General features: G+C 62.0%; 56 protein-coding genes and 1 tRNA gene (1 of these 57 only partly in view). 34 read left to right on the top strand and 23 right to left on the bottom strand.

Annotated features, from left to right (window positions below):
- Window positions 1–201 precede the first annotated feature (201 nt).
- From A985_RS0100260 to A985_RS0100275, 4 genes are read right to left on the bottom strand one after another with little or no spacing between them, the layout of a single operon-like run.
- Entirely contained in the window at window positions 202–1260 is a 1059-nt protein-coding gene (locus A985_RS0100260) for an alkene reductase (protein WP_198288630.1), read from the bottom strand.
- Window positions 1261–1319: 59 nt separating this feature from the next.
- Entirely contained in the window at window positions 1320–2108 is a 789-nt protein-coding gene (locus tag A985_RS0100265; protein ID WP_017231432.1) for an SDR family oxidoreductase, read from the bottom strand.
- 56 nt (window positions 2109–2164) lie between these two features.
- Window positions 2165–3163: an NADP-dependent oxidoreductase gene (locus A985_RS0100270; protein ID WP_017231433.1), complete on the bottom strand. Its 999-nt coding sequence runs from the start codon at window positions 3161–3163 to the stop codon at window positions 2165–2167.
- 44 nt (window positions 3164–3207) lie between these two features.
- Complete coding sequence (locus A985_RS0100275) at window positions 3208–4125, bottom strand: alpha/beta fold hydrolase (RefSeq protein WP_232424476.1); 918 nt, start codon at window positions 4123–4125, stop codon at window positions 3208–3210.
- A 104-nt stretch (window positions 4126–4229) separates the two neighbouring features.
- On the opposite strand from A985_RS0100275, the gene A985_RS0100280 reads away from it, so the two are divergent.
- Entirely contained in the window at window positions 4230–4673 is a 444-nt protein-coding gene (locus A985_RS0100280; protein ID WP_017231435.1) for a helix-turn-helix domain-containing protein, read from the top strand.
- 103 nt (window positions 4674–4776) lie between these two features.
- On the opposite strand, the gene A985_RS0100285 is transcribed toward A985_RS0100280, so the two are convergent.
- The gene (locus tag A985_RS0100285; protein ID WP_026131494.1) at window positions 4777–5484 is read right to left on the bottom strand and encodes a pirin family protein; all 708 of its coding nucleotides are present in this window, start codon (window positions 5482–5484) and stop codon (window positions 4777–4779) included.
- A 68-nt stretch (window positions 5485–5552) separates the two neighbouring features.
- Window positions 5553–6317 (bottom strand): SDR family NAD(P)-dependent oxidoreductase, encoded by a 765-nt coding sequence (locus A985_RS0100290; protein ID WP_017231437.1) that lies wholly within the window; start codon window positions 6315–6317, stop codon window positions 5553–5555.
- A gap of 159 nt (window positions 6318–6476) precedes the next feature.
- Between A985_RS0100290 and A985_RS0100295 the strand changes: the two genes are divergently transcribed.
- Window positions 6477–7394 carry a LysR family transcriptional regulator gene (locus A985_RS0100295; protein ID WP_017231438.1) on the top strand — a complete coding sequence of 306 codons (918 nt, stop codon included), beginning with the start codon at window positions 6477–6479 and terminating at the stop codon, window positions 7392–7394.
- A 134-nt stretch (window positions 7395–7528) separates the two neighbouring features.
- On the opposite strand, the gene A985_RS0100300 is transcribed toward A985_RS0100295, so the two are convergent.
- Entirely contained in the window at window positions 7529–8494 is a 966-nt protein-coding gene (locus A985_RS0100300; RefSeq protein WP_017231439.1) for a PDR/VanB family oxidoreductase, read from the bottom strand.
- A 238-nt stretch (window positions 8495–8732) separates the two neighbouring features.
- Between A985_RS0100300 and A985_RS0100305 the strand changes: the two genes are divergently transcribed.
- The 4 genes from A985_RS0100305 to nadC all read left to right on the top strand — a co-directional run bounded on the left by A985_RS0100305 (window position 8733) and on the right by nadC (window position 12807).
- Complete coding sequence (locus tag A985_RS0100305; RefSeq protein ID WP_017231440.1) at window positions 8733–10067, top strand: MFS transporter; 1335 nt, start codon at window positions 8733–8735, stop codon at window positions 10065–10067.
- 53 nt (window positions 10068–10120) lie between these two features.
- Window positions 10121–11113 carry an ABC transporter substrate-binding protein gene (locus A985_RS0100310; protein WP_017231441.1) on the top strand — a complete coding sequence of 331 codons (993 nt, stop codon included), beginning with the start codon at window positions 10121–10123 and terminating at the stop codon, window positions 11111–11113.
- A 125-nt stretch (window positions 11114–11238) separates the two neighbouring features.
- Complete coding sequence (locus A985_RS0100315) at window positions 11239–11829, top strand: MarR family winged helix-turn-helix transcriptional regulator (protein WP_026131495.1); 591 nt, start codon at window positions 11239–11241, stop codon at window positions 11827–11829.
- Window positions 11830–11961: 132 nt separating this feature from the next.
- On the top strand, window positions 11962–12807 hold the full coding sequence (gene nadC, locus A985_RS0100320; RefSeq protein WP_017231443.1) for a carboxylating nicotinate-nucleotide diphosphorylase: 846 nt from the start codon (window positions 11962–11964) through the stop codon (window positions 12805–12807).
- 169 nt (window positions 12808–12976) lie between these two features.
- On the opposite strand, the gene A985_RS0100325 is transcribed toward nadC, so the two are convergent.
- Window positions 12977–14152, bottom strand: a complete 1176-nt coding sequence (locus A985_RS0100325; protein WP_017231444.1) for a Gfo/Idh/MocA family protein — start codon at window positions 14150–14152, stop codon at window positions 12977–12979.
- A 16-nt stretch (window positions 14153–14168) separates the two neighbouring features.
- Window positions 14169–15500 (bottom strand): Rieske 2Fe-2S domain-containing protein, encoded by a 1332-nt coding sequence (locus A985_RS0100330; protein WP_017231445.1) that lies wholly within the window; start codon window positions 15498–15500, stop codon window positions 14169–14171.
- A gap of 935 nt (window positions 15501–16435) precedes the next feature.
- Between A985_RS0100330 and A985_RS0100335 the strand changes: the two genes are divergently transcribed.
- The 4 genes from A985_RS0100335 to A985_RS0100350 all read left to right on the top strand — a co-directional run bounded on the left by A985_RS0100335 (window position 16436) and on the right by A985_RS0100350 (window position 19805).
- Window positions 16436–17239 carry a transporter substrate-binding domain-containing protein gene (locus tag A985_RS0100335; RefSeq protein ID WP_017231446.1) on the top strand — a complete coding sequence of 268 codons (804 nt, stop codon included), beginning with the start codon at window positions 16436–16438 and terminating at the stop codon, window positions 17237–17239.
- A 70-nt stretch (window positions 17240–17309) separates the two neighbouring features.
- Window positions 17310–17969, top strand: a complete 660-nt coding sequence (locus A985_RS0100340) for an amino acid ABC transporter permease (RefSeq protein WP_017231447.1) — start codon at window positions 17310–17312, stop codon at window positions 17967–17969.
- A gap of 35 nt (window positions 17970–18004) precedes the next feature.
- On the top strand, window positions 18005–18730 hold the full coding sequence (locus A985_RS0100345; protein ID WP_017231448.1) for an amino acid ABC transporter ATP-binding protein: 726 nt from the start codon (window positions 18005–18007) through the stop codon (window positions 18728–18730).
- Between the two features lie 58 nt (window positions 18731–18788).
- A complete protein-coding gene (locus tag A985_RS0100350) occupies window positions 18789–19805 on the top strand; it encodes a D-cysteine desulfhydrase (RefSeq protein WP_026131496.1) in 1017 nt (338 codons plus the stop codon).
- A 93-nt stretch (window positions 19806–19898) separates the two neighbouring features.
- Here the strand turns inward: A985_RS0100350 and A985_RS0100355 are convergent, their stop codons facing one another.
- Window positions 19899–20366: an Lrp/AsnC family transcriptional regulator gene (locus A985_RS0100355; protein WP_017231450.1), complete on the bottom strand. Its 468-nt coding sequence runs from the start codon at window positions 20364–20366 to the stop codon at window positions 19899–19901.
- Window positions 20367–20534: 168 nt separating this feature from the next.
- Here A985_RS0100355 and metC point away from each other — a divergent pair, with 168 nt between their 5' ends.
- Both metC and A985_RS0100365 read left to right on the top strand, forming a co-directional pair.
- Complete coding sequence (gene metC, locus A985_RS0100360) at window positions 20535–21722, top strand: cystathionine beta-lyase (protein ID WP_017231451.1); 1188 nt, start codon at window positions 20535–20537, stop codon at window positions 21720–21722.
- Window positions 21723–21848: 126 nt separating this feature from the next.
- Window positions 21849–22193, top strand: a complete 345-nt coding sequence (locus A985_RS0100365) for a DUF3088 domain-containing protein (RefSeq protein WP_017231452.1) — start codon at window positions 21849–21851, stop codon at window positions 22191–22193.
- Between the two features lie 350 nt (window positions 22194–22543).
- On the opposite strand, the gene A985_RS0100370 is transcribed toward A985_RS0100365, so the two are convergent.
- Window positions 22544–23407: an alpha/beta fold hydrolase gene (locus tag A985_RS0100370; protein WP_017231453.1), complete on the bottom strand. Its 864-nt coding sequence runs from the start codon at window positions 23405–23407 to the stop codon at window positions 22544–22546.
- A gap of 122 nt (window positions 23408–23529) precedes the next feature.
- On the opposite strand from A985_RS0100370, the gene A985_RS0100375 reads away from it, so the two are divergent.
- On the top strand, window positions 23530–24381 hold the full coding sequence (locus tag A985_RS0100375) for a LysR substrate-binding domain-containing protein (RefSeq protein WP_017231454.1): 852 nt from the start codon (window positions 23530–23532) through the stop codon (window positions 24379–24381).
- 240 nt (window positions 24382–24621) lie between these two features.
- On the opposite strand, the gene A985_RS0100380 is transcribed toward A985_RS0100375, so the two are convergent.
- From A985_RS0100380 to acnB, 3 genes are all read right to left on the bottom strand, one after another.
- Window positions 24622–25242, bottom strand: coding sequence for a cytochrome c (locus tag A985_RS0100380; protein WP_051060033.1), 621 nt, complete (start codon window positions 25240–25242; stop codon window positions 24622–24624).
- Between the two features lie 35 nt (window positions 25243–25277).
- Complete coding sequence (locus tag A985_RS0100385; protein ID WP_232424477.1) at window positions 25278–26444, bottom strand: cytochrome C; 1167 nt, start codon at window positions 26442–26444, stop codon at window positions 25278–25280.
- A gap of 546 nt (window positions 26445–26990) precedes the next feature.
- Window positions 26991–29576 (bottom strand): bifunctional aconitate hydratase 2/2-methylisocitrate dehydratase, encoded by a 2586-nt coding sequence (gene acnB, locus A985_RS0100390; protein ID WP_017231457.1) that lies wholly within the window; start codon window positions 29574–29576, stop codon window positions 26991–26993.
- Window positions 29577–29872: 296 nt separating this feature from the next.
- Between acnB and A985_RS0100395 the strand changes: the two genes are divergently transcribed.
- The 3 genes from A985_RS0100395 to A985_RS0100405 are packed head-to-tail and all read left to right on the top strand — an operon-like array spanning window position 29873 to window position 31500.
- A complete protein-coding gene (locus A985_RS0100395; RefSeq protein ID WP_017231458.1) occupies window positions 29873–30577 on the top strand; it encodes an RNA polymerase sigma factor in 705 nt (234 codons plus the stop codon).
- A gap of 50 nt (window positions 30578–30627) precedes the next feature.
- Window positions 30628–31164: a DUF4142 domain-containing protein gene (locus A985_RS0100400; protein WP_017231459.1), complete on the top strand. Its 537-nt coding sequence runs from the start codon at window positions 30628–30630 to the stop codon at window positions 31162–31164.
- 30 nt (window positions 31165–31194) lie between these two features.
- Window positions 31195–31500 (top strand): cupredoxin family copper-binding protein, encoded by a 306-nt coding sequence (locus A985_RS0100405; RefSeq protein WP_017231460.1) that lies wholly within the window; start codon window positions 31195–31197, stop codon window positions 31498–31500.
- A 133-nt stretch (window positions 31501–31633) separates the two neighbouring features.
- On the opposite strand, the gene A985_RS0100410 is transcribed toward A985_RS0100405, so the two are convergent.
- The 4 genes from A985_RS0100410 to A985_RS0100425 form a co-directional block, all read right to left on the bottom strand.
- Entirely contained in the window at window positions 31634–32632 is a 999-nt protein-coding gene (locus A985_RS0100410) for a methyltransferase (RefSeq protein ID WP_017231461.1), read from the bottom strand.
- 199 nt (window positions 32633–32831) lie between these two features.
- Window positions 32832–33482 (bottom strand): Crp/Fnr family transcriptional regulator, encoded by a 651-nt coding sequence (locus A985_RS0100415; RefSeq protein WP_017231462.1) that lies wholly within the window; start codon window positions 33480–33482, stop codon window positions 32832–32834.
- A gap of 25 nt (window positions 33483–33507) precedes the next feature.
- Window positions 33508–34056, bottom strand: coding sequence for a hypothetical protein (locus A985_RS0100420; protein ID WP_017231463.1), 549 nt, complete (start codon window positions 34054–34056; stop codon window positions 33508–33510).
- Between the two features lie 134 nt (window positions 34057–34190).
- Window positions 34191–35099, bottom strand: coding sequence for a LysR family transcriptional regulator (locus A985_RS0100425; protein ID WP_017231464.1), 909 nt, complete (start codon window positions 35097–35099; stop codon window positions 34191–34193).
- Window positions 35100–35243: 144 nt separating this feature from the next.
- On the opposite strand from A985_RS0100425, the gene A985_RS0100430 reads away from it, so the two are divergent.
- The 12 genes from A985_RS0100430 (at window position 35244) to A985_RS0100485 (ending at window position 47839) form a co-directional block, all read left to right on the top strand.
- Window positions 35244–36194, top strand: coding sequence for a hydroxymethylglutaryl-CoA lyase (locus A985_RS0100430; RefSeq protein WP_017231465.1), 951 nt, complete (start codon window positions 35244–35246; stop codon window positions 36192–36194).
- 11 nt (window positions 36195–36205) lie between these two features.
- Entirely contained in the window at window positions 36206–37357 is a 1152-nt protein-coding gene (locus A985_RS0100435) for a CaiB/BaiF CoA-transferase family protein (protein WP_026131499.1), read from the top strand.
- A 125-nt stretch (window positions 37358–37482) separates the two neighbouring features.
- Window positions 37483–38922: an MFS transporter gene (locus tag A985_RS0100440; RefSeq protein ID WP_017231467.1), complete on the top strand. Its 1440-nt coding sequence runs from the start codon at window positions 37483–37485 to the stop codon at window positions 38920–38922.
- 144 nt (window positions 38923–39066) lie between these two features.
- Window positions 39067–41439: a plasma-membrane proton-efflux P-type ATPase gene (locus A985_RS0100445; RefSeq protein WP_017231468.1), complete on the top strand. Its 2373-nt coding sequence runs from the start codon at window positions 39067–39069 to the stop codon at window positions 41437–41439.
- 177 nt (window positions 41440–41616) lie between these two features.
- Entirely contained in the window at window positions 41617–42027 is a 411-nt protein-coding gene (locus tag A985_RS23655) for a DUF4148 domain-containing protein (protein WP_017231469.1), read from the top strand.
- Between the two features lie 165 nt (window positions 42028–42192).
- Window positions 42193–42753, top strand: a complete 561-nt coding sequence (locus A985_RS23660) for a cytochrome b (RefSeq protein ID WP_017231470.1) — start codon at window positions 42193–42195, stop codon at window positions 42751–42753.
- Window positions 42754–43023: 270 nt separating this feature from the next.
- Window positions 43024–43620: an undecaprenyl-diphosphatase gene (locus tag A985_RS0100460; protein WP_017231471.1), complete on the top strand. Its 597-nt coding sequence runs from the start codon at window positions 43024–43026 to the stop codon at window positions 43618–43620.
- Window positions 43621–43686: 66 nt separating this feature from the next.
- On the top strand, window positions 43687–44481 hold the full coding sequence (locus A985_RS0100465) for a membrane protein (protein ID WP_026131501.1): 795 nt from the start codon (window positions 43687–43689) through the stop codon (window positions 44479–44481).
- Between the two features lie 22 nt (window positions 44482–44503).
- Complete coding sequence (locus A985_RS0100470) at window positions 44504–45262, top strand: membrane protein (RefSeq protein WP_026131502.1); 759 nt, start codon at window positions 44504–44506, stop codon at window positions 45260–45262.
- A gap of 23 nt (window positions 45263–45285) precedes the next feature.
- Window positions 45286–45951 carry a response regulator transcription factor gene (locus A985_RS0100475; RefSeq protein WP_017231474.1) on the top strand — a complete coding sequence of 222 codons (666 nt, stop codon included), beginning with the start codon at window positions 45286–45288 and terminating at the stop codon, window positions 45949–45951.
- Window positions 45927–47324, top strand: a complete 1398-nt coding sequence (locus A985_RS0100480; RefSeq protein WP_026131503.1) for an ATP-binding protein — start codon at window positions 45927–45929, stop codon at window positions 47322–47324. Before A985_RS0100475 ends, A985_RS0100480 begins: the two co-directional genes overlap by 25 nt.
- The gene (locus A985_RS0100485; protein WP_017231476.1) at window positions 47324–47839 is read left to right on the top strand and encodes a DUF2127 domain-containing protein; all 516 of its coding nucleotides are present in this window, start codon (window positions 47324–47326) and stop codon (window positions 47837–47839) included. Before A985_RS0100480 ends, A985_RS0100485 begins: the two co-directional genes overlap by 1 nt.
- 78 nt (window positions 47840–47917) lie before the next feature.
- Here the strand turns inward: A985_RS0100485 and A985_RS0100490 are convergent.
- The 5 genes from A985_RS0100490 to A985_RS0100510 all read right to left on the bottom strand — a co-directional run bounded on the left by A985_RS0100490 (window position 47918) and on the right by A985_RS0100510 (window position 52030).
- Window positions 47918–48002, bottom strand: a tRNA-Leu gene (locus A985_RS0100490).
- Window positions 48003–48058: 56 nt separating this feature from the next.
- Window positions 48059–49927, bottom strand: coding sequence for a methyl-accepting chemotaxis protein (locus A985_RS0100495; protein WP_017231477.1), 1869 nt, complete (start codon window positions 49925–49927; stop codon window positions 48059–48061).
- A gap of 197 nt (window positions 49928–50124) precedes the next feature.
- Window positions 50125–50754 (bottom strand): ATP-binding cassette domain-containing protein, encoded by a 630-nt coding sequence (locus tag A985_RS0100500; protein WP_017231478.1) that lies wholly within the window; start codon window positions 50752–50754, stop codon window positions 50125–50127.
- Between the two features lie 13 nt (window positions 50755–50767).
- On the bottom strand, window positions 50768–51037 hold the full coding sequence (locus A985_RS0100505; protein ID WP_017231479.1) for a metal/formaldehyde-sensitive transcriptional repressor: 270 nt from the start codon (window positions 51035–51037) through the stop codon (window positions 50768–50770).
- Window positions 51038–51151: 114 nt separating this feature from the next.
- Complete coding sequence (locus A985_RS0100510; protein WP_017231480.1) at window positions 51152–52030, bottom strand: LysR substrate-binding domain-containing protein; 879 nt, start codon at window positions 52028–52030, stop codon at window positions 51152–51154.
- Window positions 52031–52218: 188 nt separating this feature from the next.
- Here A985_RS0100510 and A985_RS0100515 point away from each other — a divergent pair, with 188 nt between their 5' ends.
- From A985_RS0100515 to A985_RS0100540, 6 genes are all read left to right on the top strand, one after another.
- Window positions 52219–53043 carry a transporter substrate-binding domain-containing protein gene (locus tag A985_RS0100515; protein ID WP_017231481.1) on the top strand — a complete coding sequence of 275 codons (825 nt, stop codon included), beginning with the start codon at window positions 52219–52221 and terminating at the stop codon, window positions 53041–53043.
- Between the two features lie 15 nt (window positions 53044–53058).
- On the top strand, window positions 53059–53751 hold the full coding sequence (locus A985_RS0100520; RefSeq protein WP_017231482.1) for an amino acid ABC transporter permease: 693 nt from the start codon (window positions 53059–53061) through the stop codon (window positions 53749–53751).
- Between the two features lie 4 nt (window positions 53752–53755).
- Window positions 53756–54448: an amino acid ABC transporter permease gene (locus tag A985_RS0100525; protein ID WP_017231483.1), complete on the top strand. Its 693-nt coding sequence runs from the start codon at window positions 53756–53758 to the stop codon at window positions 54446–54448.
- Window positions 54449–54483: 35 nt separating this feature from the next.
- Complete coding sequence (locus A985_RS23665; RefSeq protein WP_051060034.1) at window positions 54484–55251, top strand: amino acid ABC transporter ATP-binding protein; 768 nt, start codon at window positions 54484–54486, stop codon at window positions 55249–55251.
- 109 nt (window positions 55252–55360) lie between these two features.
- A complete protein-coding gene (locus A985_RS0100535; protein ID WP_017231485.1) occupies window positions 55361–55957 on the top strand; it encodes a cysteine dioxygenase family protein in 597 nt (198 codons plus the stop codon).
- Window positions 55958–56114: 157 nt separating this feature from the next.
- Window positions 56115–56634: the 5' end (the start) of a rhodanese-like domain-containing protein gene (locus A985_RS0100540; protein WP_017231486.1), read on the top strand. Its footprint extends 1082 nt past the window's final position; only the first 520 of its 1602 coding nucleotides appear in the window; it begins with the start codon at window positions 56115–56117; its stop codon lies beyond the right edge, outside the window.

Below are 56634 nucleotides of genomic sequence, written 5' to 3' on the forward strand. Positions count from 1 at the left end.
TCAAATCGGGGGAGACGTCGGGTCGTTAAGGTGCCACGTGCGTTGCATAGACGGTTGCCCGCCCAGCCGTTCTCGCGTGTGGCGATCGAACCACCAGTGCCAAAGCCGCCCTGCCGTCACGTCCAGCCCAATCGTCTGTCATTGCCCCTTTCCATGGGGGGCAGGTTGGCCAGAGCGGTCAACTTATCCAGAATCGGATTTTCAATAGTCGGTGTAACCCTTTTCTCCCGGTGTGTAGAAGGTAGCGAAATCAGGTGCAACCCATTCCTGCCCCAACTTCAGCTTGGCTACCAGATCCGGATTCGAGATAAACGGGCGACCAAAAGCCACCAGATCGCCACGCTCTGCGTCGAGATCCGTATCTGCTCGGGCAGCATCGTAGCCACCGGAGAGAATGTATTGCCCGTTGAACGCGGCACGGAGCTTGGCTTTTAACTCAGGGCTGACTTCAGGCGCCCCCATGGCGCTGTGATCCACGATGTGGATATAGAGTAGGCCGAGCGCATTCAACTCGTCGATCAGACGCAGGTACACGTCATCCATCTCGGCATCCGGCGTTTGGGCATTGAAGACGCCGTACGGCGAGATGCGTATGCCAACGCGCTCTGCACCAATGGCGGCGACGGTCGCCTTGGCGACTTCGACCGCGAAGCGGATGCGGTTCTCCACCGAACCACCCCAGCGGTCGTGGCGCTGATTGGACGCCGTATTGAGGAATTGGTCAATCAGGTAGCCGTTGGCTGCATGCAGCTCGACGCCATCGAAGCCTGCCTGTATGGCCAGTTTGGCCGACGACGCATATTCGGCGATGCTTTGTGCAATATCCGCTTCGCTCATTTCGCGGGGTACGGGATGCGGCTGCATTCCGTCGGTGTCGGTCCACATCTCGCCGGGAACGGCGATTGGCGACGGAGCCAAAACGCCGGCGCCGGCCGGCATGTTCGCGGGGTGGCTGACACGCCCGGTGTGCATCAATTGAACAAAAATCCTGCCGCCGGCTTGGTGGACGCCATCAGTCACCGGTCGCCAGCCCTGTACCTGCGCTTCGTTGAACAGTCCGGGGATGCGTGGGTAACCCAGACCGTTGGGCGATGGCGAGGTGCCTTCGGTAATGATCAGTCCGGCATCCGCTCGGAGGCGGTAGTACTCCGCCATCAGTTCATTGGGCAGGTTGCCGATTGCCCGGCTGCGCGTCAGCGGCGCCATGACGATTCGGTTCTTCAGTGGCAGGCTGCCGAGCTGGGTAGGCGTGAATAACATGTTGTTCATTGAAATTTCCTTGGCGTGGGGTTCACGTTCAGTCTATCTGGATGAGGCGCTCAGGCTTGTGGCTGATATCGTTCAGCCGCATGGGCCTGTCGAATATCCGACACCAGCCCTTGACGCGCACCATCCAGCGCATCCCAGCGCTCGGCGACATGAAGCGGAGGTATCGTGACCAACTCGCGACGGTCGAAACCGACCAGTGCAGCATCGACCAGTTCGCCGACTTCCATCACCTCGGGGAGGGTGTTGACATCAATGCCGGCACGCTCCCAAATCTCGGTGCGCGTCGATGCCGGCAGGACCGCTTGCACGTAAACGCCCTTCGGGGACAGCTCCAGGTGCAGACCCTGTGACAAAAATAGAACGAAGGCTTTGGTCGCTCCGTAGATTGACATGCCGAACTCGGGCGCGAAACCAACCACGGAGCCAATGTTGACGATTGAACCAGTACCGGACTGCGCGAGGCGCGGTGCGATCGCAGCAGCGAGCCGCGTCAAAGCGGTAGTGTTGAGCGTGATCTGGTGTTCGATGGCCTCAGCGGATTGCTCCAGGAAGCCCCCCGATTGAGCCATGCCCGCGTTGTTGATCAAGACGCCGATACGCGCGTCATTCCGCAGCCGAGTTTCAAGCACAGACAAGTCCGCGCGGCTTGTAAGGTCGGCTTGCAGCACTTCGACGGCCACATTGCTTTCCTCATGCAAGCGTATTGCCAGCTTTTCCAGGCGCGACTTGTCGCGCGCAACAAGGACGAGGTCGTGGCCACGGCGGGCGAAGCGCTCGGCGTAGGTGGCGCCGATGCCGCTGGAGGCGCCGGTGATGAGGACGGTCGGACGTGTAGTCACGGATTTTTCCTTTGCATTAATTGTGCTGGTGGTGGGGGAGGGAAACACAGCGCCCGTCACATCTTGACCACGACCTTGCCCTTGGTTCGTCCTTGGGCGAGGTACTCAAGCGCCTGCTTGGCCTGCTCGAATGGAAACACCTTGTCGATCACCGGCTTGATGCGCTGAGCTTCGAGAAGTTTGCCGATTTCTGTGAGTTGGGCGCCGTCGGGGTGCACGAAGAGAAATGAGTAGGTGACGTCCCGCCTTTTCGTGAGACGCATGATTTTGCGGCTCATCATTCCGAATACGAACCGTAGAACGAAGTTCAAGCGCTTGGCACGAGCGAATGCAGCGTCCAGCGGGCCGATGAGCGAGACGATCCTGCTTCCCGGTTTGAGGATGGAGATGGATTTTTCAATCGCGTCACCTCTGACGGTGCCAAGCACCGCGTCATAGCCGCGCAGCACGTTCTCGAATTCCTGCTTCTTGTAGTCGACCACCTCGTCTGCACCGAGGCTACGCACCAGTTCGACGTTGCCCGTGCTGACGGTGGTGCCCACCTTGGCGCCAAGGTGCTTCGCCAACTGGATCGCAAATGTGCCAATCCCGCCGGATCCCGCAGGAATGAACACCTTCTGGCCGGTCTGAAGATTGGCGCGTTCCTTCAACGCTTGCCACGAAGTGAGGCCGACCATCGGGATCGACGCGGCTTGCACGAAGTCCAGATTGGTCGGCTTCGGCGCGGCAGCGCTCTCCGGCACGACGGCGAATTCGGCAATCGACCCTGTACCAATGTCGAAGATGCTGGCGAAGACGGCGTCGCCTGGCTTGAAGCGGGTCACATTGCTGCCAACTTCAGTCACCACGCCAGCCAAGTCGCTACCCAGTGTGGCCGGAAACTGAAAATGCAGAACCGGTTTGAACGTCCCGGTCGGAATCATGTTGTCAATCGGGTTCAGGCCGGCGGCGCGAACCTGTACCAGCAGTTCATCGCTCTTTAGCGTGGGCCGGGGTACCTCGGCGAGCCCGATCTCGGGCGATTTGCCATAGCGCTTGAAGGTGAGTGCTTTCATGGTTTGATTTCTCATCCTTGGCATTTCGTTCTTATCTGTTCGGTTCAGTCGGCGAGGAAGTCCAGCACCGCAGGCACAAAGGCCCGGTAGTGCTGGAAGACGCCTCCGTGCCCGGAATCCGGGTAAATCGTGAGCCGGGCATTCGGCAGCCGCCGGGCCAAGTCGGCCGACAGGCTGCTGCCGACCATCAGGTCGTTGTCGCCGTTTGCCACGAACACAGGCTGTTTGATGGCCGATAGATCGTCGGGCGTGCTCAAGCCCCAGTGACGAATTGCCTTGAGTTGAGCAAGACGAGCCTGAAGCGAGATCGCCTTATCGCGGTCCTTGGTCCGCGCCTTCAGTCCGGTGACGTAGTCTCTCGCGGCGCGCTTTCCCGCTGGGGTGCGGGGGAAAAACAGGAAGTTCCTCGCATCGCTCCATGTCAACGCCGCCTTGATGTAAGCAAGCACAGCGACTTTGGTGACCTCGTCGATGCCACCGCCGCCCCGTGGGCCTGTGCTCGCGAGAACCACCCGTCGAACGAGATCGGGTGCTTGCAGCGCCACGGTCTGCGCCACGCCACCACCCATCGAGAACCCGAGCAGATCGACTTTGCCGAGTCCCAGGGCACGGATGAACGCGATGGCATCGCGGCCCATTTCGTCGATGGTGTGTGGCACCGATCCTCCCGAGGCGCCGACCCCGCGATTGTCGAAGGCGATCACCCGACGCTGAGCGGCGATGCCGTCGATAACACGTGGGTCCCAGTCGTCGAGTACGGCCATCAGGTGGTGCAGGAGGATCATCGGCACGCCGGATTCGGGGCCGAGTTCCCGATAGGCGAAAGCCACCCCGCCAACGTCAATCGCGCGGGTCGGGACATCTTTCCATTTCACGTTGCCCATCGGCCGCGCCGTCACGGTGGCTCCGATGCGAGAAGATGCTCCGGCTACCGGAGCGGCGCCTGAATTGTTCCTGCTCATCAATGAAATCTCCGTGCCGGGTGGATTGCTAGTCCCTAAAGTGTTAATATCGAACTGATAGTAACAATACTACCAATTTGAGACTAAGTCACTATCAAAATAGTATGGACGAGCAAAATTATTGCAATAACCCCTGCCCGATTGCGCGCAGCCTAGCCGTCGCGGGAGACGCGTGGAGCATATTGATCCTGCGGGACGCCCATGCCGGCCTTACCCGCTTCGACCAGTTCCGGAAAAGTCTGGGCATTGCGCCGACGATGCTGACCCGCCGGCTGGCGGCACTGACGGAGGAGGGGCTGCTGGAGAAGCGGCGCTACTCGGAGCACCCGCCACGCGAGGAGTATTTGTTGACCGCTGCCGGTCGCGACTTTCTGCCGGTGCTGTTCATGATTGGTGAGTGGGGGCGCCAACACCGGGGTGGCGGCAAGCTAATCCGTTTCTTCGACAAGGAAACGGGCACCGAAATTAGAGCCGTCGCCGTGGATGAGGTCACCGGGGCGAAGATCGGCACTCGTCCCATGCGCATGGACACGCCGGACGAAAGCTGAGAGGTGATCCGACCGAGACCTGCCCATTCGCGGGTTCGCAGCTCAATTGCGATTCCGACGCGAGAAAGCATTCAATCGCTCGAGCGAACCCAGATCACTCACCTCAGCCCAGCAGCTCGACCATCACGACGTCAGCGTCGCTGATCGCGTTAATCAAAACCTCGGACTCGCCCGTCACGAGAGCGCCATCACGCGGTTCAAGCCGTGCCCCCGCAATGTCGATCCGACCGTGGTCGGTTACGAAATAAGCCGCTTGCGGTGAATCCAATGCAACGCGCATCGATAGCCCTTCGCGCAGCGTCGCGATCCTTACGCGCGCATCGGTATCGATCGGCAATGCACCTGCTCGCACGTCGGCCGGATCACCGCTCGCGAGGGTCACGAACCGCCCGTCGCGTTCTGCCTTCGAACAACTCCCCATCGCCCAGTGCGGCGTCCCGCCTGGCGCACGCGGCTGCAGCCAGATTTGAAACATCCGCGCCGGTGCGTCTTCGTCGTTGCGCTCGGCGTGATGAATGCCCGTACCGGCATGCATGGCTTGCACGCTGTCCACCACGAGACGGGCGCGATTGCCCGCATCGTCCTCGTGCGTGACCGCGCCCGAACGTACCCACGTGACAATTTCAATATCGCGATGAGGATGAAGCCCGAAGCCAGAGTGCGGCGCGACTTCGTCGTCGTTCCAGACGACCAATGGCCCCAGCGGTCGATGCGCGAGTTGTCCAAGATTGCCGATGCGAAAATGCAACCGAGCGCTCAGCCACTCGCGCGAGAGTGTGCCCAATGAAGTAAAGGGCCGATGTTCAGTCACGATGCAGCCTCCAAAGGAGGCCGACTGCGCCACGCGATGTGGGCCGTCGGCCTCGACGCCTGTTTCGTTCAGATCTGCTGTTGACCGCCGTCGACGAACAGCTCGGCCCCATTCACGAAGCTTGCGTCGTCGGAGGCAAGAAACAGCGCAGCGCTTGCGATTTCCTCCGGCTCGCCGAGACGTGCCAGCGGGATCTGCGCGGCAAGGTAATCGGCCAGACCTTGGCGTTGCGCGGCGTCGTCGCCAGCCAGATCGAGCAGACCGGGCGTGCGGGTCGCACCCGGGCTGATCGTATTCACGCGGATCCGGCGCGGCTTCAGGTCAAGAATCCAGCTGCGGGCAAACGCGCGCACCGCCGCTTTCGACGCCGAGTACACGCTGAACGCCGCGGTACCCGAGCTGCCAGCCGTCGAGCCGGTCAGGATCACTGACGCACCGTCGGCCAACAGCGGCAGCGCCTTCTGCACCGTGAACAACACGGCCTTCACGTTGCGATCGAATGTTTCGTCAAAGTGCGCCTCGGTAATCTCGCCGAGCGCGAGCATCGAGCCGCCGCCAGCGTTCGCGAACAGCACATCGAGACGGCCGTGCGCCTCGCTGATCTGCGCGTAAAGCGAATCCAGCTCGTCCAGCTTCGTCGAGTCGACGCGCAGGCCGGTGGCCGCGCCGCCGGCGTCACGGATCGATGCGACGGCCGCATCGAGTTCGGCCTGACGGCGACCGGTCAGATAGACGTGCGCGCCTTCGGCGGCAAAGCGTTGCGCGGTGGCCAGACCGATGCCGCTGGTGGCGCCGGTGACGAGGGCGATCTTGTGGTCGAGCTTGCGTGCCATGGTGTTGCTCCTTCGGTGTGTTGGGTCGATCGCTGGCGCCGGTGTGCGGCGTTCGCGGCGGATTGTTTGCTGCGATGAAAGGAGAATATCGATGGCTCGACCTTTTCGAAATAGAATGCATTGCAAACCAACGTTGCAAATTTGAAATGATGGGGAATCATGTCGAAGCTGCCTGATTTCGAAGGACTCGCGATGTTTGCCAAGGTGGCCGAGGAAGGCTCGTTCGCGGCCGCAGCGCGCGAAATGGGGGTGTCGGTCGCCACCGTGTCGCGCGGCGTCGCACGTCTGGAGGACCGCCTGGGCGCACGGCTGCTCAATCGCACGTCGCGCCAGCTCGCGCTGACCGAGTTCGGCAGGACGCTGTGCGAGAAGGCTGGCGAGATATATCGGCAGGCCGAGGCCGCGGAAGGCGCCGCCCGCGAATTGTCGGTGCAGCCTCGCGGGCTCGTGCGACTGGCGGTGCCCATGTCGTTCGGGCTGAGGTGGGTTGCGCCGCTGATGCCGGAATTCTTCCGCCGCTATCCAGACGTGCAAGTCGATCTGCATCTGGCCGATTCGACGGTCGATCTGGTCGCCGAAGGGTTCGATGCCGCACTGCGAATCGCCGCGCTGCCCGATTCGGCGCTGGTCGCGCGGCGTCTGTGTGCGGTCACGCAATACGTCGTCGCGTCGCCCGCCTATCTGGCGCGCGAGGGACGGCCGGTGCATCCGCGTGAGCTTGTGGACCGGCCCTGCATGTCCTATGCGTATCGCGCGCGCAGTGATGTCTGGCGCTTCACCAACGACGCTGGCGACGAGGAACCGGTGATGCCGACCGGCCCGCTGCGGGTGACCAATTCCGATGCGCTCCTGCCGATGCTGCTGGAAGGGCTCGCCATCGCAGAGCTGCCGGAATTCATCGCGGGCGAATATCTGAGCGACGGGCGGCTCGAGGCGATCCTCACCGACTGGTCGCTGACGAAGGGCGGCCTGTACTTCGTCACGCCGTCGGCGAGGGCGCGGCCGGCGAAGGTGAGCGCGTTGTCAGACTACTTTGCCGAGCACCTGAGCGAACCGACCTGGCGATGGCCGAAGTAATCACTGTGCATCAGCCAGTCACGTCATTGCAACAGAGCAACGAGAAGTCTCAAACACTTCCATTCTGGTCTGGATTCAGCCGAGCAGATCACCTCGGCCCCGATGAGGCGCAAGAGACGGGTTTCGCTTGCGGCTCAGAGATCAAGCACCAACTCCGCTGATTTCGCGCGCGATACACAGACCATGATCTGCGTCTCCTCTTCGTCGTCGCGCAACACGAGATCCCGATGATCCGCCTCGCCTGAGCACAGCCCAGTTCTGCATGAACCACAGGTGCCGCTTTCGCACGAACTCGGCACGCGAACGTTTGCGTCGCGTAACACGTCGAGGATCGAGCGGTTGGCGGGAATGTCGAACGACGTACCGGTGCGGGCAAGCCGCACGGTGAACGGCGTGTTCTCGCGCGTATTCGCGTTGCTCGCACCGAAGCTCTCGAAGTGAACGGTGCCCGACGGCCAGTGACCCGTCATGTCCCGCACGGTGTCCATCAGCGCCTGCGGGCCGCAGCAGTACACATGCGCTGACTTTGGCCGCTCGAACACAGGCCAGAAGTCGAACGCTTTCGACGGATCGCCGTGATCGTGGTGAATCGTCACGTCCGAGCGCCACTCGTCGCTGCTGAGTTCATCGACGAACGCCGTGCCTTCTTGATCGCGGGCGAGGTAGTACAGCTTGAACGAGCGCAGGCCCTCCGCTCGCAACTGTCGCGCCATCGACAGCATCGGCGTGATCCCGATGCCGCCTGCGACGAGAATGAACGACTTTGCCCGTTCGTCGAGCGGAAATTCATTGCGGGGCAGAGATACATCCACGTCGTCGCCCTCTGCCGTGTCGTCGACGAAGCTCATCGAGCCGCCGCGTCCGTTGCTGTCACGCTTCACCGCGATGACGTAACGATTGCGCTCCTGCGAGTCGTTGCACAGCGAATAGCTGCGTCGCAAACCGTTGGGGGCCACAACGGTCAAGTTCGCGCCCGCCTCGAACGGCGGCAACGGCGCGCCCTGCGGGTCGGTCAGATCAAAGCGCCAGATGTCACGGGCGATCTTCTCCTTGCCCGCAATCTTCAGACGAAGAAAGCCGTCTTCCTGGGGTGTCGTCATATCTGTCTCCTTCTGGCCGATCCGGCGCTGCGTTGCCTCAACATGAATCGTATATTATTACTAGATCTCTAATTTATCAAGTCAAGACGCGCGACGCTTTGCGACCTTACTCTCGGTATAAACCCGTGCTTGCCAGCGACAAAAAGCCGCCGTAACCTTAAGATTAGAAATCTAATTATGTGATGGGGGAACGCCTGTTCCAGCCGGCATCACAAATGAAATTCGGAGACATTGAGACATGGCACATTCAACGTTGCACTCTGGGGACGTACCCCTGCCTGCCGTAGCCGACTCGGCGGCCGAGGAGGCGACTTACCGCAAGATCACGCTGAGGTTGATGACCTTCCTTTTCTTTTGTTGGGTCCTTAACTATCTCGACCGCGTCAACGTCAGCTTCGCGCAATTGCAGCTGAAGCACGATCTCGGTATGAGCGACGCCGCTTACGGCCTTGGGGTGAGTCTGTTCTTCATTGGCTACATCCTGCTAGAAGTGCCGAGCACGCTCTTGCTCCGTCGCATCGGCGCCCGCAAGACCGTCACGCGAATCATGCTGTTGTGGGGGGGCATCTCCACTGCGATGGCGTTCATGACCGCTCCCTGGCAGTTCTACCTCGCCCGAACACTCCTCGGCGCGGCGGAAGCGGGCTTCTGGCCCGGGATCATCCTCTATCTCTCGTACTGGTATCCGGCCAAACGCCGTGCTCGCATCACGTCGCGATTCTTGCTGGCGATTGCGGTGGCGGGGATCGTCGGCGGACCGCTTTCCGGCTACATCCTGCAAAACTTCATGGACGTCTGGGGTTTTCGCAACTGGCAGTGGCTGTTCTTTCTCGAAGGATTGCCGGCTGTGATTGCAGGCGTCGTTGCGTATTTCTATCTGATCGACAGGCCGCAGGAGGCCGCGTGGCTGACCGATGAGCAAAAGCGTCTCGTCATTGGCGCACTGGAGGAAGAAAGCCGCAGCAAGCCGCACGACGCGCCGAGCAATCTGCTCGCCGCACTGCGCGACCCGCGCGTGTACGTGATTGCTGCAGGCTGGGCCACGGTGCCCATTTGCGGGACCATCCTTAACTACTGGACGCCGACGATCATCAAACAGGCAGGCGTCTCCAACCTGTTGCAGATCGGCTTCATGTCGGCCTTGCCTTACATCGTCGGCGCCGTTGCCATGTTGTTCATCGCGCGCAGCTCGGACCTGCGCCTCGAGCGCCGCTGGCACTTCGTCAGTGTGACGACAGCAGGCGCGGCAGGCGCTGTGCTCCTCACCCTGGTCACGCATAACTGGCTCGCTGCGATCGGATGCCTGAGTCTCGTCTCGATCAGTTATTTCGCAGCCGCAGCGATTATTTGGACTATCCCGCCGACGTACCTCAAAGGCACGGCCGCCGCCGGCGGTATTGGTGTGATCAGCAGCCTCGGGCAAGTCGGCGCCTTCTTCGCGCCTATCGTGCTCGGCTGGGTGAAGAGCGTGAGCGGCAGCTTTTCAGCGGGCATCCTGCTGGTCGCATTGTTTACGTTTGTAGGCGGCATCGCCGTGCTTCTGGGGGTTCCGCGCGAGCGGCGAGCACCGTAACGCCCGACGCAGGGTGCGACACCAGGAATTTTCATTGTGAGAAGGGAATAGGAATGAGCAAGCTTCAACTTTCCATCGCCGTGGGCAACTACGACCGGATGCGTCCGCTGATCGACGGCGACGTCCAGATCGACGGCGTGGACCCGGTGTTTATGTTGCAGGATCCGGAGGAGATTTTCTTTCGTGCGTTCCGCCATGCCGACTATGACATTTGCGAGCTATCGCTCAGCAGCTACTCGGTGAAGACGGCGGCAGGCACGTCGCCGTATATCGCCGTGCCGGTCTTCCCGTCGCGCGCGTTCCGACACAGCTCGATCTACGTGCGCGCCGATCGCGGCATCAACCGGCCCGAGGATCTCAAGGGCAAGCGCATTGGTGTGCCGGAGTATCAACTCACGGCCAACGTGTGGGTCCGAATGTTCCTGGAGGAAGAGTACGGCGTGAAAGCCTCGGACATCCGCTGGGTGCGCGGCGGCTACGAAGATCCCACGCGCGTGGAGAAAATCGCACTCAAGCTTCCCGAGGGCGTGGTGCTGGAAAACGCACCAGAGGGCCGGACGATTTCGAACTTGCTGGCCGAGGGAGAAATCGACGGCGTGATCGGACCGCGCGCACCGTCGTGCTTCGACCGCGGACATCCGCAGGTGAAATACCTGTTCGAAGATCCGCAGCAGGCCGCCGCGGAATGGTATGAGCGGCGCAAGCTGTTCCCGATCATGCACACGCTCGGCATTCGCAAGTCGCTCACGGAGCAGCATCCGTGGCTGCCAGGCGCCATCGTCAAGGCATTTGAGAAATCGAAGGAGATCGCGCTCGCACGCCTGAGCGATACCTCGGCAACCAAGGTGACGCTGCCATTCATCGAGGACCAGTTGCGCAACGCGCGACGACTGATGGGCCACGACTTCTGGTCGTACGGCTTCGCGGAGAACGAGAAAGTGATCGACCGCTTCCTCGCCCAGCACCATGCGGAAGGGTTGTCGAGCCGCCGTGTGCAGCCCGCTGAACTGTTTCACCCGGCAAGTCTGGAGAGCTTCAAGATCTGAGGTCCCGCCTCGCGGGTTCGGTCGCCGCCGCGCGCGAACTCCCGCCGTACCCGTCTGCTGTGGCTCATGCGCCGGATTCGGCGATATGATTGCCGTATGTTTGGTTATTACGGGATGAGGAAGGTATGGCAACAGCACGCTCCCTTGGCAAATCCGGGGCACAAAGCACAGATCCCATTCTCCGGCACTGGCGCGAGGCGGTGCCCGACGATCGTCTCGCCCACCTGATCAAGGATGCAGCCCGCGCGATGGTGCGCGGACTGCAAATGCGCCTCGCGCAACATGAGGTGTCATTTGGCCACTGGGCTTTCCTGCGCGTGCTCTGGGTCAACGACGGGCTCACGCAAAAGGAGCTCAGCGACGAGACCGGAACCACGACGCCCACCACCTTCAGCGCGGTGCAGGCGATGGAAAAGCTCGGTTATGTCGAGCGTCGTTATGCCCCCGGCAACCGCAAGAACACGCACGTCTACCTCACGCCACGCGGCCGTAACCTCAAGAAAAAGCTCGTTCCGCTTGCAGAAGAAGTCAATGAGATCAGTGTTGACGGTTTAAAGGCGACCGAGATTAACGTCGCGCGCAAGGTTCTGCTGACGATCATCGAGAACATGGCACGCGACGAATCCGAGTCTAACGATCCGTCGCGTCGCATTCCGTCGACGCGCGAGGTAGGTAATCTCATCGCGGCACGCGCCGAAGCGTCCGAACACGATTGACGCGCAGCGCGACACTTCAGACCATTCCCAGCTGGCTATATTATTATAGATCTAATAATATTGGTGGCCGTGCCCACGCACGATGGCAGGCCACTGCATGCTGCTTTCCCGCTCAATAATACGGATACTGGAATGGATGAAATGACCCGCGCGGCGATGTTGCGCAACGTCCGCGATGCGCTTGCGGAAGATGTCGGCAACGCCGACTGGACGTCGCTGCTGATCAACCCAGACGCCTCAGCCGAGGCCGTCCTGACCGTGCGGGAGCCCGCACAGCTATGTGGCAGGCCGTGGTTTGACGAAACCCTCCGGCAGGTGGACCCGCGTATTGCGATTGAGTGGTTTGTCGGCGAAGGCGAAGGAATGCACGAAGGGCAGATCGTTTGCCGGATCACCGGTCCAGCCCGCGGCATGCTCGTGGCCGAGCGCACGGCGCTCAACTTCCTTCAGTTGCTTTCGGGTGTTGCCACCGAGACGAGTGCGATGGTGCGCATCGTCGAGGGCACGGCGGCGCGCATCCTCGACACGAGAAAGACGCTTCCGGGCTTGCGCCTCGCGCAAAAATACGCGGTGCGTATCGGCGGTGGCGAAAACCATCGTCGTGGCCTGTACGACGGCATCCTGATCAAGGAAAACCATATCGCGGCCGGGGGCGGCATTGCCTCGACGGTTCGGGCAGCGCAGGCTCTGGAGGCGGGCGTACCGGTGCAGGTCGAAGTGGAAACGCTCGCTGAGTTAAACGAAGCGTTGGCCGCGGGCGCCAAGGCGATTCTGCTCGACAATTTCTCGCTCGACGCGATGCGTGAGGCCGTGGATGTCACCGCAGGGCGCGCTGAGCTGGAAGTGTCGGGTGGCGTTACGGAGGACACCCTGCGCGCCATTGCGGAGACCGGCGTGGACCGCATTTCGTTAGGCAAGCTGACGAAGCACGTCACGGCGACCGATTTTTCGTTGCGCTTTGCAGCGTTCGCCGGATAGCGCAGTCGAGCGCGTATACGCGCCCCGCAGAAGTCGGGGCCGTTGCCAGCGTTCCAGTTTTCCAACTGTCCGGAATGCCGCAAGCGCCGATAAAAAATCCCTCGTTTTAACTGTACTTGGCTCAGTTCAAAACGAGGGTAACAAGGGATCTTGCGCTTTCCTGAAGCGATCAAAGGGTTACATCTGCGCCCGTTTCGCTCGACTTCAGAATCGCGATGCAGATTTCCAGCGTGCCTTTCGCCCATTCGCCATCGTGCAGCGGTCTGCGTCCGTCGACGACCGCGCCATACAACTCGTCGATGACTTCAGCGCGCGGCACGACGGGCACAGGCAGCGGCAGCGTTTGGCGCTGCTCGTCGCCGTAGATGACGATCGAATCGGGCAGCGGGCGCAGGTCCGCATGCTCGCAGGACACGATGATCGGGCCGAAATGCTGATGGAATCGTTGTGGCTCGTCCGCGGCGGCGGTGGGCGGTTTGTATGCCGATCCGCCGTAGGTGCCGGCCGCCTTGAGGTCGGCCTCGTCATCCGAGGACGCAAGCGTCCTCAGACGGCGGCGGGCGCTGCCGTACGTGTCGGGGCTCGTACGATCGCCCATTTCGCCGATCCAGCCGCTCCACTCGTCGGTATTGAAGTGGCCGTACCCGTTGTATGAGAGCGAGGCATAGGCGCCGTTTTCGAACCAGATCAGCGCAGAATAGACTCCCTCGGTGGGGCGCGACGGATCCCACCGGCCGACACTCGCACGCAGCCGGATTGCGCGTGAGCCGGCCAGCATTCGCACGATGTCAACCTGGTGCGCCGCCTGGCTGAAGACGGCGCCGCCGCCTTCAGCCGTCGCCAGCTCCTCGGGCCGGCGTGGGCGGTACAGGTAGTCGGTGTAGTTGATGGCCTGGATCATCTTCACCGCGCCGAATTCGCCGAGACGGATCAATTCGCGCGTACGCAGGTACGGCGTATCGAAGCTGTGGCAATGGCCGACGATCAGATGCACGCCCGCGGCACGGCATGCGGCGATCATGCGGTCGCAATCGGCGGCGCCGAGCGCCATGGGTTTCTCGACCAGTACGTGTTTGCCTTTTGCCGCGGCAATCTCCGTGTGCTGCGCGTGGAACTGGTGCGGGCTCGCAACGTAGATGATCTCGACGTTATCGTCGTCCGCCAACTCCGCCACGTCCGCATAGGTGGGCGCCGCGAAGTCGGCGGCGAACTGCCGCCGCGCATCCGCACGCGGATCGCACGCAGCGACGAGCTGGACTCTGGGGTCGCGCAGGAAGGTCGGCAGCATCAGCGAGAATGCCCGTCCCAGTCCTGCGACCCCGATGCGCAAACGGCGCTGCTCCATAACCGTGTGCCTCCCGTTATTGCTTGACCTGATAGTCCGTTGCGAGCGCGGCCGGCTGGTCGGCGAGTTCCGGGTTCCGCTTGCTGACGTAACGCGCGGCATACGTGCGCCAGTCGATTTCCTTCGGCACGACGGCCTGGTACGAGCATGTGTCCTGGGGAATCGCCTTCGCACCGGTGCCAATGGCGTTGCCGTCCTTGTCGAATTCCGCGAGTGCGTCGAGCATGCGGCGCCGGAATTCGACGATCGCGAGATCGCTTGCCCCGAGACGCTCGTCAGAGCGGTCAGCGATCGGACCCATCGTGACCCACATGGCGATGTCCTGGTTGGGGAAGCCCGAAATGCCCGTGAAATTGCCGGCCTTCATCGCCTGGCGTTCCTGCCAGAAGCGGTTGTCGTGATTGCGCAGCGGGCGATAGTGCTGGTCGAGATCGATGCCGATCTGCTGACGCAGGAACTTGCGCCAGGTTTCAGTTTCCGGTGTCGTCTCCGGATCGCCCCAGGCGATGAAGTAGAACGCCGTGTTCGTGTCGTCCATCGGCACGTTGATGTTCGCAACGTTGTAGAGATTGTTCGGGGGAATCAGCACCGTGCCCGGCGCCACGAACACCGTCGAGCGCACGTAGTCGTGCGTGCCGGCGTTGAAGATCGGGCGGCGCAGCGCGGCATAACGGAAGCCGTAGTCGGTACGCTCGACCTGCAGGCGCGGGGCCTTGTCGGTGGAGGGGCGCAGCCAGTTCTTGTCGGTCCCTTCGGCGCCGCCGACGCGTGCCGGAACGAAGTCGGACGAATGCAGGCTGGAGCTGTGTGCGGAGTCGATCGCGCCTTCGAGGATCTGCGCCCAGTTGCACGGCAGCAGTGCTTTCGCGATGCTTACGCGGGTGTCGGCGGTCGGTGCCCAGGCCGGCGGCTGGAAGTCGGGGATGGCGTCTTGCGGGCCCATATACGCCCACACCATGCCGCCCCATTCCCGCACCGGGTAGGCCTTGTGCTTGACCTTGTTGGCCATGCAGCTCGTCGCCGGCTCGGACACCATTTCGAGCACGTTGCCCCCGACATCGAACTTCCAGCCGTGATACAGGCAGCGCAGGCCGCCGTCTTCATTGCGGCCGTAGACGAGCGATGCGCGACGGTGCGGGCAGTACTCGTCCAGCACCCCAACGCGGCCTTCCGAGTCACGGAATACGACGAGATCCTCGCCAAATACGCGCGCCTTTACCGGCGCGCCATCCGGCTCGGCGACTTCTTCGATCAGGCAAACCGGCGTCCAGTGTCGGCGCATCAGTTGGCCCATCGGGGCATCCCCTTCGACGCGGCACAGCAATTCGTTCTCTTGGTGGGTCAGCATGTCATGTCTCCCGGCGACAGGTCGCCTTCATCAGCAGGTTTTGCTAACTATATTAGATATCTAGTTAAATTGGCAAGAGACTTGCTGGCGCCTCCGGGAAAGTACGCATGGCGGATAGCGTCGCTGGACCGGAGATATTCGATCCCGAAATATAAGGAAGCGAGATTCAACGACGATAGATACCGGAAAGAAAAACAGATATCTAATCTTCAGATATTGCCGAGACGACGATGTCGCGCTGTCGGCAACGCGACGCGGGACATCGAAATGCTGGTCGGCGTACGTTCGGCAGGGAGTAACGCAGGCGGGCGTGGCAGGCGTGCGCGTCGACGAGATACGCAATACCGTTCGATAAGTTGATGGCGTGCTACGAAAGATCGCGTCCGAGTCTGAGGAGCAACGCAACGGCGTCGAAGCGCTGTCACGTGCGTTGTCGCAGAGCGATGTGGTCACGCAACACAGCGCATCCCTCGCGCGAAAATCCGCTGCAGCGACTGAAACGGTGCGAGATCAGGCCGGAAAGCTGCTCGGAGGTGTTTCGAGTTTCACGCTGGCATAGGCGGGCTCTTCTGCCCGTCGATCATCAGTGTCCGGCATCGAATTGCGCTCGTCTTTACCTCGAACCCCGCGCCAGGCGCACTGCGCTGCTCAACGGTGACACCCGACGTCATTCCGTTGCAACCGCAGCAGAGGGGTTTTGCAACATTGTCCGGCGCTAGAAAATATTCCTCACGAAGCGCGCGAAGTTCGCATGTTTTTGGAAACACTTTCCATTTTGACAGAATTAAGCTTGTCTTCAGTCGATCGACATTTGCGATTGCCGAATGGACTGACCGCGGCGCCGGCTTGACTGTGTCCCTGCTCCCCACGAACACCGGCGTTGACGCGATGCCGCTCGCTGAACAATTAAACGAACTACATCAACGGAGACAAAAATGAAGGGACTCAAGTCGCGGTTCAAGCCAGTACTTGCCGCCACACTTCTCTGCTGCGTCGTGGCCACCTCCGCCCACGCAACCGATCTGCTCGACACCGTCAAGCATGCTGGCGTCTTGCGGATCGCAATGGAAGGCACCTACCCGCCTTTCGACTACCGCAACAACGATGGGCAACTTGAGGGATTCGACGTCGAGGTGGCGAAGGCCGTCGCGGCTCGCCTCGGCGTCAAGCCCGAATTCATCACGACGGAATGGAGCGGGATACTCGCCGGTCTTCAGGCCGGTAAGTTCGATGTGATTGTCAACCAGGTCGGGATTACCCCGGCTCGCAAGCAGGTACTCGACTTCAGTGAGCCGTACATCTACTCGGCGGCAACGCTCCTGCAGCGGCGAAACGATACGCGCCAGTTCAAATCGCTTGAGGACCTGAAAGGTCTCAAAGTCGGCGTAACGATGGGAAGCAATTACGTCGACCTCGTGAAGACCAATCGCGCGGTCAATCTGCAGGTCTACCCGGGCACACCCGAAAATCTCAGCGATCTGGCTGCCGGCCGAATCGACGCGGCGCTCAACGACCGCCTGATGATCAAATACCTGATCAAGAATTCTCATCTGCCATTGCGCCCAGGCGAAAGCATTCCCGGAGGCGAGACCGAGATGGGCATTCCGTTCCGCAAGGGCAATCCAAAATTTGCGAAAGCGGTCAACGACGCAATCGGCACGATGCGTCAGGATGGCACGCTGAAGAAGCTTTCCATGCAGTGGTTCGGCACCGACACGACGACTCCGACGCCGCAATAACCCATCAGATACATACGCGCATCTGCACGTGCCGTGCAGATGCGTCTAACAATGGCCAGGAGACAAATTCATGGACGCCTTCCATCTGATCGTGCATATGCTCCCCGTTATGGCGATGGGCGCAGTACTCACGTTGAAGTTCGCCGTCGCTTCGATGGTGCTGGGATTGATCGTAGGACTCGTGGTCGCCATCATGCGGATCGGTAACAGTCGGACCTTGTCCGGCATCGCACAAGGCTACGTCAGCTTGATGCGCGGCACGCCGCTGCTCGTGCAGATTTTCGTCGTGTACTACGGCCTTCCCGATATCGGAATTTCGCTCGACCCAACCACGGCCGGCATTCTCACGCTAACGCTCAATACCGGCGCCTATCTGTCCGAGAGCATGCGTGGCGCGATCCTTGGCATCGGCCGTGGCCAGTGGGCCGCGTCGCACAGCCTCGGCCTGACCCACCTGCAGACGCTGCGCCACGTCGTGTGCCCGCAGGCGCTACGCCTTGCCGTGCCGAGCCTCGGCAATACGCTCATCAGCCTGATCAAGGATACGTCGCTCGTCTCGGTCATCACGGTAACGGAATTGCTGCGTTCGACCCAGGAAGCCATCGCGTCGACGTTCCAGCCGCTGCCGCTCTATTTGACTGCCGCTGCGATTTACTGGGTACTGAGTACGGTGCTTGCCCGGCTGCAAGGAGTGGTCGAAGCGCGCTGCGCGCTACCTTCAAGCCACTGAATCCGTAACTTCAGCCAATGACTAAGAGTCCGAACATGATTTCTCTCGACAGCGTATCCAAGTGGTATGGCAAGCATCAGGTCCTCGAAGATTGCAGCGCCGAGGTCTCGAAAGGCGAAGTTGTCGTCGTCTGCGGCCCGTCTGGGTCGGGCAAGTCAACGCTCATCAAAACCATCAATGGCCTCGAACCTTTCCAGAAGGGCTGCATCACCGTCGACGGTGTGCGTCTCGACGATCCGGCGGTCAAACTGTCGAAGCTGAGAGCGCGGGTCGGCATGGTGTTTCAGCATTTCGAGTTGTTTCCGCACCTGTCCGTGCTCGACAATCTCACGCTCGCCCAGACCAAGGTGCTGCGCCGATCGCGAGATGAGGCCCACAGCACTGCACTATCCCTGCTAGAGCGCGTCGGACTTAAGGCACACGCGCAGAAGTACCCGGGCCAACTGTCGGGTGGCCAACAACAGCGCGTGGCAATTGCTCGCGCGTTGTCGATGAATCCGGTGGCGATGCTGTTCGATGAACCGACGTCGGCACTCGATCCGGAAATGATCAACGAGGTGCTCGACGTGATGGTCGAGCTTGCACGCGAAGGGATGACGATGATATGCGTCACACACGAGATGGGTTTCGCCCGCAAGGTCGCGCACCGCGTGCTCTTCATGGATCGCGGCGTAATCGTCGAAGATGCGACGAGCGATGCGTTCTTCAATACGCCACGTGCCGAGCGGGCGCGGGACTTTCTGGACAAGATTCTGCATTGACCCGCCAAACGCCGTCGGCCGCCAGCCCGCGTCACCCCCACACCGTGCCGTTCCCCGTATGAAAACGACAAATCTTTCCGCCAGACTCGAGACTTTTGCCCGCTTGAACCTGATCGAAACGGCAACACCTCTCCAGCGGTTATCGCGTCTCTCAGCCCGCTTGGGTCGCGACATCTACGTCAAGCGCGATGACTTCACGTCGCTCGCCATGGGCGGCAACAAACTGCGCAAGCTTGAGTTTCTCGCGGCTGATGCGATCCGGCAGAAGGCCGATGTGTTGGTGACCGCCGGGGCCATCCAATCGAATCACGTCAGGCAGACCGCGGCGCTTGCCGCACAGCTCGGCCTCGAATGCGTCGCCCTATTGGAGAATCCGATCGGGACCGATCGCGACGACTATTTGCGCAGCGGCAATCGCCTGCTGCTCGATCTGTTTCGCGTTCGCGTCATCGACGTCGACGGCCTCGACGACGCGGACCGACTGCTCGAAGCGACGGCACAGCGCCTGCGGGATGAAGGTCGCCGTCCGTACGTGATTCCGATCGGAGGGTCGAATGCGCTCGGCGCACTCGGCTACGTGCGCGCAGGTCTCGAACTCGAGCAGCAGATAACCGCAACCGGGCTCACGTTCTCGAGCGTCGTACTGGCGTCGGGCAGTGCCGGCACGCACGCGGGCCTCGTGGTTGCGCTCGCGCATGCGCTTCCGGCGACACCTGTGGTCGGTGTCACCGTGTCGCGCACGGACGCAGCACAGCGTCCGAAGGTGCAAAATCTCGTCGACCGAACGAGCGAATTGCTCGACATCGAGATGCCGCCCGGCACGCGCATCAATCTATGGGACGAGTACTTCGCGCCGCGCTACGGAGAACCGAACGACGCCTGCATCGACGCGGTCAGACTGCTCGCCGAAACGGAAGGACTACTACTCGACCCCGTCTACACTGGCAAGGCGATGGCTGGCCTGATCGACGGAGTCGCGCGCGGCCGTTTTGACGGAAGCGATCCGGTGCTGTTCCTGCACACCGGCGGCGCACCTGCGCTGTTCGCCTATCGCGACGCGTTGCGAGCAGGCTGACGCGCAGTATTCTTGACGTATACCCCGCAGCCTCACGGCCATCGTGAATGTTGCGCCGTCTGTCGACAGACATCGACAGACGGCGCGTTCGCGTCAGGCCCCCGGAACGTAACTGAGCGGAAGCGCGGTTGTCCGTTTAATGACCTCCATCGCGAACGCCGAGCTCACGTCCATCATCTCGACGCACTTGATCAGCCGCTTGTAGACGCTGTCATATCCGGCGATATCCGGCACGACAACCTTCAGCAGGTAATCGACATCGCCGCTCATCCGATAGATCTCGACGATCTCCGGGATCGAGCACACGCCTTCGACGAAACGCCTCGTCCACGCGTCGCCATGCTGGTTGGAGCGTACGGTCACAAACGCGGTCAGTCCCAGATTCAGCTTTGCCGGATCGCACAGCACGACCTGCTGCTGAATTACGCCTTCATCGCGAAGCTTTTGCAGCCGACGCCAGCATGGCGTCGGCGACAGGCTCACTGCCTTGGCCAAGTCATTCAGACCAATCGTCGCGTCTTTCTGAAGCAGCGTGAGAATTTGAACATCGCGTTTGTCCATGTTGTCTCCTATCTAGAAATAATTTCCAATCATAGCGATATTGACGACATTTTTTAAAAACAATTTTCGTCTGCGCGCAATTAACATGGCTTCAAGAACAGCGGTGGCGGCGATGCGCTTTCACCACGCCGTTTTCCCCGACCGAACAGATGAACAGAGGATGGCGCCTTGAACACCCAGCACTCAACCGACACAATCCTGGCCCACGAAGGCCGCTCGCACAGCCAACTCGGCGTACCGGTGAATCCGCCCGTCTACCGGCAGTCGACGTTGCTCTTTGAGAGCATCGAAGCGCTGAAGGTGGCAAGCGGTACGCCGAACGCTTATGGGCGCGGTGGCAGCCCGACTACGCGTTCGCTCGAGCGCACGCTCGCCCGCCTCGAAGGGGCGCACCGCGCCCTGCTCACGCCGAGCGGACTCAGCGCAATCACGACGTCGCTGCTCGCCGTGCTCAATCCCGGCGATCATCTGCTGATGACGGACTCTGTCTATGATCCAACCCGCTCGTTCTGTGCGGGGACGCTCGCCCGCCTTGGTATCGAAACGACGTACTACGATCCTGCGATTGGCGCGGACATTGCGGCCTTGATGCGTCCGAACACGCGTGCGGTGTTCGTCGAGTCGCCAGGCTCGCTGACGTTCGAGGTACAGGACATCCCGGCGATCAGCCAGATCGCGCATCGGCACGACGCGATCGTGATGATGGACAACACTTGGGCCACGCCGCTGCATTTCCGCTCGTTCGAGCACGGCGTTGACGTCTCTATTCATGCAGCGACCAAGTACATCAGCGGACACTCCGACGTGATGATGGGCGCGATTCTCACAACCGAAGCGCTGTATCCGAAGATCAACCATCTCTACCGGCAGCTCGGCATGACCGTGAGCGGCGATGACGCATATCTCGCGTTGCGCGGCCTGCGCACGTTGTCCGTCCGGCTCGAGCGGCACCAGCGCAACGCGCACGCGGTGACCGAGTGGCTTGCAAAGCAACCGGAAGTCGCCGAGATCCTTTATCCCGCCCGACCGGGCTCGCCTGGGCACGCCCTATGGCGACGCGACTTCACGGGGGCGTGTGGCCTGTTCGGCGTCGTGCTGCATCCGCAATCCGATGAATCGATTCGGTCGATGCTCGATGGCATGACCTGTTTCGGTATGGGCTATAGCTGGGGCGGCTTCGAAAGCCTGATCCTCCGTTCCAGCCCGTCGAGCTATCGCACGGCGACAACGTGGCCGTGGAAGGGTCCACTGCTGCGGATTCACGCGGGCCTCGAAAATCCCGACGACATGATTGCCGACCTAGAGGCCGGATTCGAGAGGCTGCGCGTCGCCACCCTGACACAAATGGAAGCCTGAACGGTCGCGATACCGCTAGGGCGCCGTGGAATGTGCGTATCGATTCTTCCGTTTGTGACACGGCATGCGGGCGCATCGCTTCACCCATGACTGCAATTTTTCACATTCACCTACAGCGAGACAACCATGAAAGACAAACTGTTCATTCTTCGTCCGGGCTTCTTCAAGGAGGCTGAGGGCCCGTTCTATTGCGGCGACTCGGTATCTGTCGAGGGTTTGTTGAGTTTCTGCCCCCAGCTTCGCGACTCGGTTGATGTGGAGTACATCGATGCGCCGCGCCCGCGCAAGGCGATCATCGAACTGATCGGCGCAGACAACCAGTCGGCTCCCGTGATCGTGCTTGGCGAAGGGCGGGCTCCGAAGGACGGGGGCGTCGCCGTTCAGGACTACAACGGAACACGCTTCATCAATGCGCCTGACGATATCCGGCGTTACCTGTCATCTCAGTATGACGTCGCTCAAGCATCGTGACAGTTGACGCGCCGCCTGATTCATCAGGCAGGCGCGTTTGACCGCGTTGCTCCGCGAGTGCGCTGCGCGACCCAGAGAATTCCTCTGCCGGTGCACAAGCTCAGTATGTTTTAGCGCGCCGCTGGCCAATGGGGGACATGCCCGCGGCGCGATTGAGGATTCGCGAGGCGAGGATAACGAGGAACGGCGAAAGAACTCTCCGGGCGGATTAACGCACACAATCTATGTGCAGAGATCTCTAGCCCAAGGCGCTTTGCTAAGCGCGGGGAAGCCCTGCCACGATGCACACCAGGTGCCCAGCAAGCCGGCCTATCAGCGGTGCATGCCGCTGATAGCTATGCTTGGGATCACTACCCAGCCAATTGCACAAGCGCCCGATTGAATGCGCCAGGGTTAGCGATGTTCATGCCGTGCGAGGCACCAGCGATGGTTTGACGTTCAGCGTGTCCGATCCACGCCTGAAGTCGCTCGACGGTGTTCCGGAACATGCGCGGGCTCTTCTGCCCATCGATCAACAGCGTCCGGCACTGGATGTCGCGGGCGGCTTCGGGGGTATAGGCGGGCAGCGGATCGCGCAACTGCTTCGGGAGCGTTACCGCATTGTCCAGCGCCATCCTGCGGAAGCTCTGGGTGCTCTTGCTCCAGAAGCCCGGCAGGGTGACCGAGTCCACAAACAGGTTCAGGCCGGCGTCGAATTTGCCTTGCTCGATCAACTCGGCGGCCGTGGCTCTCAGCAATTGCGTAGCGGGCGGCAATTTACCGGTCTCCGCGTTCGGCGTCATCTGCAACGGACCGCCGGGGTCGGCCAGCGTGAGCGTCTTCACCAGATGCGGGTATTGGCGGGCCAGATGAAACGCCACGCAGCCGCCACGCGAGTGGCCAACCAGATGCACTGCGCCAAGGCCCAGCGCCTCGATGAACTCCGCCATCTCCACCACGTGCGCTTCCCAACTAAAGTCACCATGCCCGAACGCGTGCGTCTCCGGCCAATAGTGACCCAGGCTCGGCGCGAAACAGTGGAAGTGCGCCGACAACGCGGCAAGCTGAGGATCCCAGTAGCGGTAATCGCACAACGATCCGTGCACAAAGACCATCGGCTCGCCGCTTCCGGCTTCCACGTAGGGCACCGAGGCGCCTGACGCAATGGCCGCAAAATTGGGTTGCGGCTGCACACCGGCAAGGGCCAGCGTCGTCAGGGGCGTGTGGGCATTCATGGTCAAGACTCCGTTTTCCCAAACTTTGCGCCAATGCAATGGAAAAGAAAATCGCATAATATTGATGCAATCTTTCAGTTTTTCTGATGCATCTACGCGAGCCAATGCCCATGAGTACCGAGATGAAAGCCCTCGACGTTGGCGTTCTCACCATGATCGTTGCCGTTGCCGATACGGGCACGATCAGCCGCGCCGCCGATCTCGTGCATCGCTCGCAATCGGCGGTGAGCATGCAGATCAAGGCGCTGGAATCGGCCCTTGGCAAAGCGCTCTTCGTGCGCAAGCCGCGCAGCGTGGTGCCGACGCAAGACGGAGAGGTGCTCCTGGCGTACGCGCGGCGGATCATTGCACTTCGCGACGAGGCCTGGGCAGCGGTTGTGCGGCCGGACGTGACGGGCCGCGTGGTGATCGGTGTGCCGGACGATTACGCGTCGTCGCTCTTCCCGCCGATTCTCAAGAAATTCTCGGCCAGCTACCCCAAGGTCGAAATCCAGGTGATTGGCCTGCCCAGCGTTGCGCTGGCGCCGATGCTGCGCGACGGCACGGTGGACCTCGTATGCGCAACGCGGGTTAAAGGACTGACCGGCGATTTCTTGCGGCACGAGCCGATGGTGTGGGCCGCCGCCCCGGGCGCGACAGACATTTGGCGAGAGCGGCCACTGCCCATCGCGGTGTTCTTGCCGGGCAGCGTGGCACGCGAGAAGGCGATTCGGAGTCTGGAGCGCGCAAAGATCGCCTATCGAACGTCGTATGAGAGTCCGAGCCTGCTGGGCCTGCTGACGATGGCCCGCGCCGGCCTCGCCATTACTCCGCTGGCGCGATGTGCCGTGCCGTCTGATTTCACGTTGCTCGGGGCGGCGCATGGTCTGCCGGAGATTGGCACGCTCGAGATCGTGCTTGCGCGAAGTGTGACGTCCAACCGACAACCCTGCGATTTTCTCGCGGAGCGCATCATCGCCGAATTGAATGCATGAGTGCGCTGATATGCGTCTCGCCTGGCTGCTCAAGCCGGAAGCCTCATTGAAACAGCCGCGATTTGTTCGCCGTGCGTCTCGGCGACGTCTCCCCGATTTGAGTAGCACTCGGCTGTAGCGTTCGAGGCGCGCAACACTTCAAGGAATGACAAGATCCATTCGGAGGTGTTGCCATGATGAGCACCTTGGGAACGTCGGCCGGCTCGGGGCGGCCACGAACGCCAAATCGTCATAGCGGTATTACTGGGACTGTAGGTATGCCGCGACTGCCTTCGCTTGTATATCCGTCAACGTGTGCGCCACTGCGCTCATCATGGGCGCGTTGGCTCGCGTGCCGGCCTTGAACACCTCAATCTGCCGCAGCAGGTAGGCCTGATGCTGCCCGGCCAAGCGAGGGAATGTGCCATTACCTTCGGCATGCGGGCCATGGCACGCCGCGCAGGCGGGTACCCCTTGCGCTGCAACGCCGTGCTCGAATATGTCCTTGCCCATCGCCATCTGGTCGTGAGCGCCGGCAGCGCCTGGAGGCGCGTTTTGATGTCCGTAATACTCGGCTAATGCCGAAATTGTGCCATCGTCCAATTGTGAGGCGATACCCCACATATACGCTCGGGCATCGCTCTCTCCCCGAGCATGATTCCGGAATCCCTTCAATTGTGCTTCGAGATACGGGGGCGTTTGTGCATCCAGTCGCGGAAACATTGGCGACTCGCTACGACCACTTACGCCATGGCATGTGGCGCACAGTTGGGCCGCCAGCTTTTCCGCGTTTTGCCCAAAGGCCGTTTGGCTGAGCCCGGCAATACAAACCGCGAGAAGCGTCAGCGACCATTCCCTGAGGGTAGAACGTTCAGCGCTCATGAGGAACTCTCCCATTCGGATGGATGCAAGCGTGCTCAGAACATGAACCAGCCTAGCAAGTAAAGCGTATTGTTATCGCTGGCATTTCTACCGTTTCCGTCGTAGTTGAAACGCGCCCCGTTAAACTTGAGGAAAGCGGTGTACTGCACGGAGAATTTCACCTGCGGAACCGGCAGATAGTCGAGTTCAAAGATGACGCCCTGTGTATCGGGAAGCCCGTTGGCGCTCCCCGTCACCGGTGTAGGCCCATAAAGACCGACGTCGCGATTGCCGGTTGTCGAGAAGTAGGCCAATGCTCCACCGTACTTGCGCTGATAGATGTACGATGCCTTCGCTTTGAGCGTGTCCAGATGGTCAGCCTCATTGGCCGGAGTGGGGCCGGCTCCAATACCGCCGCTGGGAAAGCTTGCGCGCCAGTCTTGCAGTTCGTGAATCCAGATGAACTGCATTGACACGGCGTGCGTCAGTGTCAGGAATTGATACTGCGTATCAATTGCATAATCACGAAAACGGTCGGTTGGGGTGCCAGGTAAGGTATTGTCGGGATACTTGTTGGCGGACAATCCCATCGCGCCAAGCATCCATGAGTGCCCGCCCCACTCGCGATTGTAGGCAACCCGCCAGTACGGGGCCGCGCCACTCAGTCTCGCCACGCCTCCGGGCGATGCGGTGTCCTGCCCCGCGCGGAACAGGGAGAAAATCTGGTCAGCAGTTCGATAGGCGCCGAACTCTACGTAGATGCTTCGTTGCCAAAATGCATATGCCGCCGCGCCAACCACCTGCTGCGCGAGACTGCCATCGATAAGCGTCGAAGCCAACGGCGCCACTCCTACGCTAGACGATGCATAGGGAAAACCGAAAGCCGGTGTACTGTTCCACACATCGGAGACGGTCGGGTTATTGTTGATCGTAATGCCGTAGATGAAGTCAACGTCCGCTGCAGTGAAGTGACCGGCGGCTCGAATATCGGTATTGTCGAGTGCGCTGTGATGGGCTATGCCGTCATAGCTCCATTGCGCAAACGCACCAACATGGTCGTAGATGCGTCCTGCGTAAAAAAGACTGCCTTGCTGGACCGCAAGCCCCCCGTTTCTGACGAAATCATAGTTCGTTTGGTCGATAGTCCGCGTGTTGGTCTGTGAAACTTGCAACATCGCAGATAGCGGGACGGTGCCATAGTTCGATAACGTATATCCCGTCATCTTGAAGTATCGCCCGAACGGTGTGAGTTCAGGAAAACTGACATGGCACGCCACGCAAGACATCCCCGTCTGACGCGCAAACGCAGGTACCGCGATCGCCGGTCTGGTGCATATTGTCATTAGACATACGAGTACCCAGACGATCTGAGTGAGGCCAGTCGAATGCCGTTGCATTGAACCCTCCTTGACTCGCGATATCTTCGGATTTCCTGCACTATAAGCGCCAGCGGTTTTTTAAGCGTTAATCTAAATCAACGTTTTCGATCTGGGCGCGTTGATTTTCTATCGAATCCCTATGGGCTACAAGATTTCGTCGCGGGTCAGTCCCACATTGATGAATCGATCCTGCGCCGGAACTCGCGTGGCGAGCGGTACGGCAGCGCACTAACGGTTAGCCGCTTAGCGCGCACAACCACACCAGAATGCGACCGCTTCGAACTCGGCGATCGATAAAAAAATGGCGCCGCGAACCTTAAGTCCGCGGCGCCATAGCGCAGTGCTTCCCGCATTACGGTCCAACCAACGTACCGTAACGCGCCATCAAACTTACATCTGCACTGTGTCGGCGACTTCCTTGAAGTCTTCAATTTGGTCGAAGTTCATGTACTTGTAGATCTTGTCGCCGTCGGTGGCGAGCACGCCCATGTCGGCCATGTACTCTTCCCTGCTCGGAATCTTGCCCAGACGCGAGCAGATCGCCGCCAGTTCCGCCGAGCCGAGATACACGTTCGTGTTCTTGCCCAGACGGTTCGGGAAGTTGCGGGTCGACGTCGACATGACCGTTGCACCTTCGCGCACCTGTGCCTGGTTACCCATGCACAGCGAACAGCCCGGCATTTCCGTACGCGCACCCGCCGTACCGAACACGCCGTAGTGACCTTCTTCGGTCAACTGCTTCTGGTCCATCTTCGTCGGCGGGGCCACCCACAGCTTGACCGGAATGTCGCGCTTGCCTTCGAGCAGCTTCGATGCCGCGCGGAAGTGACCGATGTTGGTCATGCACGACCCGATGAACACTTCGTCGATCTTCGCGCCGGCCACGTCCGACAGGGTCTTCACGTCGTCCGGATCATTCGGGCAGGCCACGATCGGTTCGTGGATGTCGGCCAGATCGATCTCGATGACCGCGGCGTACTCGGCATCCGCGTCCGGCGACAGCAGTTGCGGATCGGCCAGCCACTGCTCCATGGCCGCGATGCGGCGTTGCAGGCTGCGCGGATCCTGGTAGCCCTGCGCAATCATCCACTTCAGCAGCGTGACGTTGCTGTTGAGGTATTCGATGATCGGTTCCTTGTTCAGGTGCACCGTGCAACCGGCGGCCGAACGTTCGGCGGAGGCATCTGAGAGTTCGAACGCTTGCTCGACCTTCAGATCGGGCAGGCCTTCGATTTCGAGCACGCGGCCGGAGAAGATGTTCTTCTTGCCCTGCTTGGCGACCGTCAGCATGCCTTGCTTGATGGCGTACAGCGGAATCGCGTTAACGAGATCGCGCAGCGTGACGCCCGGCTGCATCTTGCCCTTGAAGCGCACGAGCACCGATTCCGGCATGTCCAGCGGCATCGTGCCGGTGGCCGCGGCGAAGGCGACCAAACCCGAGCCTGCCGGGAAGCTGATGCCGATCGGGAAGCGCGTATGCGAGTCGCCGCCGGTACCGACGGTGTCCGGCAGCAGCATGCGGTTGAGCCACGAGTGAATCACGCCGTCGCCCGGACGCAGCGCAATGCCGCCGCGCGTGCTGATGAAGTTCGGCAGGGTCTGGTGCGTCTTGACGTCCACCGGCTTCGGATAGGCGGCGGTGTGGCAGAACGATTGCATGACGAGATCGGCCGAGAAGCCGAGGCAGGCCAGATCCTTGAGTTCGTCACGGGTCATCGGACCGGTGGTGTCCTGCGAGCCGACCGAGGTCATCTTCGGTTCGCAGTACGTGCCCGGGCGGATCCCCTGGCCTTCGGGCAGACCGCAGGCGCGGCCGACCATCTTTTGCGCCAGCGAGAAGCCGCGGCCGTTGTCGACCGGTTGCTGCGGCAGACGGAACAGGGTCGACGCGGGCAGGCCCAGCGCTTCGCGCGCCTTGGCCGTGAGGCCGCGGCCGATGATCAGCGGAATACGGCCGCCGGCGCGCACTTCGTCGAACAGCACGTCGGACTTGACCTGGAATTCGGCGATCACTTCCCCGTTCTTGAGGGCCTTGCCTTCGTACGGGCGCAGTTCGACCACATCGCCCATTTCCATCTTCGACACGTCGAGTTCGATCGGCAGCGCGCCGGCGTCTTCCATCGTGTTGTAGAAGATCGGGGCGATCTTGCTGCCCAGACACACGCCGCCGAAGCGCTTGTTCGGGATGAAGGGGATGTCTTCGCCCGTGAACCATAGCACCGAGTTGGTGGCCGACTTGCGCGAGGAGCCGGTGCCGACCACGTCACCCACATAGGCGACGAGATGGCCCTTTTCCTTGAGCGACTCGATGAACTTGATCGGGCCGCGCTTGCCGTCTTCTTCCGGGGTGATGCCGGGGCGCGCGTTCTTGAGCATCGCCAGCGCGTGCATCGGAATATCCGGGCGGGTGGTGGCGTCCGGTGCCGGCGACAGGTCGTCGGTGTTGGTTTCGCCCGTCACCTTGAATACGGTGATGGTCAGGCTCTGCGGCACTTCCGGACGGCTCGTGAACCATTCGGCGTCGGCCCAGCTTTGCAGCACCGCGCGGGCGTTGGCGTTGCCCTTGTCGGCCAATTCCTTGACATCGTGGAACTGATCGAACATCAGGAGCGTTTTCTTGAGGGCGTCGGCAGCCACGGTGCCGACTTCGGCGTCGGACAGCAGCTCGATGAGCGGCTGGATGTTGTAGCCGCCCAGCATGGTGCCGAGCAGTTCGGTCGCACGGGCGCGCGAGATGAGCGAGCAGGCGGTCTCACCCTTGGCGACGGCGGCGAGAAAACCGGCCTTCACGCGCGCGGCTTCGTCCACCCCGGCGGGCACGCGGTTCGTGATGAGGTCGAGCAGCGTTTCCGCTTCACCCGCCGGCGGATTGGTCAGCAGCTCGACCAGTTCAGCGGTCTGCTGTGCCGTCAGCGGCAGGGGCGGAATACCAAGCGTGGCGCGGGCGGCCACGTGAACACGATAGTTTTCGAGCATGAGAAGACCTGCTGGCAATTCGTTTCGGGGGGAGGGGTTCAGCCCTCCAGGGCGTTATCCAAGACTGCGTTTCCCGCGATTTTAGTCCTTATGTCCGATAAGATCAAACGTCTTATGTCTTATGTCTTATATAAGACGTTCCTGTGCTGCGTAAGCGAGCGTTTCAGTAGCAGCAGAGGGACAGGCGAAGACCTCCCCCGCCCCCGCCGCTTTCTTTGTCACCTTTTCGCCGTGGCGCGCGTCTAATAGGCGAACACGAACATCATCGTCAACCGCGTTCCCAACGGAGTCTGCCTATGCCACCGGCCATTGATGCCCGAACGGACGCCGATCTGCTCGCAAGCGCTCGCGCCGGCGACGCCACCGCCTTCGAAGCCATCATGCGGCGCAACAACCGCTTGTTGTTTCGCACGGCGCGTGGCGTGGTGTCGAACGATGATGAAGCCCGGGACGTCGTGCAGGAAGCTTACTTGCATGCCTTCACCCGCCTCGAGTCGTTTCGCGGTGAGGCCGCATTGAGCACCTGGTTGGCGCGTATCACGATCAACGTCGCCCTGACGGCGCAACGCAAGCAAGGCCGGATGGCTCGGAGGGAACTGGCGCTCGACTACGACGATCCGCCCGGCGACGATTCACAGGAGAACAGCATGGCTTTGCGCACCTCCAGCGGGGACTCGCCCGACGTCATGGCCGAGCGAAGCCAAGTGCGCGACATCCTGCAGGCGGCGGTCGAAAATCTGCCCGCGATTTACCGGTGCGTGTTCATCCTGCGAGCGGTCGAGGACATGAGCGTCGCCGAAACGGCCTACTGCCTGGATGTCAGCGTCGACGTCGTGAAGACACGGTTTCTCCGGGCTCGCACGATGCTGCGTCAGTCACTGGCCGAACAAGTGAAACCCTACCTGCAAAGTACTTTCAGTTTCGCAGGGGCGGATTGTGACGCGGTGGTTCATCACGTTCTCGGCGCTCTCCGCCTGCGCGGAATGGTCCGATCGCACTGACCGGGTTCGCTGGGGACTTTTCTGGGAGTAGGACACGGAGGTTCCATATCATGAAGATTGCAAGCATTCTCTTATCCGGCATGCTCGCCTGTGCGGCGCAAGCTGCCATGGCGCAGGGGGCCGCACCGAACGACGCCCAGATCGCATCCATCGTCGTCACGGCGAATCAGGTCGATATCGACGCCGGCAAACTCGCCGAGTCCAAGGCGGCAAGCAAAGACGTGAAAGCGTTCGCCAAGCGGATGGTCGTCGACCATACCGGCGTGAACCAGTCGGCCGTTGCCCTGGTCGAGAAGCTGAAAGTCACGCCTGAAGACAACCCCACCAGTCAAAGCCTGAAGACCGGCGGCGACACGAACATCCAGTCGCTGAAGGCACTCAAGGGGGCGAAATTCGATCACGCGTATATCGACCACGAAGTTGCCTATCACGAGGCGGTGATCGACGTGATGGACAAAACCCTCATTCCGAGCGCCAAGAACGACGAGTTGAAGGCGCTGTTGGTCAAGGTGCGGCCGGCCTTCGTCGCGCATTTGGACCACGCGAAACATATCCAAAGCGAACTGGCCAGCAAGTCCTATTACTAGACCATGCGACGACCATCGATCGCGTTGCTGATGGCATTGAGCCTGGGGATGGCGGTGGGCTCGGCGCAGACCGTTTGCGCCGAGCCGGCGGTCCACACGGTCACGATAGACAGCATGCAATACTCACCGCCGACTCTGACCGTCAAGGTGGGCGAGACGGTCGTGTGGGTCAACCGCGACCCTTTCCCCCATACGGTGACCGCGCAAACCGGGGACTTCGACTCTAAGGGCATCGCGCCCGGTGAGTCATGGCAGTTCAAGCCGACGAAGAAGGGAAACTTTCCCTACTTCTGTCGATTTCACCCAACGATGAAGGGCACGTTGCGGGTCGAGTAGGGGCCGTTGCCGGTCGATTACCGCCGCGCGGATCTTCTGCCGGACGACGCCAGTGAGAACGGCCTCGCCTCGGCCCCGTGCTGCGCCGCCGCCTGGCGAGCGGTGACGTCGGAAAAGGCGGCCGATGCGCCGATTACTCGAATACGACGAGGGTCTCGGGCGACGGTGGGAGGGGCGCGACACTTATCTTTGAAAAGCCGGCTTCGCGGCCCATCTCCTCGAGCTCACGCGCGGTGTATGCATCGCCTCGCGGCGTCGATCCGAGCATCATGAAGGAGAATGCCGCGGCGAAGGGCGGCGAGACGCGATCGTCGTCAGGCACGAACTCCACCGCGAGCACTCGCCCTCCGGCCCTGAGGCTCTTGCGCACTTTCGAGAGCAGTCCCACGCAGGTGGGCGGATCGAAGTGGTGCAGGAAATTCGAGATCAGAACAAGATCGAAGTCCGTTCCCCATTCGACGTCAAACGCGCTGCCCTCGATTGTCTGATAGCGCGCGCTTACACCGGCCGCGACAGCGTTCTCTTTCGCGACCTCCAATACCGCCTGCCAGTCGGTTGCCACAACGTCCGCCGCGGGAAAGGCGCGAGCGATCGCAATGCCAAAGACCCCATGCCCGGCGGCAATGTCGAGCACGCGCTTCGGTGCTTCCGGCCATGTGCCGACGTGCTCGGCCACCGCCCGCGCGGTTGGCGCCACAAAGGGCACCATGGCGCGCGCGAATTTCACCCAGACGGGGTTGTCAGGGGACATGTTGCCCAGCCCTACGGAGCCGCCGTTTCGAACGAACGCAACCGGATCCTCCAGCCACAGCGCCGTCATTTCGGGAGCCGCGAGAAAATCAGTAACGCTTCCCATCCAAGCCGGCGATGAAGTCGTAAGGAACGCTGCAGTCGACGGCGTCAACAGATACCGCCCCATCTGCTTCTGCAGCAGCCCCAGCACGGTCAGGTAATCGCACAAAATGCGAACGCCGCGCTCGGAGGCCTGCACGCGTTTCGCTATCGGCTCAAGTTCGCCTTTTTCATGCTCGATCGCGGTGAACAGATCGAGCGCGACGGCGGCTTTCAATGCAGCGGTCTTCTGATATCCGAGTAAGGCATCTACGAAGGCTTGCGGAGAGATGTCGTCCATGACCAAAGTCCTTTCGCGAAATACCGCTGCAAGCGGCCTTGCCGATGAGGACGGGCGGTCATACCCACAGGGCGACGGGCAGACGGCTCCGGGAATCTGTTCGAGTATAGGAAATTCGCTGCCAGGTACCAGCGTTTTAATTCCACGCGCGTCGACGAAACGCCAGCGCTGACCACAATGCGCGGCACGCAACGCCCGCTTATGTCGTCGTGCCGTCGCCCCGACGCGAGACCTCTCGAATCTCGACCCCGTCACGCACAATCGTTCCGTCGTGTTCCAGTTGTGCCAACGTTCGATAGAGGGTTTCATGGGCGATGCCGAGCGTGAAGGCCCACTGCATGAGCGTTCCGGGTGGTTTGAACCGTCCCTGGTCGTCGCACTCCAGCCGCAGGCAATGCAGCACACGCTCGCGAGGCGAGCGCAGTGTCAGACGTTCCGCGCGGGCACGGGTGCGCACGAGTTGCCGCGACAGCAGCCGGATCCAATCGATGGCGAACCCGGCATCACGCTGCAGACACGACAGCAGGGTCTTCGCTGGAAAGGCCAGCAATTCGCTCGCACTGCCGCTAAACGCGTCACAGTGATAGTGAGAACTGAAGAGGCTCGCCTCGGCCAGGAAATCGCCAGGCCCACCGGTTTGCAACGTGATGGATTCGCCGTGCGCTTCGTCACGTCGCAACAGCACCTGCCCCGTTTGAATCAGATACACCGACTCGACGCGCTGTCCGCGCTTGAACACATAAGTGTTCGCTTCGTACCGGCACAACCGGGCCGATTCGCGCAGTGCGTCCGGCCACGTTGGTGCACACGACACCGATCCGGGGGTGAGGGCGTCTGAGAGGTCGGCCATGCGTGTCCCGGTGGGTATGCGCGACTTACTTCGACATCGAAGCGTTCATCTGATGGTGGTGCATCATGCCGGGATCGTGTCGCGCCATGGCGTCATGACCATGATCGGACAACTGTGCGTCGAACCATGCATGCAGCGCGTCGACCACGCGCGGCTCGGTCGCGCGATAGACGATCTCACCGCCATTCGGCAAGTCGCGATAGCTGACCTTCAGTTCGCCCGGCGGGGCGTTCTGCAACACCTGTAGACCTGGCATGTCGTTGCCGTGAATCGTCTCGGGCGCCCCGAAGTTGCCCGCCGCGAATTGTCGCGCGATGACGGTCATATGCTCGCGGATCAGCGCGACCTGCTTCGGGTCGCGATGCTTTGTGACAACCTGCTGGACGCCGCCCGTGGTCGTTTTCGTAAAGACATGGGTCGTCGCGGCCAAGGAGAACGGCATCACCTCCGCCCCGTGCTGCGCCACCGTCGCCTGGCGCGCGGTGAGGTCGGCGAAGGCGGTCGACGAGAAAACGACGCCACCGAACAGGGCGGCGGTCGCGGCCCCAACTAACAACACTGAAGGGCGTTTCATGGATAACTCCAATCGAAAGTGCATTTGAAGTCTACCGGCGGCAAGCCACGCTGACTATGACTGAAATCATACGCTGCGCCTTACCGCTCGACTCGGTCAATACTGTGCGACGCCCCGGAAATATCGTCGCATTGTCATGATTGGGTGCGAGCCCGTTCCACCAGATGTTCGACCATTCGCTGCGCCGCGGGCGGTAACGTTTCAAAGTCGCGATAGCAGATGATGAAGCGTCGGCGAGCCCAACTGTCGGTCAGCGGGACCGTCTTGATCTTCATGCTGGATTGGTAGATCTCTCCGACTTCGGCGGGAATCACGCTGATGCCCAGGTTGGCGGCAACGACACGCAAAGCGGCATCGAAGCTCGACACCACCGCGCGATAGGTCACGGTCCGACCAACACTCGCGGCGGCTCGCTGCAACAGCGTGTGGACCGCCGTCGCCGGGGGCATGCCCACGTGGTCATAGTCCAACGATTCGTGAAACGACAGCGAGCGGCGCTCGGCCAACGGGTGCGCCGGATGCACCGCCAAGGCCAGCGAATCCTCGCGGTACGGCACCGCCTGCAAGCCGTCCAGCGCGACGTTGTCCCAACAGACGCCGACGGACGCGGCGCCCTCGCGAATGCGCCGGACCAGATCGACCGACAGCCGTTCCTCGACATCCACACGGATGTCGGCGTGGGCCGGGATCGACATGAAGTCGGAAATATCGTCCAACAGCGATTCCGCAATGGCCGACGCGGACGCACACAGGCTCACCCGCCCCTTCAATCCGCGCCCGAACGACGCCGCGTCCGACGCGATTCGCTCCATCGTGAACAACACGCTGCGTGCATTTTCCAGCACCGCCAGTCCGGCGGCCGTGGGCTGTACCCCACGCCGCGTGCGGGTCAACAGCGTCACGCCGATATCCGACTCCATCTGCGCAATTCGCTTGCTGATCGCCGACGGCTCGATATGCGCCTCGCTCGCCGCCCGTCCGATGTTGTTGTGGTCGCACACGGCCACAAACAAGCGCAAGGTCTTCAAATCAATGTCGCGCACAACGCCTCCTCGGTCCGCCTGATTCTGACATTCCTGAATGGAACGCCATAGCTGCCTTTTCTTCTCTTTATTTCCATTCAGGAATGACTAAAGTTAGCACAAAAGCCGGAGGTTCAGACCGGCACCGATAACTTTGGAGATGCCATGTCCCTGTATCCGCCGCGCGTCATGCTGCGCGAGGTTGGCATGCGCGACGGGCTGCAAAGCCTGTCCAGCGTGCTGCCCACCGAGCGCAAGATCGAGTGGATCGACGCCGCCTACGCCGCGGGTCTGCGCGAAATCGAGGTCGGTTCGTTCGTGCCCCCCGAGCGGCTGCCCCAACTCGCCGACACGCCCGCACTCGTAGCGCACGCGCGCACCCTTCCCGGCTTGTCCGTGAGCGCGCTGGTGCCGAACCTGAAAGGGGCCGAACGCGCATTGGCCTGCGGCGTCGACCGCTTGCTCGTCCCACTCTCGGCGAGCCACGCACACAGTCTCGCCAACCTGCGCAAGACGCCCGACGACGTCATCGCGGAGGTCGGGCGCATTCGTGCCGCCCGCGACGCCGCCGGCGTCGAAACGAAGATTGAAGGCGGCGTGGGCACAGCCTTCGGCTGCACGCTGCAGGGGGTCGTGCCGGAAGCCGAGGTAATGCGCTGTCTCGCCGCGCTGCTCGACGTCGGCGCCGACGACGTCAGCCTGGCGGATACGGTGGGTTACGCCGGCCCCGGCGCGGTGAGCCGGCTGTTCACGCAAGCGCGCAAGCTGGCCGGTGAGCGCCTGTGGTGCGGTCACTTCCATGACACGCGCGGATTGGCGCTGGCCAATGTGATCGCGGCACTCGGCACCGGTGTCGATCGCTTCGATACGTCCCTTGGCGCCATCGGCGGGTGTCCGCATGCACCAGGTGCCAGTGGCAACGCCGCCACAGAAGATCTGGCCTTCATGCTGGACGACATGCAAATCGCGACGGGGCTCGATATCGACGCGCTCCTCTCCCTCCGCGCACGCCTGACCACATGGCTGCCCGGTGAAACGTTCCACGGTGCGCTGGCGCGCGCCGGACGCCCCCTACTGACCGGCGCGCCGTGCACGACGCTGCCGAGCGCTGCCTGAGGATTGCCATGATGTCCCAAGAAAATCGCTTGCCGCTCGAAGGCGTGCGAGTCGTTGAGTTCACCCACATGGTGATGGGCCCGACCTGCGGAATGATTCTCGCGGACCTGGGCGCCGAGGTCATCAAGGTCGAGCCGCCCGGCGGCGACAAGACCCGCAAGTTGCCGGGGTTGGGCATCGGATTCTTCCGCGCCTTCAATCGCAACAAGAAAAGCGTCGTCATTGACATCAACACCGACGACGGCCGAGCGACGGCGGCCGACCTCATTGGCGCGTGCGATATCGTGATCGAGAACTTCCGGCCAGGCCTGATGGCGGCGTGCGGTCTCGATTACGCGACACTGTCCCGCCAACATCCGGGCCTCATCTACGTGTCGCACAAGGGCTTCCTGCCCGGGCCGTATGAGAAGCGTCTGGCGTTGGATGAAGTGGTGCAGATGATGGGCGGACTTTCCTACATGACGGGCCCTGTGGGCCGCCCGCTTCGCGCCGGTACGTCGGTCAACGACATCATGGGCGGCATGTTCGGTGCGATCGGCGTGCTGGCCGCCCTGCGCGAGCGCGATGCGACAGGCCGGGGCCAGGAGGTGCAGAGCGCGTTGTTCGAGAACTGCGTTTTCCTCAGCTCGCAGCACATGCAACAGTACTCGATGACGGGCGAAGCCCCGCCCCCGATGCCCGCCCGCGTATCGGCCTGGAGCGTCTACGACGTGTTCACGCTCGCCCACGACGAGCAGCTCTTCATCGGCGCGGTCAGCGACAAACAGTTCCTCAAGCTTTGCGACGTACTCGGCTGCCCCGAGTTCGCCGCCGAACCGCAATTCGCCACGAACGCCGACCGCGTCGCCGTGCGACCGCTTTTGCTGGAGCGACTCGGCGCCGTGCTTCGTCAACACGACATGCAAGTGCTAATGCCTCAACTCGAAGCGGCGGGCATTCCGTTCGCGCCGATCGTGCGTCCCGAACAGTTGCTCGACGATCCCCATCTTCGCGCCAGCGGCGGCATCGCGCCCATGGAGGCCGACGACGGCACCGTCACCGATGTCGTGCTGCTGCCGATCACGTTGGGTGGGCGCCGTCCCGGCGTCAGGCAGGCGCTGGCAAAAGTCGGTGAGCACACGCAGCAAGTCCTCGGGCGCCTGACTCGCAAGGTCGCCGCCTGACACAAGCGCACCTTCGCACGCTCGCGTCATCGCACCTCTGGCGAAGTCCGCCAGCGATACGCGCTTAAACGATGTCGCGGCGCCATAACAAAACCCATGCCGCGACGGACACTTTGGAGACAAGCATGACAACAGGTCTGACCGTGGGCGCACCGCCCACTGCTGAAAATCACGTTCCCGCCGACATTCACCCAGCCGCCGAAATTGCGGCCCGAATGGACCGGCTGCCCGTCACCGGTTATCTCTGGAAGCTCGTTCTGCTAATTTCGCTGGGCGGCTTCTTCGAAATCTACGACCTGATTTTCACCGGGTACATTGCGCCCGGCATGGCGAAGAGCGGCCTGCTGAGCGCCACCACACATTCGCTGTTCGGATTGCATGGCATCGCGGGTTTCATCGCCGCGACATTCGCCGGCTTGTTCGTCGGCACGTTCTGCTTCGGCGGGTTGCCCGACCGCTTCGGCCGCCGTGCCGTGTTCACGTATTCACTGCTGTGGTACTCGGCGTGTTCGGCCATCATGGCGCTGTCGAACTCACCGGAGTCGCTGATCATCTGGCGCTTCATCGCCGGGATCGGCGTCGGTGTGGAAATCGTCACGATCGACAGTTACGTGACCGAACTGATGCCACAACACATGCGCGGACGGGCGATGGCGTTCAACCAGATGGTCATGTTCGCGGCTGCGCCGGTCGCGGCACTGCTGTCCTACGGGTTGGTGCCGACAACCCTGTTCGGACTCGACGGATGGCGTTGGGTGGTGCTCGCGGGTTCGGTGGGCGCCGTGCTGGTCTGGTTCGTGCGACGCGCCGTGCCGGAAAGCCCGCGTTGGCTCGCCATGAATGGTCGCGCCGACAAAGCTGATGCGATCGTCTCGCGTATGGAGCAAGCCGTGATGCGCGAGACGGGTTCGCCGTTGCCGGCGCCGGCTGACGTCGTCCAACTGCCGCCGCAACGCCGGGCAACGTTTGCCGAGCTGCTTCAGCCGCCGTACCGCTCGCGCCTGTTGATGTTGATCGCGTTCAACTTCTGTCAGGCCATCGGGTACTACGGATTCGCGAACTGGGTGCCGACGCTGCTGATCGGTCAGGGTATTACCGTGACGAAGAGCCTGCTGTATTCCTTCATCATCGCGTTCGCGCTACCGCTCGGACCGGCGCTGACTCTCCTCTTCGCCGACAGAATCGAGCGCAAGTGGCTCATCGTCGGCTCCGCTGCGGCCGTCGTGGTATTCGGACTTACGTTCGCCCGCTTGACCAGCGTGCCGGGGCTGATCGTGTGTGGCATCGTGATCAGCCTGTTCGGCCAGATCATCTCGGTGTGCTATCACGCCTATCAGGCCGAGCTTTTCCCGACGGCGATTCGATGCCGCGCCAACGGGATCGTGTATTCGGCCAGTCGGGCGGGCGCCATGCTTTCCGGCTTCCTCATCGCGGCATTGCTGCGCGACTTCGGGGTGCCCGGCGTCTTTGCCGGCATTACGGTCTGCATGCTGGTCGTCATGATTTCCATCGGGGCTTTCGGGCCCAAGACGAACGGCATACGTCTGGAAGCGCTGTCGCACTGACGTTGATGTTTCCCCGTTGATGGCCGGGCAATAAGGCGTACGATTCCCATTGCGTCCCGGTCGCCCGACGGGGACCGGGCAGGCCCATCGCGCAGGCGATGGGTTACCGAGAGGACTCCGTCGATGGGTACGCCTTCCCAGGTCATGTCATCTGCCGTTCATCACGAAGCGGATGACCCGCTGCCGCCCACCGACCCTACGAAAGGGCTGACCGCCCACGCGGCGCAGGATCGGCTGCAACGGTTTGGCGCCAATGTCATCGAGGATGTGCAGCGCCCCGCCTGGCGCCAGTTCGCAGGCAAATTCTGGGGGCCGGTGCCGTGGATGCTGGAAGCGGTCGTTGTGCTTCAAGTAGCGCTGGGCAGACCTCAGGAGGCCCTCGTCATCCTGTTTCTATTGGCCTTCAATGCGGCCGTCGCGTTTGTCCAGGAACGTCGCGCCAAGGACGCGCTGGCGCTGCTGCGTCGCCAGTTGCAAGTCAGTGCGCGCGTGATGCGCGACGCGCAATGGATGCGGTTATCGGCCACCCAACTCGTGCCGGGAGATGTCGTCCACGTGCGCGCCGGCGACATCGTGCCCGCCGACCTCAAGTTGTTCGACGGCACCGTATCGCTCGATCAATCGGCGCTCACGGGCGAGTCGCTGGCCGTTGGCGCCGGTCCGGGGCAGCCGGCTTATACCGGGTCGATCGTGCGTCAGGGGGAAGGCAGTGGCGAGGTCACTGCCACCGGGGCACGTACTTACTTCGGCCGGACTGCTGAACTGGTGCGCACCTCGAATGCACCGAGTCACATGCAGCGCACCATTTTCGCGATCGTCAAACGCCTCGTCGCGTTCGACGCCGTGCTGGTCGTCCTGGTGATTCTCTACGCTGTGACGCACGGACTTCCCATGACGGAGACGGCGATCTTCGCGCTGCTGCTGCTCGTGGCGTCCGTGCCGGTCGCGCTCCCTGCCACCTACACGTTGGCCACCGCGATGGCGAGTGCCACGTTGGCCAAGCAAGGCGTGCTGGTCACGCGATTGCCGGCGGTTGAAGAGGCTGCGGCGATGGACACGTTGCTCTCCGATAAGACTGGCACGCTGACGAAGAACGAGTTGTCGGTCGCGAAAGTGACCGCCTTCGAGGGTTTCGATGACATGGCCGTGCTGCGCGCGGCCTCGCTGGCGAGCGACGATGCTTCGCAAGACCCCCTGGACCTCGCTATTCTTGCGGCCCATCGTGGCCAACCCGGTGCGCAAGCGCTGCCGGTGCGCAAAGCCTTCCGCCCTTTCGATCCCGCGACGCGCTTCAGTGAGGGGGTCTATCTCGTGGATGGCACCGAATGGTATGCGCTGAAGGGCGCGACCCGTGCCGTGCTGGCACAGTGCAGCGTGTCGCCTGCGCAACCCGATGCGATTGCCGAAGCGGAGCGGCTGTTGGAGGGCGCCGGCGCGCGCGTGCTGGCTGTTGCGCAAGGGGGCGCTGGCGCTATCCGGATGGTCGGCCTCGTAGCGCTATCGGACCCGCCCAGAGAAGATGCCCACGATCTCATCGTCAAGCTGGGCAACCTTGGGGTGCGGGTGTGCATGGCCACAGGCGACGCGCTGGAAACGGCGAAGGCCATCGGACAACGGCTTGGCCTTGGTGCGCGCGTATGCTCCGCGCATGCCGAGGATCTGCGTCACCCCGAGCAATGCGACATCTTTGCGCGCGTGTTGCCTGAAGAGAAGCATGCCATCGTTGCCGCGCTACAAACGGCAGGACACGTGACCGGCATGACCGGGGATGGCGTGAACGATGCCCCCGCGTTGCGTCAGGCGGAACTCGGCATCGCCGTCGCCAGCGCGACCGACGTGGCCAAGGCGGCGGCAGGCGTCGTGCTGACCGATCCAGGTCTCGAGGGCGTATTGTCGGTGGTCGCGGCGGGACGGGAGGTGCATCGTCGCATGCTGACGTACATCCTCAACAAAGTCGTCAAGACGCTGGAAATCGTCGTGTTCCTGACGCTCGGTCTGTGGTTCACGCACGGCTTCGTGATCTCGTCGCCGTTGATCGTGCTTCTGCTGTTTGCGAATGACTTTGTCACGATGAGTATCGCCGCCGACAGGACACTGCCGGCAAGCCGACCGCAGCGCTGGCAAGTAGGACAACTCATCAGTGCGGCAGCCGTTCTGGCGGCGGTGTCGCTCGTGTTCTCACTGTCGCTCTATGCGACGACGCGCAGCCGGCTCGGATTGGATCCTGCGCAGATGCAGACGCTGGTATTTCTCCTCTTGGTCTTTACGACGCAGGCCAACGTCTATGTGCTGCGCACCGACGGGCGAATCGGATCGTTGGCGCCCAGCCGGGTCCTCGTGGTGGCGAGCGTGAGCGCCGTGTCCATCGTCAGTGGCATGGCCGCGAGTGGAACGTTGATGGCGGCTGTGCCGATAACGCTTATCGGCATGCTCCTGGTCGCCGTGACCGTGTTCGCATTCGTTCTGGATGCGATCAAAGGCGTTGTGTTCAGGCACAGCCGTCTCGTCGAGCGGTAGAGAAGTCGTCGTTTCGTGCACCGAACCGCACTCACGCGCGTGTGACGAAAGACCGAGGGGCAACGCGCGATCGCGCTAAGGGTTCGCTAAGGCAGCGCGCCTACGATCAATGTGAAGGTTGCGCGATGGCTGAGTCATCGCCCCTTCACACCCATCGTCACCCTTAGGAGTTCGATCATGAAGACCTCATATGTTGCTGCGCTCGTCGCCGTGGCGGGATTGCTTGGTGCGGTACAGATCAACGCTCAAGCGGCGCAAAGCCAATCCGCGATGCCCAGCGGTGCTCAGTCCTCTTCGCCCACCCGTGCGCAGGTGTATGCGCAACTCGTGAGCGCGGAAAAGCATGGGCTGTTGCAGCAAGGCGACACGGTCTATCCCGAGACCGCGATGAACCCACGTTCGCAGATGCACGTCACGCGGCTTGCCGTCGAGCAAAGCCTGAGCCGGGCCGAGCAGCACGGCTTGCTCACGCAGTCCCGTAACGCCTATCCCGTGGTTCACCTGACGGCCCGCACGCAAGCGGCATGGGCGCCGACGATGCAGGTCGCGAGCGAGTCGTCGATCGAGCGTGAGTATGCGCATCCGTAATCGTCACGCGGCGTCTGGCCGATCGATATTGACGATTCGGTCACGAAATGCGCACTTGCTAAGTCTTCGCTAAGTGTCGCGCCCCAGAATTCTGATCCATGGGGCACGGCGCTTGGCGACCGTGTCAGCCGGATTACGTTTTCAATCAGTGGCGAAGAGGCTTCGATGAAACAAACCATTACCCGTTACGATGCGGCATCCCGCTATCTGCACTGGCTTACTGCAGCCTTGTTGGCTGCGCAATTCGTTGTCGCCTTTGCGATGCCCGATATCACGCGCAACACGCCCGCCATCGGACTTGTCGCGTGGCATCTCTCGCTGGGCGTCACGATTCTGGGACTCACCGCGATTCGACTGGTGTGGTCGCGCTGTCGCAGCACGCCGACGAAAGACAAGAAGTCGATCTTGCACATGTTCGCGTCGGTTGCGCACAAGGGCTTGTATGCGCTGTTGGTGGTCGTGCCCGTCCTGGGCTGGATCAACGCGTCGGCGCGGGGCTACGGACTGAAGTTGCTGGGCGTGGTGCCGTTGCCCGCGTTGTCGACGCAGGGATCGTCTTTCGGCCACTCGATGGGCGACGTGCACTCGTTCCTTGCCTACGTGTTGCTTGGCGCGATCGGGATGCATATCTGTGCCGCGCTTTACCATCACTGGGTGCTGCGTGACGGCACCTTGCACAAGATGCTTCCCGTGCAGAACCAGCCGGAACCCAGCACGACCCGCTAACGGCCGGTTTGTCGCGCGACGCTGTCTGATCGCCGTCGCGCGACACGAATTTCCGCAGCAAACACATTCGCCCGCCCACCGTTCCCGGTGGTTGCGGGCGAATTCGTTTGTCGATACAAGCGGGCCTTCATGCGCCGCCACCATCACCGCCCCGAAACCGCGCAGATAACGACAGTTTCTAATGCGTGGCTAAGAGTGGGGGCATAGGCTTCGGTTTGCGCAATTTCCCGCGCCATTTTCGTAGCACGCTCATTTCAAGGAAGACGCCGCATGGAGCGCCTGAATGACACGTTGTTTCTCATGCTCAATGCATCGGCGTTACCCACGCCCCCGGTATTCGGCATGGCGGTTTTCTTTGCGCAGTACTTGATTCTGACGGTGCCTGTGGCAATGGGGCTGTTGTGGCTGCGCGCCGACGAGGCGCAGCGCCGGTCGCTGATTGCCGCCGCCATGGCCGGCGCCATCGGCCTCGCTGTCAATCAGGCGATTGGCTGGGTGTGGCAACATCCGCGCCCGTTTATCGTTGGCATCGGACACACCTATCTGGCGCACGCGGCAGACAGTTCATTTCCGAGCGATCACCTCACGCTGATCTGGTCCGTCGCCTGCGCGCTCCTGCCGGACAATCGAACCCGAACGGCGGGCATTGCCGTCGCACTGCTCGGCCTCCCTGTGGCCTGGGCACGCATCTTCCTCGGCGTGCATTACCCGATGGATATGGCGGGATCGGCAGTTGTTGCAGGCATTTCCGCTTGGCTTGCCACGCGGCAAATGCGCTGGCTTCGAACAGCCGCCTACCGTCTGGCCATGGCGATTCACCGGAAGCTTTTCGCACGTTTGATCGAACGTGGATGGGTTCGGGCATGAGCCACATGCCGTGTGACGGACTAAGGGTGAGCTAAGCGTCTTGTTGGACACTTCACATGTTATCTAATGAACCCGGAGGCAAGCATGAATCGTATCAATGCATCTAGCCCGGCATGGTTAAACAAAGTGCCTGAAGTGACCTTGACGTTCTGGCTCATCAAGATGATGTCAACGACGGTCGGAGAGACGGCGGCCGACTTCTTGAACGTCAATCTCGGGTTCGGATTGACCGGTACGTCTGCCGTGATGGGCTTGCTTCTGGCGATCTTCCTGGGACTGCAAATCAATGCGCGCCGATACATCCCATGGCGCTATTGGAGCACCGTCGTATTTGTCAGTGTTTTCGGAACGCTCGTCACCGACAACTTGAGCGACAACCTTGGCGTACCGCTTGCCGTGTCGACGCTTGCGTTTTCGGCCGCGTTGCTCACGACATTCGGGATTTGGTATGCGAAGGAGCGGACCTTGTCGATTCATTCGATCGACACGATGAAACGTGAGCTTTTCTATTGGACCGCGATTTTGCTCACCTTCGCACTGGGCACGGCAGCGGGCGACTGGGTGGCCGAAGGTCTCAATCTTGGGTACGCGAATTCCGCTTTGATGTTCGGTGCGCTGATCGGCCTGGCTGCCATTGCGAGATTTGTGTTCCAGCGCAACGCTGTCACCACGTTCTGGATCGCCTATATCCTGACTCGCCCGTTCGGCGCCTCGTGTGGTGATCTTCTGTCGCAACCCATTTCCAATGGTGGTCTGGGCCTGGGTGTTGTCGGCACGAGCGCCGTATTCGTTACGGCAATCATAGCGCTGGTCCTGTATCTCTCCATTGCCGAGCGCAATGCAGCGCGTCAGCAAGTCTGAATTCTCTAGGACACTTCCAACCGTGAATACAACCGTACAGAAAACACTTAGCAAGGTCCCCGAGGTCACCCTCTTGTTCTGGGTGATCAAGATCGCCGCCACGACCCTGGGCGAGACCGGAGGCGATGCCGTCTCGATGTCGATGAATCTCGGCTACCTTGTCGGCACCGCGATCTTCGCGGTGGTGTTCGCCATTGCCGTCTCGGCGCAGATTCGTGCCAAGGCATTTTCGCCCGCGTTGTACTGGGTGACGATCATTGCCACGACGACGGTCGGCACCACACTCGCGGACTTCGCCGATCGGTCGCTTGGCATCGGCTACGCCGGAGGCTCGTCGATCCTGCTCGCCTTGCTGCTTGGCTCTCTGTGGCTCTGGTACCGAACGATGGGCTCCGTGTCCGTGCATTCGATCCACTCGCCCAAGGCCGAAGCGTTTTATTGGGTTACGATCATGTTTTCCCAGACGCTGGGCACCGCATTGGGTGACTGGACGGCGGACACCGCGGGGCTCGGCTATACGGGCGCGGCCGTGGTGTTCGGCGCGCTCCTGTTGATTCTCGTCGGTGCGTATTTGTGGACACGCACGTCGCGCACGTTCCTGTTCTGGGCAGCGTTCATCCTGACGCGTCCGCTGGGTGCCGTTGTCGGCGATTTTCTGGACAAGCCGGTCAGCGCCGGTGGGCTTGCCCTGAGCCGGTACTCGGCGTCGTTTGCCCTGCTTGCATTTATTCTGACGAGTCTGCTCTTGTTCCGGCAACGCGCCGCGGCGAAAGCGCATTGATCCGTCGCTAGAAAGGAAATGACATGCGCATCTTGCTCGTCGAAGACGATCCAATGATCGGCAGTGTTGTTCGCGATTCGCTCAAGGATGCGACATTCGCCGTGGATTGGGTGACCGACGGGCAGGCGGCGCTGGCGGCAGCCGACTGCCAGCATTACGACCTGGTACTGCTGGATCTGGGCCTACCGGGCAAAGACGGTCATGCGGTGCTGCAAAGCCTGAGATCGCGAGGGCATCAGGTTCCCATCATCATTGTCACGGCGCGCGATACACTGCCGGAACGATTAAAGGGCCTCGACGCCGGCGCTGACGACTACGTGCTGAAGCCTTTCGAGATGGCGGAATTGCTCGCCCGCATCCGGGCCGTCATGCGGCGTCAGGCGGGACAGGCGCTGCCGGTCATGTCGAATGGCATCGTCACCCTCGATCCGGGCACCCGGCAAGCCCATACGTCGGACGTTGCACCAGTGCAATTGTCGAATCGGGAGTTCGCGTTGCTGCAGGCGTTGCTGACGCGGCCCGGGGCCATCCTGTCCAGAAGCGATCTGGAAGACCGGATTTACGGGTGGGGGGACGAGGTCGAGAGCAATGCCATCGAATTTCTCATTCACTCGCTTCGCAAGAAGCTCGGCTCGAGCATCATTAAAAACGTGAGGGGAGCGGGATGGATGGTATTAAAGGGCGATTGAGCGATTCCATTCGCCTGCGCCTGAGCCTGTGGCTCTCGGTGGCGATCCTCGTCTTTGCCGTGATCGCCGGGGTCATTTCGTTCGCCGCAGCGTTCGACGAAGCCCATGAACTGCAGGACGATGTGCTGCGTCAGGTCGCGGCCCTCGTCGACAACAACCATCTGCAGACCAGCGAATTTCGCAATCTCCAGGCGCCTCAGGCGCCACAGGCGAGCGGTGAGGAGGCACGCGTGGTCGTTCAGCCGCTCGGGGTGGCAACGCGTCCGGGTGCGGGCGACGGCGACGACAAGCTGCCGCTGTCGCTGCCGGTGACGATGGCCGACGGCCTGTCGACCGTCACCGTGGGCAAAGAGCCGTATCGGGTGCTGGTCAAGACACTGCAATCCGGCTCACGTATCGCGGTGGCGCAAGAGACGGACGTGCGCGACCAGATCGCCCGGACCAGCGCGATCCGGACCATCATGCCGCTCGTGGCATTCGTTCCCGTGTTGCTGCTGGTGGTCGGTTGGCTGGTGCGCAGGATATTCCGGCCGGTGGCGAGCCTGTCGAGCGAGATCGACAGGCGTCAATACAGCGAGCTGCATCCGGTGTCGACCGAGCATCTGCCGAACGAGATTCGTCCGTTTCTGCGTGCTATCAACAACCTGTTGTCGCGCGTGTCGACGTCGGTCGACGCGCAGCACCGCTTCGTGGCCGACGCCGCGCATGAATTGCGCACGCCGTTGACGGCGCTTTCGCTTCAGGCAGAGCGCCTTGCCGAGGCGGATATGTCCGCGACGGCCAGGGAGCGCCTGGTGGAATTGCGCCAAGGCATCGAGCGCGGTCGACACATGCTCGAGCATCTGCTGACGTTGTCCAGCGTGCAGGCGACGCAGAGCGACGGGCATGCCGCCACCGATTCCGTTCTGCGGGTCTTCCGTCAAACGCTGGAAACGCTGTACCCGCTGGCCGAAGCGAAGGGAATCGACCTCGGCATCGAGGCGAGTGAGGACGCGTCGCTACCGATGAGCGAGGCGGACCTGAGCATGCTGATCAAGAACCTGGTCGACAACGCCATTCGCTATACGCCGGCCGGGGGGCGCGTGGACATGATGCTCTCGTCGGGCAAGGGACAGACGGTTTTGTGCGTCAAGGATACCGGTCCGGGGATCGCGCCGAAGGAGCGCGATCGTGTTTTCGATGCTTTCTACCGAGGGCTGGGCACCAGCGAAGTGGGGTCGGGCTTAGGGTTGTCGATCGTGAAGGCCATTGCAGAGAAGGCCGGCGCCGATGTGCGCCTCGCCTACGCGGATGAGGTCGCGCGAACGGGCCTGAGCGTGACCGTCGTCGTACCGGGCGCATCGACCAATGTGCATGAGGGGGGCGGGGCGTGATGGGCTTCTCCGACGTCTACGAGAAGCGGCTCCATTTCGTCTTCGAGGCGAGCCTGTGGATAAAGGCGCTCTTCGCCCTTGCCGAGATCGTCGGCGGCGTCGTGGCGTACTTTATCCCCCGGCATTTCCTGCTGTCGACCGTGCTTTGGGTGACGGGGAACGAAATTGCGGAAGATCCGCACGATGTCGTCGCCCGCTTTTTGCTGCATACGGTGCAGCATCTTTCCGTCAGCTCACAGAAGTTCGCGGCGGCTTACCTGCTCGCGCACGGCGTGATCAAGTTATGGCTGATCATTGGCTTGCTGCGCGACAAGCTCTGGTATTTCCCCGTTTCGATGGTCGCGTTCGCCCTGTTCGTCGCCTACCAACTCTACCGATTCACGTTCACCCATTCGCCTTGGCTGCTGGTCCTCTCGGCACTCGACATTGCCATCATTGCACTGACGTGGCACGAATATCGCCTCTCGAAGACGCTCCATGCGCGTGGGAACGCCGGAACCGTCACGCGCAGCTAACGGCCTCCGGGCGTCAGTGAAACAGGCTCGTAAAACAAAAAGGCAGACGAACTCGCGTTCATCTGCCTTTTGAATGCCTGGTGCCCAGGGCGGGACTCGAACCCGCACGCCTCTCGGCGCTACCCCCTCAAGATAGTGCGTCTACCAATTCCGCCACCTGGGCAGGGGACGGCGATTGTAACGGGAAAATCGAGTTTTGTGAACGGCCGTTATAGCCCCTCAGGCCGCCCGACGCTTCGTCGACCCCACGACCGACAACGACGGCGCGTGCGGCGCCGCGTGCTGCCCATCGCGCAGACGGAAGCGCGCCACCGTCTCCGCCAGCATACGAGCCTGCTCGCTCAGCATGGCCGACGCGGCCGCCGATTCTTCCACCAGCGCGGCGTTCTGCTGTGTGGCCTGATCCATCTCCGAGACCGAGCGGTCGATCTGGCTGATGCCCGTGCTCTGCTCGGTCATGGCGCCGTTGATCTCGCTCACCAGACGCTGTACGCGCGTAATCCCGTCAACGATTTCGTTCATCGTGGTGCCTGCCGCCTGCACCCGTTCCGTACCGCTCTTGACGTTCTGCACCGACGTCTCGATCAGCGTCTTGATTTCCTGAGCGGCCGCCGCACTGCGTTGGGCCAGCGTGCGAACCTCGCCCGCCACCACGGCGAAGCCGCGTCCCTGCTCGCCGGCACGTGCAGCCTCCACCGCCGCGTTGAGCGCCAGGATGTTGGTTTGGAACGCAATCCCGTCGATCACGCTGATGATTTCCGTGATGCGTTCCGACGACTGCGTGATGGCCGCCATGGTGCCGACTGCATCGGTGACCACCTGACCGCCACGCGCGGCGGCGGCGCTCGCATCGTTGGCCAGGCGCGTGGCATGCTCGGCGGTCTCGGCCGTCTGCTTGACGCTGGACGTCATCTCCGTGAGCGCCGACGACGTCTCCTGCAACGAGCCCGCCGAAGCTTCCGTACGCTGCGACAGATCGCGGTTGCCCATCTCGATCTCGCTGGTGGCCGATGTCATCGACGACACGCCCGAGCGCACGTCGAGCATCACCGAGCTGATCTTGTCGACGAATGCGTTGAACGACTTCGAGATTTGCGCCACCTCGTCCTGCCCGATGACATCGAGACGCTGCGTCAGGTCACCGTCGCCCGAGCCGATGGTGTCCATGGCGTCGCGCACGATCGACAGACGCTTGAACGCGCGCGACGTAAAGATGGAGGCAATGACCAGTGCGATCAACGTCAATATCACGAGCGTGATGCCTGTTGCGTCCAGCACGTGCGTCAGGCCCGCTGTGGCTTCCGTGCGGTCGAGCGCCACCACCAGATACCAGTCCGTGCCCGGAATGCGCTTGGCCTTGAGCAGCTTGGGTGCGCCGGAGAGTTCCATCGCGACCGGTGCGGCGCCGTCGGCAGCCATGCCCGGCAGCGAGTCGGCGGTGAGCGCGGGCGCGACGTCCGTCGACGGCTTGAGCGAGAACTTGTTATCCGGGTGAGCGATCACCTGACCGTCGCTCGCCACCACCAGCGCGAGGCTCGACGGCGTGGGATGCACCGCCTTGATGATGTCCTGCACACCAGTGAGCGCCACGGCGCCGCTGACCACGCCGGTGGTCTGGCCGTCACGCAGGATCGGCGCGGTGAAGGCGACATACGGAATGCCCGTCGACGAATCGCCATACGGCTTGGTGACGGTGAGCTTGCCTGCCGCCAGGGCGCTCTTGTACCACGGACGCGCCGTCGGGTCGTAGTCCGGCGGCGTGGGCGCGGTGGAGAAGAATGTCTTGTCCGACCAGCCGATGCTCGTGATCGGGAAGTCGTTGGTCTTGCCCATGAGCTTCACGAGCCCGGCCGGATCTCCTTTCTCGACGACTTGCGACGTCGCCACGACCGCCTGCGCTTTGTCGGCGGACCAGCGCTCGATGGTGCCGGCATTCCCATTGGCCACGGCCGACAGCGTGTCGGCGATGCTCGACATCATGCTGTCACGCACGATGACGTAAGTCGTGATGCCAGAGAGAATCAGCGCGCCCACCACCGTCAGGCAGGAAATGAGCAGAATCCGGGTTCGCAACGAAGTGACTTTCATGAGCTTTCATCGGTAGGCCCGCGTGCGGACCGTTGAATGGGGGGGCGACGGGCCAGGCGGTGCCACCTGCGCCATCGCATTGATACATTGCAGCATTACTCTCTGCGCTTACGGCTGGGGGAGGCCGAAACTTTAATGAGTGCGGATCAATGAGCGCATGAGTGCGCCTTGCGGCCCACGGCAGGGCGAGCGGGAATTCAGCGGGTGCTGGGGCGCGTGAGATCGGGGAAGCCGAGCGTTGTCGCGTGGCAACCGTCAGCCAGCGCATCGTCGTGGGTCGAGAAGAAGACGCAGCAATCCTTGCCGAGGGTCGTGAACCAGTCGATCAGCACGGCGCGCGAGGCGGCATCGAGTCCGCCACTGGGTTCGTCCGCGAGAATCACACGCGGGCTGCCGAAGTGCGTGGCGGTCAAATAGTATTTTCGACGTGTGCCGAGCGACATCTGGTCGAAGCGCTTTTCCATATGCGGCATCAGCCCGAACCGCTCGGCCAGATCGAGCACGCTGGCACTCACGTGCGTTTGCCTGTCGGCGGCGCGCTGTTCGAGAAAGCCACGTCCGGTTTGCGACGGCTCGCCCAGGCAGTCGAACGGCACCACGGCGAGCGACGCCTTGGCCTCGGCAGGGGCGTCGCGCATGGCATGTCCGTCGATCCAGACCTGGCCGTCGTCCGGCACGACCGTGCCTGCGAGCATGCCGAGCAGCGTGGTCTTGCCGCCGCCCCCTTCGTCGCGCAGAGCAAAGCATCCGCGCTCGGCGCGGAAGCTCAGGTGCTGGAAAAGCGTGAAAGTGCCGAAGCGTTTGGCAAGATTCTCGAAACGAAGCATGGGCGTGTGACGGCTACTTCAGATAGGCCTTGATGACATGAAGCACGGGGGCCAGTTCGGCCTCGCGATGCGCCTGCTCGGACTCGTTGACGAGGTGATCGACGAGATGCCCCTCGATGACCGCGCCCATCAAGCCGTTGACCGCCCCGCGAATCGCCGCGATCTGCTGGAGAATCTCGATACAGTCGCCCTCTTCGTTCAGTTGCCGCTCCAACGCCTGCGCCTGGCCCTGAATGCGACGTACGCGTGCCAGCAACTTGTGCTTTTCCCGAATCGTGTGCACGGTCTGTCGCGCTCCTGTCTGTGTCGATCAAATGGCCGAAAATGTTAGCACGTACATACTAGGGGGCAGTATATCCCCGATTCGGCTTCCCGCGGATCGGAGGCGCGCCGCCGATTACTCGCCGATCAGAAACGGTGGACCGAAGCGCGTGGCGATGTGCTCCGTCGACTCGAACAATTCGCGCAGGACCTGACTCGTACACGTCGGCTGCACGTATAGATAGAACGCGACGTCGGGCAAGCGCGGCAGGCCGTCGGCTTCAGAGAGCACGCGCATGTTCGCATCGAGAAGCTCGGTGGTGCGAGCTGTCACCCCGAGGCCCGCGCTGATCGCCGCCCTGATGCCGGTCAGTGTCGGCGAGATGAAGCTCGTGCGCCAGGCGATGCCCGCCGCGTTGAGCCGCTCGATGGACAGGCGGCGAAACAGGCTCAGTTCGTCGGCCATCACCAGCGGCACCGGCGCGGACGAATTGAAGATGAAGTCGTCTGCACAGATCCACACCATCGGCGAAGTGCGCAGCTTGATGCCGGGGAAGGCTTCGTCGTAGCGCGTCGAGATCGCCAGATCCAGCTCCTTGTCGCGCAGGGCGTCCATCAAATGCGGGCTGCGGCCGACGATGATCTCCAACTGCAATTCCGCCGAGAGTTTCGATAACCGTCGCAACATGCTCGGCAGAATCGAGTCGGCCACGTCGTGCGGCGATCCAATGCGCAGCTTTTCCACCGGTCCGCGCGTTTGCATGACCTGTACGGCCTGGTCGTTGAGCGCCAGGATCTTGTTCGCATAGGCCACGAGTCGCACGCCATCGGCGGTCATCGCCTTCTGCCGGCCCTGCTTTTCGAACAGCGCGCACCCCATCTCCTGTTCGAGCCGCTGCATCTGCTGGGTGATGGCAGACTGGGTGCGTCCCACGCGCGTGGCGGCTGCCGCAAACGTCTCGTGCTGCGCAATCGCCACGAAAGTGCGCAACAGGTCGATATCCAGATTTCGCATGACGGTTCTGCGCCAATACTTCAGGCGCGCTAATGTTTAAGGGATAAAAATTAAATTGTTCTCGGGGATTTTGGTCGATAACCTGCCTGACACTCAAGCAATATTTATGTAATCGGGCGGAAGCCGGCGTTGACCGGTCCCTCGATCATCGATTCGCCCTTCGGTCGAACTCAAGGAGACTCAGGATCATGTGGCAACGACACTTTGCAGCGGCGCTGTTCGCGACACTCGCCATCACGGGCGTCGCACACGCTGACCAACTGGCCGACATCAAGGCGCGCGGCACGCTTGTTTGCGGCACGCAGAACGCCAGCGAGCCGTATGCGTTTCCCGACGCGGCCACGCGCAAGATCGTCGGATTCGACGTTGACGTGTGCAACGCGATCGCGAAGGGGTTGGGCGTGAAGCTCGAACACCGTGCGCTGTCGACCGACGCCCGCATCCCCGAACTCAAGACGCATCGCGTCGACGTGCTGGCCGCCGCCGTTGCCTGGATGCCGGCCCGTGCCGCTCAGGTCGACTTCAGCGACCAGTACTTCGTTGCCCCGATTCGCGTGCTGGTGCGCGCCGACTCGCCGGTGCAGACGCTTGATCAGCTCGCGGGCAAGAAGATTGCCGCGTCCGAGGGGTCCAGCTCGGCCGCCGTGTCGGTCACGCGTCTGCCCGATTCGAACCTGCTCACCTTCCACGACATTTCGTCGGCGTTCCTCGCGCTGCAGCAAGGTAAGGTCGAGGGGCTGGTGGCGGGCCAACTGATTCTGGCGCGCTTCGCCAACGAAGCTGCCGCCAAGGGCGGACAGCAATACCGACTGCTCACCAAGTCGGTCTTCGAAGAACGTTGGGGCGTGGTGACCAACAAGAACGAACCCGCTTTGCTCGCCGCCGTGAACAAGATTCTGGTCGACTACGACAAGTCGAATGGTTTGCAGGACAGCTTCGACAAGTGGCTCGGCAACAAGTCGGTCTACAAGTTCACGCGCGACTATAAGGTCGAGCCGATCAAGGTGCAGTAAGCGAGACGCGGCGTAATGTTCGATCTTTCGTTTCTGCTCGAAGACGGCTACCTGAAGCTGTTTCGCGACGGGGTGCTGACCACGCTCCAACTGTTCGTGGTCTCGGGACTCCTGGCGATCGTGGTGGGCGTGGTGCTCACCACGCTGCGCGCCCTGCCGGTCAAGCTCTTCAAGGGCTTCGTGATCGTGGTGGTGGAATATCACCGCAACGTGCCGGTGCTGGTGCAGATTCTTGTATGGTACTTCGGCGTGCCGCAACTGCTGCCTGAAGGCCTGCGCGACTGGATCAACGCGGGCAACACCGAGTTTGTCTTCGCAACGCTGGCCCTGGCGCTCAATGCCGGCGCGTTCATCTCCGAAGACCTGCGCTCGGGGCTGCGCGCGATTCCGCACACGCAGCAGGAGGCCGCGTGGTCGATCGGTCTCACGTACTTGCAGTCGTTCCGTTATGTCGTGCTGCCGCAGGGTATTCGCGTGGCGACGCCCGCGTTGCTCAATCAGGCGCTGTTGCTCTTCAAGAACAGCTCGCTGGCAATGGCGATTGGCGTGCACGAACTGATGTATCGCACGCGTCAGATCGACAACCTGACGTTCCGCACGTTCGATGTGTTCATGGTAGCGACGATCCTGTATCTGATCGGCACGCTGGCCTTGATGGCGCTCTCCGAGCACGTTGCCAAACGCCGTACGGCACCCTCGGGAGTTTGAGACGATGTACGAGATCCTGCATGACTATCTCGCGCTGTTCCTCGTCGGGAGCTGGCCCAACGGCCCGCTTGGCGGCGTGGCGATCACGCTCATTCTCTCGGCGCTCGGGCTGGTGATGTCGTTTCCCATCGCGGTGGTGATCGGCATGGCGCAAGTCTCGCCGCTGCGCTGGCTGCGACGTGCGGCCGGTGTATGGACGCGACTGGTGCGTGGCATCCCGCTGCTGATGATCATCTTCTGGGCGTACTTTGCTGTGCCGCTGCTCGTGGGCGCCGAGGTATCGGCATTCACGACGGCCGTGTGCGCGATCATCGTCTACGAGAGCGCCTTCCTGTCGCAGATCGTGCGTGCCGGCCTCGAAGGCCTGCCGCGCGGCCAGATGGAAGCGGCGCGCTCGAACGGGCTGTCGTGGCTGCAAAGCATGCGTTACGTGCAATTGCCGCAGGCGCTCGCGAACATGCTGCCGTCGATCGTCAACCAGTTCGTGTCGATCATCAAGGCGACGTCGCTCGCCTATGTGATCGGGGTGCCCGAGCTGACGTACTCGGCCGCGCAGGTCAATACGATCGTGCTGACCAAGCCGCTGCAGACGTTCCTCGTGCTCGCAGCTTTCTATTTCGTGTTGTGTTTCGCCATTTCGCGTTTCGCCGGCTGGCTCGAGCGTCGTATCGCCCGTCAGCGTGCGGGATTGGCCTAAGTGCAGGATTCAAGAAGGAGAACGCGATCATGACCATGCTCGCATTCGAGAAAGTCGATAAGTATTACGGCGAACATCACGTCCTCAAGGGGATCGATGCCACCATCGGGCGTGGCGAAGTCGTGGTCGTGTGCGGCCCGTCGGGCTCCGGCAAGTCGACGTTGATTCGTACCGTCACGCGGCTCGAAGCTATTCAGAAAGGCCGCATCCTTTTCGAGGGCAAGGACGTCACCGCGCGCGACATCAAGCTCAATCAGTTGCGCGCCCGCATCGGCTTCGTGTTCCAGAGCTTCAATCTGTTTCAGAACCTCTCGGTGCGCCAGAACCTGATGCTCGGACCGACGAAGGTGCTCGGCATGTCGCGTGACGAAGCCACGGCCCAGGCCGAGACGTTGCTCGCCAAGGTCGGCCTTGCCCACAAGATCGACGCCATGCCGGCGAACCTCTCGGGCGGTCAGCAGCAACGTGTGGCCATTGCCCGCGCGCTCGCCATGAAGCCGCCGCTCATGCTGTTTGACGAGCCGACGAGCGCCCTTGATCCCGAGATGGTGCAGGAGGTCTTGCAAGTCATGCGCTCGCTGGCGGAGGAGGGGCTGACAATGATGATCGTCACGCACGAGATGGGTTTCGCGCGCGACGTGTCGAGCCGCGTCTGGTTCATGGACCAGGGGCAGTTGCTCGAAGACGCGCCGCCGGCGGAATTTTTCAGCCAGCCGAAGCACGCGCGTGCGCAGCGATTCCTGCAGGACGTGCTGCGCCCGTCGCCGATGATCGGCGTGCCGCGCGACGCCGTGCCTGCCTAAGGCCGACCCGACAAGCACGACGCACACGACACTTACGCCATACCCGAACACGCGACCGCGCCCCAGCCGGGACCCGTCGCAGAACAAGATCCTACGGAGAAGACTTCACATGTCCACGCCCACCCTAGCCGAACAACGTCAGGCCGCCGTCGGCGACGCCATTGCAGCCATGAAGGCGTCGCTGGCCCCTGAGGGCGAGACGCGCCCCGCGCTGGCCGCCGTACTCGATCAGGTCAAATCGCTCGCCGCGCGCACCGCGCTGTGGAACGAGGCCGACTTCCCGCCGCCGGCCGATGGCGAACTGCAAGCGCGTTATCTGATTCATGAAGATGCTGACAAGACCTACGCGCTGTACCTGAACGTCATGCGTCCGGGCAAGAAGATCACGCCGCACAACCATACGACGTGGGCCTGCATCGCGGCGGTCGAAGGCGTCGAATACAACTACGTCTACCGTCGCACCGACGATGGCAAGACACCCGGCGTGGGCACGCTGGAAGTGAGCGACACCGTCGTGGTCGATCCGGGCCACGGCATTGCGCTGGCGTCGGACGACATTCATGCCGTCGAGATCCAGGGCGACGCGCCGATTCGCCACCTGCACATGTATGGCCGCGCGCTCGAGACGCTGACCGAGCGCATCACGTTCGATCTCGCTAAGGGCACGTATCAAGTCATGGATATCGGCGTGAAGACCCGCCGCTAAAGCTACCGTGACCGCCGGCGAAATCCGGCGGCGAACTCCCTGACGGCGCGAGCGTTCCTCGTGCCCCCAATTCACATCGCCCCGCCGGGCGGTGCGGGCCCGTTCATCCCTACGCTTTGGACATGACCGGGCGGAACCTGACAACCGACGCAACGCTATGACCTCGTTTACTCCTCACTTCGTGCCGCCCGCCCGCCTCAAGGAATGGTTGCACGACGGCGCCGAGATCGCCGTGTTCGACGTGCGCGAGCATGGCGAGTACGGCGAAGCGCATCTCTTCTATGGCGTGACGCTGCCCTACAGCCGCCTGGAACTCGACATCGTGCGACTTGCGCCGCGCCGCGACGCCCGCGTGGTGCTCTATGACACCGACGGGAGTGTCGCCGTTCAGGGGGCGCAGCGCTTGGCCGCGCTCGGATATTCCGACGTGTACGTGCTCGAAGGCGGTACCGACGCCTGGCAACAAGCCGGCTTTCGTCTGTTCGCCGGCGTGAACGTGCCGTCAAAGACCTTCGGTGAGTTGGTGGAGATGGCGTATCACACGCCCCGTGTGTCGGCGCGCGAGCTAGCCGCCATGCGCGAGCGCGGCGACGACGTCGTGATTCTCGACGGACGTCCCGTGAGCGAATACCTGAAGATGACGATTCCGTCGTCGATTTGCTGCCCGAACGGCGAAC

The sequence above is a fragment of the Pandoraea sp. B-6 genome (genome assembly GCF_000282835.1).
GTDB classification, from domain to species: domain Bacteria; phylum Pseudomonadota; class Gammaproteobacteria; order Burkholderiales; family Burkholderiaceae; genus Pandoraea; species Pandoraea cepalis.

What these genes read in the sequence shown, in the direction of transcription:
- A985_RS0100260 (WP_198288630.1), bottom strand. Translation starts at nt 1,260, where the DNA reads ATGTTATTCACGCCTACCCAGCTCGGCAGCCTGCCACTGAAGAACCGA.
- A985_RS0100270 (WP_017231433.1), bottom strand. Translation starts at nt 3,163, where the DNA reads ATGAAAGCACTCACCTTCAAGCGCTATGGCAAATCGCCCGAGATCGGG.
- A985_RS0100275 (WP_232424476.1), bottom strand. Translation starts at nt 4,125, where the DNA reads ATGAGCAGGAACAATTCAGGCGCCGCTCCGGTAGCCGGAGCATCTTCT.
- A985_RS0100280 (WP_017231435.1), top strand. Translation starts at nt 4,230, where the DNA reads ATGGACGAGCAAAATTATTGCAATAACCCCTGCCCGATTGCGCGCAGC.
- A985_RS0100290 (WP_017231437.1), bottom strand. Translation starts at nt 6,317, where the DNA reads ATGGCACGCAAGCTCGACCACAAGATCGCCCTCGTCACCGGCGCCACC.
- A985_RS0100295 (WP_017231438.1), top strand. Translation starts at nt 6,477, where the DNA reads ATGTCGAAGCTGCCTGATTTCGAAGGACTCGCGATGTTTGCCAAGGTG.
- A985_RS0100300 (WP_017231439.1), bottom strand. Translation starts at nt 8,494, where the DNA reads ATGACGACACCCCAGGAAGACGGCTTTCTTCGTCTGAAGATTGCGGGC.
- A985_RS0100305 (WP_017231440.1), top strand. Translation starts at nt 8,733, where the DNA reads ATGGCACATTCAACGTTGCACTCTGGGGACGTACCCCTGCCTGCCGTA.
- A985_RS0100310 (WP_017231441.1), top strand. Translation starts at nt 10,121, where the DNA reads ATGAGCAAGCTTCAACTTTCCATCGCCGTGGGCAACTACGACCGGATG.
- A985_RS0100315 (WP_026131495.1), top strand. Translation starts at nt 11,239, where the DNA reads ATGGCAACAGCACGCTCCCTTGGCAAATCCGGGGCACAAAGCACAGAT.
- nadC (WP_017231443.1), top strand. Translation starts at nt 11,962, where the DNA reads ATGGATGAAATGACCCGCGCGGCGATGTTGCGCAACGTCCGCGATGCG.
- A985_RS0100325 (WP_017231444.1), bottom strand. Translation starts at nt 14,152, where the DNA reads ATGGAGCAGCGCCGTTTGCGCATCGGGGTCGCAGGACTGGGACGGGCA.
- A985_RS0100330 (WP_017231445.1), bottom strand. Translation starts at nt 15,500, where the DNA reads ATGCTGACCCACCAAGAGAACGAATTGCTGTGCCGCGTCGAAGGGGAT.
- A985_RS0100335 (WP_017231446.1), top strand. Translation starts at nt 16,436, where the DNA reads ATGAAGGGACTCAAGTCGCGGTTCAAGCCAGTACTTGCCGCCACACTT.
- A985_RS0100340 (WP_017231447.1), top strand. Translation starts at nt 17,310, where the DNA reads ATGGACGCCTTCCATCTGATCGTGCATATGCTCCCCGTTATGGCGATG.
- A985_RS0100345 (WP_017231448.1), top strand. Translation starts at nt 18,005, where the DNA reads ATGATTTCTCTCGACAGCGTATCCAAGTGGTATGGCAAGCATCAGGTC.
- A985_RS0100350 (WP_026131496.1), top strand. Translation starts at nt 18,789, where the DNA reads ATGAAAACGACAAATCTTTCCGCCAGACTCGAGACTTTTGCCCGCTTG.
- A985_RS0100355 (WP_017231450.1), bottom strand. Translation starts at nt 20,366, where the DNA reads ATGGACAAACGCGATGTTCAAATTCTCACGCTGCTTCAGAAAGACGCG.
- A985_RS0100365 (WP_017231452.1), top strand. Translation starts at nt 21,849, where the DNA reads ATGAAAGACAAACTGTTCATTCTTCGTCCGGGCTTCTTCAAGGAGGCT.
- A985_RS0100370 (WP_017231453.1), bottom strand. Translation starts at nt 23,407, where the DNA reads ATGAATGCCCACACGCCCCTGACGACGCTGGCCCTTGCCGGTGTGCAG.
- A985_RS0100375 (WP_017231454.1), top strand. Translation starts at nt 23,530, where the DNA reads ATGAAAGCCCTCGACGTTGGCGTTCTCACCATGATCGTTGCCGTTGCC.
- A985_RS0100380 (WP_051060033.1), bottom strand. Translation starts at nt 25,242, where the DNA reads ATGAGCGCTGAACGTTCTACCCTCAGGGAATGGTCGCTGACGCTTCTC.
- A985_RS0100385 (WP_232424477.1), bottom strand. Translation starts at nt 26,444, where the DNA reads ATGACGGGATATACGTTATCGAACTATGGCACCGTCCCGCTATCTGCG.
- acnB (WP_017231457.1), bottom strand. Translation starts at nt 29,576, where the DNA reads ATGCTCGAAAACTATCGTGTTCACGTGGCCGCCCGCGCCACGCTTGGT.
- A985_RS0100395 (WP_017231458.1), top strand. Translation starts at nt 29,873, where the DNA reads ATGCCACCGGCCATTGATGCCCGAACGGACGCCGATCTGCTCGCAAGC.
- A985_RS0100400 (WP_017231459.1), top strand. Translation starts at nt 30,628, where the DNA reads ATGAAGATTGCAAGCATTCTCTTATCCGGCATGCTCGCCTGTGCGGCG.
- A985_RS0100405 (WP_017231460.1), top strand. Translation starts at nt 31,195, where the DNA reads ATGGCATTGAGCCTGGGGATGGCGGTGGGCTCGGCGCAGACCGTTTGC.
- A985_RS0100410 (WP_017231461.1), bottom strand. Translation starts at nt 32,632, where the DNA reads ATGGACGACATCTCTCCGCAAGCCTTCGTAGATGCCTTACTCGGATAT.
- A985_RS0100415 (WP_017231462.1), bottom strand. Translation starts at nt 33,482, where the DNA reads ATGGCCGACCTCTCAGACGCCCTCACCCCCGGATCGGTGTCGTGTGCA.
- A985_RS0100420 (WP_017231463.1), bottom strand. Translation starts at nt 34,056, where the DNA reads ATGAAACGCCCTTCAGTGTTGTTAGTTGGGGCCGCGACCGCCGCCCTG.
- A985_RS0100430 (WP_017231465.1), top strand. Translation starts at nt 35,244, where the DNA reads ATGTCCCTGTATCCGCCGCGCGTCATGCTGCGCGAGGTTGGCATGCGC.
- A985_RS0100435 (WP_026131499.1), top strand. Translation starts at nt 36,206, where the DNA reads ATGTCCCAAGAAAATCGCTTGCCGCTCGAAGGCGTGCGAGTCGTTGAG.
- A985_RS0100440 (WP_017231467.1), top strand. Translation starts at nt 37,483, where the DNA reads ATGACAACAGGTCTGACCGTGGGCGCACCGCCCACTGCTGAAAATCAC.
- A985_RS0100445 (WP_017231468.1), top strand. Translation starts at nt 39,067, where the DNA reads ATGTCATCTGCCGTTCATCACGAAGCGGATGACCCGCTGCCGCCCACC.
- A985_RS23655 (WP_017231469.1), top strand. Translation starts at nt 41,617, where the DNA reads ATGAAGACCTCATATGTTGCTGCGCTCGTCGCCGTGGCGGGATTGCTT.
- A985_RS23660 (WP_017231470.1), top strand. Translation starts at nt 42,193, where the DNA reads ATGAAACAAACCATTACCCGTTACGATGCGGCATCCCGCTATCTGCAC.
- A985_RS0100460 (WP_017231471.1), top strand. Translation starts at nt 43,024, where the DNA reads ATGGAGCGCCTGAATGACACGTTGTTTCTCATGCTCAATGCATCGGCG.
- A985_RS0100465 (WP_026131501.1), top strand. Translation starts at nt 43,687, where the DNA reads ATGAACCCGGAGGCAAGCATGAATCGTATCAATGCATCTAGCCCGGCA.
- A985_RS0100475 (WP_017231474.1), top strand. Translation starts at nt 45,286, where the DNA reads ATGCGCATCTTGCTCGTCGAAGACGATCCAATGATCGGCAGTGTTGTT.
- A985_RS0100480 (WP_026131503.1), top strand. Translation starts at nt 45,927, where the DNA reads ATGGATGGTATTAAAGGGCGATTGAGCGATTCCATTCGCCTGCGCCTG.
- A985_RS0100485 (WP_017231476.1), top strand. Translation starts at nt 47,324, where the DNA reads ATGGGCTTCTCCGACGTCTACGAGAAGCGGCTCCATTTCGTCTTCGAG.
- A985_RS0100495 (WP_017231477.1), bottom strand. Translation starts at nt 49,927, where the DNA reads ATGAAAGTCACTTCGTTGCGAACCCGGATTCTGCTCATTTCCTGCCTG.
- A985_RS0100500 (WP_017231478.1), bottom strand. Translation starts at nt 50,754, where the DNA reads ATGCTTCGTTTCGAGAATCTTGCCAAACGCTTCGGCACTTTCACGCTT.
- A985_RS0100510 (WP_017231480.1), bottom strand. Translation starts at nt 52,030, where the DNA reads ATGCGAAATCTGGATATCGACCTGTTGCGCACTTTCGTGGCGATTGCG.
- A985_RS0100515 (WP_017231481.1), top strand. Translation starts at nt 52,219, where the DNA reads ATGTGGCAACGACACTTTGCAGCGGCGCTGTTCGCGACACTCGCCATC.
- A985_RS0100520 (WP_017231482.1), top strand. Translation starts at nt 53,059, where the DNA reads ATGTTCGATCTTTCGTTTCTGCTCGAAGACGGCTACCTGAAGCTGTTT.
- A985_RS0100525 (WP_017231483.1), top strand. Translation starts at nt 53,756, where the DNA reads ATGTACGAGATCCTGCATGACTATCTCGCGCTGTTCCTCGTCGGGAGC.
- A985_RS23665 (WP_051060034.1), top strand. Translation starts at nt 54,484, where the DNA reads ATGCTCGCATTCGAGAAAGTCGATAAGTATTACGGCGAACATCACGTC.
- A985_RS0100535 (WP_017231485.1), top strand. Translation starts at nt 55,361, where the DNA reads ATGTCCACGCCCACCCTAGCCGAACAACGTCAGGCCGCCGTCGGCGAC.